Annotated in this window: 42 protein-coding genes and 3 pseudogenes; 27 read left to right on the top strand and 18 right to left on the bottom strand. The window is 41.5% G+C overall.

The window, feature by feature from the left end:
- Positions 1-813: 813 nt before the first annotated feature.
- Positions 814-1,080, top strand: coding sequence for a YihD family protein (locus AAEZ00_RS16375; RefSeq protein WP_124011698.1), 267 nt, complete (start codon positions 814-816; stop codon positions 1,078-1,080).
- Between the two features lie 358 nt (positions 1,081-1,438).
- Here the strand turns inward: AAEZ00_RS16375 and AAEZ00_RS16370 are convergent.
- A pseudogene (locus AAEZ00_RS16370) lies at positions 1,439-1,884 on the bottom strand (transposase); the annotation flags it as partial.
- On the opposite strand from AAEZ00_RS16370, the pseudogene AAEZ00_RS16365 reads away from it, so the two are divergent.
- Positions 1,885-2,172 (top strand): annotated as a pseudogene (locus AAEZ00_RS16365) (IS4 family transposase); the annotation flags it as partial.
- A gap of 372 nt (positions 2,173-2,544) precedes the next feature.
- On the top strand, positions 2,545-3,429 hold the full coding sequence (locus AAEZ00_RS16360; RefSeq protein WP_351089130.1) for a hypothetical protein: 885 nt from the start codon (positions 2,545-2,547) through the stop codon (positions 3,427-3,429).
- Between the two features lie 78 nt (positions 3,430-3,507).
- Here AAEZ00_RS16360 and AAEZ00_RS16355 read toward each other — a convergent pair whose 3' ends face one another.
- From AAEZ00_RS16355 to pdsR, 5 genes are all read right to left on the bottom strand, one after another.
- The gene (locus AAEZ00_RS16355; protein WP_351076098.1) at positions 3,508-3,771 is read right to left on the bottom strand and encodes a hypothetical protein; all 264 of its coding nucleotides are present in this window, start codon (positions 3,769-3,771) and stop codon (positions 3,508-3,510) included.
- Between the two features lie 339 nt (positions 3,772-4,110).
- On the bottom strand, positions 4,111-4,536 hold the full coding sequence (locus tag AAEZ00_RS16350) for a hypothetical protein (RefSeq protein ID WP_351089128.1): 426 nt from the start codon (positions 4,534-4,536) through the stop codon (positions 4,111-4,113).
- Positions 4,537-4,698: 162 nt separating this feature from the next.
- Entirely contained in the window at positions 4,699-5,889 is a 1,191-nt protein-coding gene (locus AAEZ00_RS16345) for a cystathionine beta-lyase (protein WP_351089126.1), read from the bottom strand.
- A gap of 165 nt (positions 5,890-6,054) precedes the next feature.
- Complete coding sequence (gene pdsS, locus AAEZ00_RS16340) at positions 6,055-8,226, bottom strand: proteobacterial dedicated sortase system histidine kinase (RefSeq protein WP_124011694.1); 2,172 nt, start codon at positions 8,224-8,226, stop codon at positions 6,055-6,057.
- 3 nt (positions 8,227-8,229) lie between these two features.
- Entirely contained in the window at positions 8,230-8,919 is a 690-nt protein-coding gene (gene pdsR, locus AAEZ00_RS16335) for a proteobacterial dedicated sortase system response regulator (RefSeq protein WP_101031980.1), read from the bottom strand.
- A gap of 247 nt (positions 8,920-9,166) precedes the next feature.
- Between pdsR and pdsO the strand changes: the two genes are divergently transcribed.
- The 3 genes from pdsO (at position 9,167) to AAEZ00_RS16320 (ending at position 12,841) form a co-directional block, all read left to right on the top strand.
- Positions 9,167-9,928: a sortase-associated OmpA-like protein PdsO gene (pdsO, locus tag AAEZ00_RS16330; RefSeq protein WP_101031979.1), complete on the top strand. Its 762-nt coding sequence runs from the start codon at positions 9,167-9,169 to the stop codon at positions 9,926-9,928.
- A gap of 100 nt (positions 9,929-10,028) precedes the next feature.
- Entirely contained in the window at positions 10,029-12,200 is a 2,172-nt protein-coding gene (locus AAEZ00_RS16325) for a marine proteobacterial sortase target protein (protein ID WP_351089124.1), read from the top strand.
- A 14-nt stretch (positions 12,201-12,214) separates the two neighbouring features.
- A complete protein-coding gene (locus AAEZ00_RS16320) occupies positions 12,215-12,841 on the top strand; it encodes a class GN sortase (protein ID WP_124011692.1) in 627 nt (208 codons plus the stop codon).
- Positions 12,842-13,063: 222 nt separating this feature from the next.
- Here the strand turns inward: AAEZ00_RS16320 and ilvN are convergent, their stop codons facing one another.
- Positions 13,064-13,558 carry an acetolactate synthase small subunit gene (ilvN, locus tag AAEZ00_RS16315; RefSeq protein ID WP_101031976.1) on the bottom strand — a complete coding sequence of 165 codons (495 nt, stop codon included), beginning with the start codon at positions 13,556-13,558 and terminating at the stop codon, positions 13,064-13,066.
- On the bottom strand, positions 13,558-15,276 hold the full coding sequence (locus AAEZ00_RS16310) for an acetolactate synthase 3 large subunit (RefSeq protein ID WP_101031975.1): 1,719 nt from the start codon (positions 15,274-15,276) through the stop codon (positions 13,558-13,560). The genes ilvN and AAEZ00_RS16310 overlap by 1 nt, the downstream gene beginning before the upstream one ends.
- 423 nt (positions 15,277-15,699) lie before the next feature.
- On the opposite strand from AAEZ00_RS16310, the gene AAEZ00_RS16305 reads away from it, so the two are divergent.
- Positions 15,700-16,035 (top strand): hypothetical protein, encoded by a 336-nt coding sequence (locus tag AAEZ00_RS16305; protein ID WP_101031974.1) that lies wholly within the window; start codon positions 15,700-15,702, stop codon positions 16,033-16,035.
- A gap of 127 nt (positions 16,036-16,162) precedes the next feature.
- Here AAEZ00_RS16305 and AAEZ00_RS16300 read toward each other — a convergent pair whose 3' ends face one another.
- Positions 16,163-17,329, bottom strand: a complete 1,167-nt coding sequence (locus AAEZ00_RS16300; protein WP_101034686.1) for a multidrug effflux MFS transporter — start codon at positions 17,327-17,329, stop codon at positions 16,163-16,165.
- Between the two features lie 406 nt (positions 17,330-17,735).
- Here AAEZ00_RS16300 and AAEZ00_RS16295 point away from each other — a divergent pair, with 406 nt between their 5' ends.
- The 4 genes from AAEZ00_RS16295 to AAEZ00_RS16280 all read left to right on the top strand — a co-directional run bounded on the left by AAEZ00_RS16295 (position 17,736) and on the right by AAEZ00_RS16280 (position 21,596).
- The gene (locus AAEZ00_RS16295; protein WP_372491500.1) at positions 17,736-19,532 is read left to right on the top strand and encodes a SulP family inorganic anion transporter; all 1,797 of its coding nucleotides are present in this window, start codon (positions 17,736-17,738) and stop codon (positions 19,530-19,532) included.
- 230 nt (positions 19,533-19,762) lie between these two features.
- A complete protein-coding gene (locus AAEZ00_RS16290) occupies positions 19,763-20,386 on the top strand; it encodes a 2OG-Fe(II) oxygenase (RefSeq protein WP_101031973.1) in 624 nt (207 codons plus the stop codon).
- A 196-nt stretch (positions 20,387-20,582) separates the two neighbouring features.
- Positions 20,583-21,173, top strand: a complete 591-nt coding sequence (locus AAEZ00_RS16285; RefSeq protein WP_101034684.1) for a GNAT family N-acetyltransferase — start codon at positions 20,583-20,585, stop codon at positions 21,171-21,173.
- A 33-nt stretch (positions 21,174-21,206) separates the two neighbouring features.
- Positions 21,207-21,596 (top strand): hypothetical protein, encoded by a 390-nt coding sequence (locus tag AAEZ00_RS16280; RefSeq protein WP_232772196.1) that lies wholly within the window; start codon positions 21,207-21,209, stop codon positions 21,594-21,596.
- Between the two features lie 51 nt (positions 21,597-21,647).
- Here AAEZ00_RS16280 and AAEZ00_RS16275 read toward each other — a convergent pair whose 3' ends face one another.
- The 5 genes from AAEZ00_RS16275 to sbcB all read right to left on the bottom strand — a co-directional run bounded on the left by AAEZ00_RS16275 (position 21,648) and on the right by sbcB (position 28,208).
- Positions 21,648-21,980, bottom strand: coding sequence for a YdbL family probable chaperone protein (locus tag AAEZ00_RS16275; RefSeq protein WP_101031971.1), 333 nt, complete (start codon positions 21,978-21,980; stop codon positions 21,648-21,650).
- A gap of 15 nt (positions 21,981-21,995) precedes the next feature.
- The gene (locus tag AAEZ00_RS16270) at positions 21,996-22,154 is read right to left on the bottom strand and encodes a YnbE family lipoprotein (RefSeq protein WP_101034683.1); all 159 of its coding nucleotides are present in this window, start codon (positions 22,152-22,154) and stop codon (positions 21,996-21,998) included.
- A 64-nt stretch (positions 22,155-22,218) separates the two neighbouring features.
- A complete protein-coding gene (locus tag AAEZ00_RS16265) occupies positions 22,219-25,407 on the bottom strand; it encodes an intermembrane phospholipid transport YdbH family protein (protein WP_502959333.1) in 3,189 nt (1,062 codons plus the stop codon).
- A 443-nt stretch (positions 25,408-25,850) separates the two neighbouring features.
- The gene (gene cdd / locus AAEZ00_RS16260) at positions 25,851-26,747 is read right to left on the bottom strand and encodes a cytidine deaminase (RefSeq protein ID WP_124011690.1); all 897 of its coding nucleotides are present in this window, start codon (positions 26,745-26,747) and stop codon (positions 25,851-25,853) included.
- Between the two features lie 45 nt (positions 26,748-26,792).
- On the bottom strand, positions 26,793-28,208 hold the full coding sequence (gene sbcB / locus AAEZ00_RS16255) for an exodeoxyribonuclease I (protein WP_351089120.1): 1,416 nt from the start codon (positions 28,206-28,208) through the stop codon (positions 26,793-26,795).
- A gap of 167 nt (positions 28,209-28,375) precedes the next feature.
- Here sbcB and AAEZ00_RS16250 point away from each other — a divergent pair, with 167 nt between their 5' ends.
- The 3 genes from AAEZ00_RS16250 (at position 28,376) to AAEZ00_RS16240 (ending at position 30,497) form a co-directional block, all read left to right on the top strand.
- Entirely contained in the window at positions 28,376-29,182 is an 807-nt protein-coding gene (locus AAEZ00_RS16250; RefSeq protein WP_101031967.1) for a hypothetical protein, read from the top strand.
- A 26-nt stretch (positions 29,183-29,208) separates the two neighbouring features.
- Entirely contained in the window at positions 29,209-30,051 is an 843-nt protein-coding gene (gene rlmA / locus AAEZ00_RS16245) for a 23S rRNA (guanine(745)-N(1))-methyltransferase (RefSeq protein ID WP_124011688.1), read from the top strand.
- A 236-nt stretch (positions 30,052-30,287) separates the two neighbouring features.
- Positions 30,288-30,497, top strand: coding sequence for a cold-shock protein (locus AAEZ00_RS16240; RefSeq protein WP_011496716.1), 210 nt, complete (start codon positions 30,288-30,290; stop codon positions 30,495-30,497).
- 1,297 nt (positions 30,498-31,794) lie between these two features.
- On the opposite strand, the gene AAEZ00_RS16235 is transcribed toward AAEZ00_RS16240, so the two are convergent.
- The 4 genes from AAEZ00_RS16235 to AAEZ00_RS16220 all read right to left on the bottom strand — a co-directional run bounded on the left by AAEZ00_RS16235 (position 31,795) and on the right by AAEZ00_RS16220 (position 35,156).
- On the bottom strand, positions 31,795-32,694 hold the full coding sequence (locus tag AAEZ00_RS16235; RefSeq protein WP_124011687.1) for an ABC transporter ATP-binding protein: 900 nt from the start codon (positions 32,692-32,694) through the stop codon (positions 31,795-31,797).
- Complete coding sequence (locus tag AAEZ00_RS16230) at positions 32,691-33,524, bottom strand: ABC transporter permease subunit (protein WP_124011686.1); 834 nt, start codon at positions 33,522-33,524, stop codon at positions 32,691-32,693. Before AAEZ00_RS16230 ends, AAEZ00_RS16235 begins: the two co-directional genes overlap by 4 nt.
- A 39-nt stretch (positions 33,525-33,563) precedes the next feature.
- A complete protein-coding gene (locus AAEZ00_RS16225) occupies positions 33,564-34,217 on the bottom strand; it encodes a YceH family protein (protein ID WP_124011685.1) in 654 nt (217 codons plus the stop codon).
- Positions 34,218-34,322: 105 nt separating this feature from the next.
- A complete protein-coding gene (locus tag AAEZ00_RS16220; protein WP_101031962.1) occupies positions 34,323-35,156 on the bottom strand; it encodes a CvfB family protein in 834 nt (277 codons plus the stop codon).
- Positions 35,157-35,740: 584 nt separating this feature from the next.
- On the opposite strand from AAEZ00_RS16220, the gene speA reads away from it, so the two are divergent.
- The 13 genes and pseudogenes from speA (at position 35,741) to AAEZ00_RS16155 (ending at position 49,224) form a co-directional block, all read left to right on the top strand.
- Complete coding sequence (speA, locus tag AAEZ00_RS16215) at positions 35,741-37,651, top strand: biosynthetic arginine decarboxylase (protein ID WP_101031961.1); 1,911 nt, start codon at positions 35,741-35,743, stop codon at positions 37,649-37,651.
- A 73-nt stretch (positions 37,652-37,724) separates the two neighbouring features.
- Positions 37,725-38,654, top strand: a complete 930-nt coding sequence (locus AAEZ00_RS16210; protein WP_124011684.1) for an adenosylmethionine decarboxylase — start codon at positions 37,725-37,727, stop codon at positions 38,652-38,654.
- A 31-nt stretch (positions 38,655-38,685) separates the two neighbouring features.
- Positions 38,686-39,294, top strand: a pseudogene (locus AAEZ00_RS16205) (arginase family protein).
- A gap of 101 nt (positions 39,295-39,395) precedes the next feature.
- Positions 39,396-40,034, top strand: a complete 639-nt coding sequence (pdxH, locus tag AAEZ00_RS16200) for a pyridoxamine 5'-phosphate oxidase (protein WP_101031959.1) — start codon at positions 39,396-39,398, stop codon at positions 40,032-40,034.
- Entirely contained in the window at positions 40,034-40,531 is a 498-nt protein-coding gene (locus AAEZ00_RS16195; RefSeq protein ID WP_101031958.1) for a YaiI/YqxD family protein, read from the top strand. The genes pdxH and AAEZ00_RS16195 overlap by 1 nt, the downstream gene beginning before the upstream one ends.
- Before the next feature lie 50 nt (positions 40,532-40,581).
- Positions 40,582-41,157, top strand: a complete 576-nt coding sequence (locus AAEZ00_RS16190; protein WP_101031957.1) for a YceI family protein — start codon at positions 40,582-40,584, stop codon at positions 41,155-41,157.
- Between the two features lie 83 nt (positions 41,158-41,240).
- Positions 41,241-41,591, top strand: coding sequence for a DUF3802 family protein (locus tag AAEZ00_RS16185; protein WP_101031956.1), 351 nt, complete (start codon positions 41,241-41,243; stop codon positions 41,589-41,591).
- Between the two features lie 263 nt (positions 41,592-41,854).
- Entirely contained in the window at positions 41,855-42,346 is a 492-nt protein-coding gene (locus tag AAEZ00_RS16180) for an ATP-dependent zinc protease family protein (protein ID WP_233768542.1), read from the top strand.
- Between the two features lie 1,020 nt (positions 42,347-43,366).
- Positions 43,367-44,350, top strand: coding sequence for a phenylalanine--tRNA ligase subunit alpha (pheS, locus tag AAEZ00_RS16175; protein WP_101031954.1), 984 nt, complete (start codon positions 43,367-43,369; stop codon positions 44,348-44,350).
- A gap of 15 nt (positions 44,351-44,365) precedes the next feature.
- A complete protein-coding gene (pheT, locus tag AAEZ00_RS16170) occupies positions 44,366-46,753 on the top strand; it encodes a phenylalanine--tRNA ligase subunit beta (RefSeq protein WP_124011681.1) in 2,388 nt (795 codons plus the stop codon).
- Between the two features lie 3 nt (positions 46,754-46,756).
- Positions 46,757-47,056, top strand: a complete 300-nt coding sequence (ihfA, locus tag AAEZ00_RS16165; RefSeq protein WP_011637176.1) for an integration host factor subunit alpha — start codon at positions 46,757-46,759, stop codon at positions 47,054-47,056.
- Between the two features lie 317 nt (positions 47,057-47,373).
- Complete coding sequence (gene lpxM, locus AAEZ00_RS16160) at positions 47,374-48,309, top strand: lauroyl-Kdo(2)-lipid IV(A) myristoyltransferase (protein ID WP_351089115.1); 936 nt, start codon at positions 47,374-47,376, stop codon at positions 48,307-48,309.
- Positions 48,310-48,354: 45 nt separating this feature from the next.
- Positions 48,355-49,224, top strand: a complete 870-nt coding sequence (locus AAEZ00_RS16155) for a mechanosensitive ion channel family protein (protein WP_101031951.1) — start codon at positions 48,355-48,357, stop codon at positions 49,222-49,224.
- Positions 49,225-49,428 lie beyond the last annotated feature (204 nt).

Below are 49,428 nucleotides of genomic sequence, written 5' to 3'. Positions count from 1 at the left end.
AAGGCGTAGCCAACTGCCAACGCTGGTTGTGTGCCTAAGCAACAATTACTTAATCCCACAAAACCATCTTCCACTTGATTGATATCAAGCTTTTCTGCTCTTTTAAATCGACCATATTACTGATGGATTGGCCATCGAGTGCTAATTTGTTAAATCATCCAAAGATTCAACATACAAGTGGTCTAGTTAAGCTGGCTACTTAATTAGAGGCTAACCACAACTGTCTTCCTGGTATTTTGCAACTTAGCCATACTTACCGTAATGTGAACGATAGAGTTTTGAACATTAACTCTAAGAAGCTTTTGTCCAACAACGAGTTAGCCTTACTTGAAAATGGTGAAACTCAACTCTGAACTTGAGGCCGTTGAAGAAAATAGCGTGAGCTGGCCATGGCCTTTCCCGCACATCCATGTGCTTCAAGGCATTCAGACATCCCGTCTATCAGATGCCCGCTAGCTTTCGCGGTACAGGATGTACCATCGGAAGTGTTAGCATTTTCGAATAAGGCCGAAGACGGTTACAGATGAAGTCAAAAGCTAATAAATCCCCGTGGCGACGTTTTCGCTGTTTGAAAATGTTGCGGTGCGGCTGGGAGTTCCAAGAGGGAACAGCCGTTGGTTTCCTATTTGAAACATGGCCATATATGGCTATGTATTTACTTATGGTCTATTAATCCTTGCAGAACAAGCTATTAAACAATAAATAACAAGAACATAATTGTTAATAGGCTGTCGTTATTTATTACAAAACCTTTCCTAGGTGTTTTTCTCGAAATTTGATACTTTAGATAATGAATTAAAAACGGAGAGTCTTATGAAGTGTCACCGTGTTGATGAACTTATCGAGTTAATGCATCCTGAATGGCAAAAAGATTCGGATCTGAGCTTAATGCAATTCATTATTAAACTATCCAAAGAAGCTGGATATAAAGATGCTATCGAAAAACTAACAGATGATGTTCTCATCTATCACTTAAAAATGCGCAACAGCCCAAAAGATGAAATGATTCCAGGGCTAGCAAAAGATCAAGTGGATGACTTCAAAACGGCCTTACTCAAGGCTAGAGGTATAATTGAATAAAAAGTTACACTTTTATAGCAATATTACACTGTAAATTTGAGGCGTGTAGTTAAGTGGCCAATCTTATGTAGTTATCCACTATATTAATGATTCATACAAATAAGGATAGGCCGCGCGAAGCCGTGTCCTCATCGCAAGTGTTGAACAAGCCCGAACACTTGCGATGTTACTCTTTATTAAGTAAATAACAGATCGAGATTACGTTCTGTTTGAAGTGACAGTTATTGCGCTTTTTTTCTTGAGCCAGCACGTCCCCTTAGCACTATTGCTAATCATTTAAAGAATATAAAGATCAGTGTATTGAGCTAATTTCTCCTTAGTATCCGTTAAGTCATTTCCTAAGCCATCATTTTCAGTGTTAGGTGATGGGTATTAACTGTGTTGGTCGTTTGTGTATGCCCATAAAGCGCATAGGTTGATGGCAACATGGACAACTGCGTGTCGCTAATCTGCGCTTTACCTCGGTCAATATTGGAAATGTCGCACCAGCAATCGCCAACATAAGCTGTATCTGTAACCTGAGCTTCTTGGCGATACCTCTGAACAATCCACTGTTTGTTACAATAGTCCCGCACTCGTCGTAATCCCTTAGGTAAAATAGGTTGGAGCACTAACCATAGAAATTCAGTGGTAGGTAAAGTGCGTATTTTTGTAAACTTAGTTTGATGTCTTGATACTCAAAGCTGACTTGTCCATCGACATTACTAATGATGTTTTTGTCGGGAAGTACGCCGCGATAAAGGTAGCGCGATAGATATTGTAGCGCTGGTAAGTCTTGCCCACATGCTGGCAGTCTGCCACCCACTAAAAATGAATGAGAGTGGCTCAAGGATTATGCATAAACTAAGCGTTCTACTACTCATCGCCTGTCTATTTCAATTTATGTTGTATTTGATAGGATTGGCAGTCAAAGCGGCTGATAAGCATAGGTAATACCAAGCGAATTTGATCAAAAATCGTAATGTTTTATCAAACTAATTTATAGGAATAAGAGCCTACAGAGATAGGCATTTGAAGCTACTGAAGTCTCACTGGCTAACAGGGATCAAGACGCTACAAGATTTAATCAAGGATCCACAAACATGCTGTTAAATTCGTGGGGATCCCTTAGGGCCAGGGTAGACTTTATTTCCAGCCCTTAATCTGATAGTCATAAAGGCCTATCTTTATTCCCAAAACTGACAAAAGTAATGACATTTCATCTGCTGTTACTGACAGGGTTAGTACATATCAGATTGGCATTTTTTCCCAATACAAATCATCATGTTAAAAGGTTAGCTTAAACTCGTTTATTTCCAAAAAAACGCGTTTAAAAGTGATTTAATTGATCATGTCTGTCGACAGCGGTTAGCGCTATTGCAAAGTAGTCATTTTATTCATAACTTGGTATGGTTCAGTTGGGCTTAAAGGTTTTTTTATGGCTAGTTTTTATAGATAGTTTATTACAGGAAATGTGGATATTAAATGATTGATTCAGTTTGTACTTATGGTGATGAAAGGCACACTTTCTCAATTTTGAAATTTCAGGCGTTACCTGAAATAGAAATTGAACAATTTAGGCAATTTTTAGAATGCCCTGAGTGCAAAGGCAAAGCGTATTATCGTAAGAGAAGCTCAGACGGTAAAGCGGCGTGTTTTGGTTCTCGATATCATATTGTAGGATGCGATGAAGGCTCGCCATCAACGCAGCGGGAGCGGGAAGTTAGCCATAGTCTTGAAGTGAATCAAATTATTGCGGGCGCTGATATTATTAGTATTGATTTCCTATTATCAAAGGCGATCAAAAAAGCTAAAGACAAGCTAAGCACCTATAAGAAAAGCACCGCTGAGCAAACCACTGCCTCAGTACTCAATCCTAAAGTAAATCCTAAGCCTGACATTAGCAGTCGAATAGACGCTGAAGAAAAACCGAAAAGTAATATCAAGAGGTTAGGCTTAGAAAAAATACTCAACAGCCTAATGCGGGGTAGCGATTTAGCCCAGTCTAGTACCTTGATTGAGCTTGATGTTGGTTATACATTCAAAGCCAAAAATTTGTTTGTTAACTTTGCCGATGCCGAACCCAGTGACAGCGTAAAACAGGCTAAACCTAAAATGTACTGGGGCACCATTTCCCATCTAGACAAAGAGCTTGATTGGTTAAACCCATCTGATTGCAACGATGTAGGCATACCTTTGTCTAAATATAAATCAACAATATTATCCCACTTTAACATATCCGAACCAAGACAGCTGGAAGGCGCTGGGATTATTGTATTTGGTAAATGTTTTTGGAATGCCAAGAAGACGCGCAAAATAATCGAGCTGTGGAATGCTGAGCGGATATTTATTTCAGTATTAGAGGAGTAATGTAGTAAAACTTTATTTTCACCCTTCCTTTATCTTTTTTATCCTATCTTCATCAAAAAAAGCTCGGCAAGCTTGCCGTCACACCACTAAGTGTTGCTGACAAAAATGAATCAACTTATTGATGAATGAGTTGTTGTTATGTCCGGTCACGCTTACAGGTTTAGCCTCTGGCATATTGTGTTGACCTTTTAGTCTATCTTCTCTTATTTGACGTCGGTCATCGGCGCGGTTAGCGACTTGTGCAAAATGTTGTCTCTGCGTTAATGTCATGCTGGCCATAAAGCTGCGAAAGGGTACTTTTGGCGTAGCAGCAGCTAGATTGGTTTTGGGTGAACTGCACATACTGATTCACTTCGGCTAAATGACTATTGGGTGCTTAATAGACCGAGCTGAGGGGGATTATATTTCACTTGATGATGACCATGTTCTGTTGAGTCGCTATTGCTTATACATTTGGTTCAGAGATTGGTTCTGTGATTGGGTGAGAGGTTTTTGACACCTAATTATAGCGATTGCGCGCAAACATTGTCATTCTGTTGTTTTTAGCCAAATACAGACAATCAACAATCAACAATCGATAACCGACAATAAAAAAGCCCAGAATCGCAACGACTCAGGGCTCTAGATTAATGATCATACTTACCGGCTACAGCTAGTTACTGTGTCTTGGCTCGGCAGAGGCTAGATCCGCGCCATACGCTTAAGCAATAACAACCACAAGATAGGCAGCAGTAAGACATAGAAAAACAATGCTTTGGCGCCGATATCGCCATAAAACAGTGTGTTGTTAACAAATCTTACAATGCCCATAGGATCCCATGGCATGTAATGGCTATTGCCGTGCAAAAACATGGTGGCTACAATCATAATTGTGATGGCAATCCATTGTCTGGCAGGCTCATAGCTGCGCACCACAAAGGTTGGAATTAACGCGGCTAGGCCAATGCCAACAAAGTTTTGCGCTAAGTGCATTGCGGTAGGATATTGACTGCTATTTAACCACCATAATAAGTTGCCGGCAGCGGACTGGCCTATTGCCAATATAGTCAACGCATAGTAGCCAATGCTAATACACAGACTGAATAGTACTAATTTGATAAAATTCATTTAATTCCTTTAACACCCACATTCCATAAGATATTGTTGTCGTTATTTATACACTATTAATACAGTAGGTTAGCAGGATAATAGACTGTTTGATAAGCGCTTATTATCTCGACGCTATTATCTCGACGCTATCATCCCAAAGCTATTATCTCGAAACTTAAGCTACAGATTAATTACGGCATTATATCGGCTAAATGCGGCGTCAAGATCGGCGATCAAATCATCGGCATCCTCAAGTCCAATATGCAGTCGTAATAATGGTTTGCTGCTATCCCATTGGGTGGCAGTGCGAATCTTGTTAATGCCAAATACGCCTAAAATTAAACTTTCGAAACCACCCCATGAAAAGCCCATTTTAAAATGGTCCATATTTTCAACAAAAGCAGTCACTGACGCTAAGTCGCCTTGTTTTAGCACAAATGAGAATAGGCCATTGCCACCACTAAAGTCGCGCTTAAAAAACGCGTGGCCAGGACAAGTATCAAACGCAGGGTGACGCACGTGATCCACTTCTGGGCGAGAGGCCAACCAGTTTGCCACTTTTAGGGCATTTTTATCATGCTGTGCCATACGAACCCCTAAGGTACGTAAACCGCGAGCGGCTAAATAGACGTCATCAGGTGAGGTGGTTTGGCCCATTACATAACTGTTTTCACGTAGCTGTGGCCAGTATTGTTCATTGGCTGTGGCGGTGCCCATCATCACATCGGAATGGCCAACAATATACTTGGTGGCTGCTTGAATGGAGATGTCGACACCCATATCAAATGGGCGAGAGTTAATCGGTGATGCCCAGGTATTGTCTAGCATCACAATAATATTATGTTGGTGGGCGATGCGGCTGAGCGTAGGCACATCTTGCACTTCCATGGTGATTGAGCCCGGTGATTCTAGAAATAATACTTTGGTATTTGGGCGGATTAAATCACTAATGCCTTCGCCAATCATGGGGTCGTAATAGGTGGTTTCGATGCCAAACCCTGCCAGCATTTTGTTGCATAAATCGCGAGTGGGTTCGTAAGCCGTGTCAGCCATTAATAAGTGGTCGCCACTTTTTAAGAATGATAATAATGCGCTGCTAATAGCGGCTGTACCAGAAGGGTACAAAGCGGTGCCTGCGCCGCCTTCAAGTTCGCTTATGGCTTGTTGAAACGAAAAGTGGGTTGGGGTACCACGACGACCATAAAACATTTCGCCATTGGTTTTGTTTTTAATCGCAAAGCGCATCTCGTCCATAGTGTCGAACACCACGGTTGAGGCACGAAAAACCGGTGGGTTAATAATGCCTTTAGTGAATTTTTTATCACGACCTAGGCTAACAATTTTGGTCGCTAATTTATCGTCTTTACTCATATCGTTATTTCCATTTTTTAGCAGCGTCTATGGTATGTGCTTTAGCTAATATTTATTAACCAAATATCAATGACATGGATAAATGCGCTGCGGTGAGCGGTTTGCGATTGATTGTCATCCTAGCACCAACGAGCACATTTAATAGCGCCTAAATGCTGAGGTTGATTATTTTTCATCACTTAGCGGTAAACTGAGGCACATTTCGACCCCTTCGATGCCATCCTCTATGATGTTGGTTGCTTTAATGGTGCCATGATGGAAGTCGGTTACCAATCTCGCAATATACAGTCCTAAGCCTAAATGGGGCTTGCCATTAATGCCTTGAGGCCTGATTGACACCATAGATTCAAAAATTTGGCTGTTCATGTCTTTGGGCAGTAAAGGGCCAATATTACTGACTTTTAATATCGCTTGTTTTTGATATTGGCTCAGACTGACGGTGATGGCGCTATCGGGTTGGTGAAACTCAATCGCGTTGTTGATCAGTTTATCCATTAATTGGGCAATGTATTCAGCTACGCCATCGCAAAACATGGCTTTATCTTCAATGTGGACGCTAAAGCGTTGGTCCGGGTAAGTGATCTGATAACCTTGGATGCAACCGCTGATGACTTTTTTTAATGAAAAACGACAATTTTCTGCTTGAGTTAAACTGGCTTCTAGACGGGTTGCTTCACTTAAATTATTTAAAATAAGGTGCAATCGGCTCACGCCTTCTTGCGCACGATTAACGTACTTTTGTGATTGCTCGTCAAGCTGCTGCAAGCCTAAATGTTCAAGCGAGCTACGTACTACGGCAACGGGGGTGCGCAGTTCGTGTGACAAGCGTGACGACATGTTTTCTAAATAATGAGTGTATTGACCTAAGCGGCTGACAATACTTGAAAAGCTGCGTGACAAGTCGCCAATTTCATCGCGGTTCTTTGATGCCACAATTTGTTGTCTTACTCGGCCTTGGCTGTCGATAGCCAATTCGGCCTGGTCGCGCAGACGACGAATGCGGCTTGAAATGCTCGAGGCAAAGATAAACAAGGCTAATGTGCCCATACTCATCACGGTCAAAATGACGTTAAACAGCTTTTCCAGCGCGCGATTACGTAAACTACGAATACCGTGTGTGGTTTCTTCTGCTATCACCACTCCCATCACTTTATCGTCAATCCAGATAGGACTAGCAGCCGCCAGTACCACGGCTTTATTGTCTGGGGTTAGGCGCCATGTTGAGCCTTGTTTACCGCTTAAGGCTTTTTCAATGTGGCTACCAGTGAGCTCGGTTGAGTCTTGCAGTGAATCAATAAAATTTTGCGGTGGACGAGTCAATATTTTGTAGTAAAGCGGCAATATGTATTGCTGTTTAAAATGCAGCCAAAGTGAGTCTGGTTGATTGACGTTAAGGTCATCGGCCCAGGTGTTGGATGATGAACGAATATCGCCCGATTTTGCCAATACGCGGCCATGATTGTCGACCACCCAGATCCGTGAGCTGTTATGGCTCATGCCTTTAATGATTTTTTCAATTTCAGGAGAGGGCACTAATACCGTGCCTAAACTGGCGACTGAATCCGTGGCGGATGTGCCAATAACATTGACCAGTTGACGGGTGTTAGCATCGTTAACATTATGAATCGCAAACCCTAATTTACTGCCAACCATATCGAGTGGCAGTCTAAATTCGATATTGTAACCTTTGTTTGTTGTTAGCCATTGGCCTTGAATGCGGACTTCTGGGCTGACGGGCATCGATTGGCTGGGATCGGCGGGTAATTCAAATGCGCTTAGCCAACCACTTTTACTATTGGCAATGATATAGCGTCTGAACTGACCATCGGGTGATTGAGTTGCCATCACTAAGTGATCATTTCTATCAATCCGCAAACTATTACGACTACGAAAAATCAGGCTTTGGTCACTGACGTTAAAAAATCCATAGAGATAACCGCCATATTTTCCCACCATGTGAGTAAAATTAATCTCAATAGGGTCGGCTTCATTATGTTGATAAATAACATGTTCATCAGAGTAGTTAAGGGTGCGATGTTGATATAAATCCCAGTCAGCTAGTTTGCCATCGAGTTGAATAGGACCTGCGAGAGGGTAGGCATATAAGTCGCGACCTTTTTCAACTTGGTTTAAAAAGCTGGCTTGGTTGTCAAATAACTTAGGCCGTTCATGCAGGGCAGTCGCAAGGGCTTGGGTGGTGCCTTCGAGTGTTTTTTCTTGACCATAACGGAGGTACTTTTCCATTTCCCATACATATTCATACCCAAGCCATGGTAGGCAGAGTAAAAACAGCGATAAAATGACGACTTTGGCACGCAGCCCTATCGGTAAATTCATCTGTTAGATATTGTCCCAGCGGTAACCCATGCCATAAACGGTATCGATACAGTCAAACTCAGGGTCGATGGCGATAAACTTTTTTCGAATGCGTTTAACGTGTGAGGTAATGGTGCTGTCGTCGACGTAAATTTTGGCTTCTTGCATTAAATCTTGCCGGCTACGCACATGGCCTGGGTGTTTTGCCATTGCGTGAACCATCCAAAATTCGGTGACCGTCAGTTCTATCGGTTGCGACTTCCAATATACCTGAATACGGTTGCCATCAATGGTGAGGTGACCGCGCTCGAGTAAGTTGTCTTCAACTAGGCTTGAACCGATCAATTCAGAACGGCGAAATAGGGCTGCAATACGGGCCATTAAATGAGGGAAGCTGACCTCTTTTGATAAGTAGTCGTCGGCGCCTAAACGTAGGCCGCAAACGGTGTCAAAGTCACTGTCTCTAGCGGTTAAAAAGATAATCGGTAAGCTGCTCGACATCGCGCGTAATGCTTGGCATAGGGTAAAACCGCCGTCAATTTCATGCTCTAAACCAATATCAATAATGGCTAAGTCTGGTAAACGTGCATTAAAGGCGAGCATGGCTGCTGGCCGATTTGCATAGGCTTGCACGCTATACCCTTGCAGTTGCAGGACATCTTTGTAATTTTCGCGGATAGCGGTTTCGTCTTCAACAATGGCAATTCGTTTCATGAGTTGATTTCAATCAATAAGCTGGTAAATGGATACAGTGCTGACTATACAGGATTTTATCGACCAAAAAAGCCGTCAGCGGCAATTGCCATATTGTTGCCACATTTGATCGCCACATTGCCATTTTTGAACCCAAATAAAGCCATGTATGGGGTGTTTAATAGCGACATAGAGTTAATCAGCCACACATTAACTCATGTATTGATGATGACATTCATTTTTAAACTACCGCTAAAAGGGATTCTTTATGAAAAAGCAACTTATTGCCGCAACAATGATCAGCACTATGATGGTTTCAAATATGAGCTGGGCGAATGACGCTGACATTTCTGCTGAACGTGAACACACTGAAGAACTGGTGGGGTTAAGTTCTGGGATTGTACTGGGTGCTGTGATTGGCGGCCCTGTAGGTGCCTTTATTGGTGCATTAACTGGCACATTTATTGGTAAAACGGTTGGAGACGATGCCGAATTAGCCCAACAAAAACAACAGTTAGTGGCGAAAAATCAACAGTTGGCTCAAACCAACGAGCAATTAATAGCACTCAACACTAAACAGCAAACATTGGAGCAGGTGTCAGATAAATACTACCAATTACAGTCGAGCTTAGCAGAACAAAAAGCCAATCAACAACGAACACTTAATGAGTTAACTATTGGGATGCATGTGCAGTTTAAGACAGGATCGAGCCATATTGAACCGTTATTCGAGCAGCAGTTAGATAATGTGGCTTACATGATGAACTTGTCACCAGAACTGACCATTGATTTAACCGGTTATGCCGACCGCCGTGGCGATAATGATTTTAACCAAGCTTTGTCTGAACAGCGTTTGGCTGAAGTAACTCAATATTTGGTTGCACAGGGCATTGAACGGCAACGTCTGCACGGACAAGCTTATGGTGCTAGTTTGCCAATGCACCAACAACAAAATTTTGAAAATGACTTTTTTGATCGTCGCGTCACGATCAAGTTAATGGCGCCGGGTGCTGAATTAGCCGCAAATTAAACTCACCACGAGTTAAATACCCAGTCAATTTTCTTTGTTGTTTTGAATATGACCCATAGGCGCAAACAATGGTGTTGCAGCCTATGGGTAAGGATCCGCTATGCAGCCGTTTTTTTTTGTAACACGTTTGTCAGTACATCATGTCGGTAAGTTGCTGTACTTATGTCTATTTATTGTTGTTAATGCCAGTTTTACAACTGTGCATGCATCACCGGCAGGATATCAAGATGACGATATCACCCAAGGCAGCTTAGTGTATTTTCAACAAGGCCAGGTGATACAAGCCTTGGCTTTGGACACGCAAGTCAGTATGAAAGTATCGGGCTTACTTAATCGAGTCACGGTTAAACAAGTTTTTTTTAATGACTCGGATCTATGGGTTAATGGGCGCTATTTATTTCCGTTACCTGAAACGGCAGCAGTCGATAGCATGGCGTTACGCATCGGTGACAAAGTCATTAGCGGACAAATCCAACCTAAAAAACAAGCGTTACACACTTTTGAAACCGCCAAAAAGCAAGGCAAACAGGCTAGCTTGTTACAGCAACAGCGACGTAACTTGTTTATATCAGAGGTGGCTAACTTAGCGCCGCACGGACAATTAGTGGTTGAGATCAGTTATCAGCAAAAGGTTGAATATAGCGATGGAGTGTTTAGTTTACGTTTCCCATTAGCGATTACCCCGCGTTATAACCCGCAAGATAATCATGGTGCAGAGCTGCTAGCTCAGCCTGAATTAATGGCCAACACGCAGATCGATACGCAGGTCAATATGCAAGTGAGCATTGATGCTGGTTTTGAATTGACATCCCTTAGCAGTCTGTATCATCCGATTAAACAATCTAACAAGGGTCATCTATACAGTGTGAGTTTTGCTGGTAAGCAAATTGCCGACCGCGATTTTGTGTTGCAATGGCAAGCCAATGTTGGCGCATTACCGCAAGCGGCAACCTTTTATCAAACCGGTAAAACCCATGATGAAGCCGGTGTTAAAAGCTATTTTGAAATCAACAAGGTTAATGGCACCGATCCATTGCAAGGACAATCCCATCCCGTCGACAACAGTTTGTACTCGCTGGTGATGTTAATGCCGCCCAGTGTCGAGGTCAGTGAGCAACATCTTATTGCTCGAGAACTGATTTTGGTGATCGATACCTCAGGTTCAATGTTAGGTCAGTCAATCACTCAAGCCAAACAAGCGTTGCCATTTGCGCTTGCGGGGCTGCGTGATATCGACACCTTTAATATTATCGAATTTAATAGTGACGTGAGCATGTTGTCAGCGACACCATTGCCAGCCAATAGTCGTAATATTGATCGAGCCAAGCGGTTTATTTATGCATTAGAGGCTGATGGTGGCACCGAAATGCGCAGTGCACTTCAAACCGCGCTGGTGGATAGTGTGCAGCAAGATTCTAATCAAACCGATATACGCAGTGATATGTTGCGCCAAGTGATTTTTATGACCGACGGTGCTGTTGGCAACGAACATGAGTTGTATCAGCTTATTAACGATCAATTGGGTGACAGCCGCTTATTCACGGTGGGTATTGGCTCGGCGCCAAATTCAGATTTTATGCGCCGAGCCGCGACTATGGGACGTGGCACATTTACCTACATTGGTGATGAGTCAGAAGTGCAGCAAAAAATTGAGCAATTGCTGAATAAAATTGAGCAGCCGGTGTTGACCAATATTGGCTTGCACTACCTTGATGGCAGCGTGCCAGATTATTGGCCGACGACGATTAGCGATTTATATCAAAACGAACCGCTTTGGGTAAGCATTAAATCAGCATCACATCAGCAGCAACCCATCATAGTGTCGGGCAATATTAATGGCCAGTATTGGCAGCAACAGCTTGATTTTGAAGATAACCAAGCTGCTAAGGGCATTGATTTGTTATGGGCAAATGCGCAAATAACATCACTTGAGCTTTATAAAGACAATGCCAGCCGCGACCGCGTCAATAAACAAGTGGAAGCATTAGGGATCTTGTATCACTTAGTGACCAGCCAAACGAGTTTAGTCGCAGTGGATGTCACTCCGGTGAATCCATTGATTGATAGCCCCATTGATGTCAAATTGCAGCCTCATATGCCCCATGGTTTACAAGCTGCACCGTCTTCTTCGCAAGTGTTGCCACAAACGGGGACCAGCAGTCGGTTATGGTTATTAATTGGTTTTAGCCTGCTGAGCTTAGGATTACTGCACTATTTATGGTTAAGACAATGCTTACCGGGCCAATTGTTAGTGATTGAATCAAATGAGTAAGTTGGAGGTAGAATATGCAGCGAACAATATCACCGGCCAAGCACTGGATTGTTATTGTGCTGACAAGTGTGTTGGGTTGTGGACTATTGATACAGGGAGGTTATATGCAAGCTAAGGCCCATTTTGCCCAATTTTTGATTGAGCGAGCATTTGAAAAAACCTTGGTGGATAATCAACCGCATAAACCTTGGTCTTGGGCTGACACCCACCCGGTGGCTAAAATGCGCGTGTTGCAACAACAAACCGATGGTTTACAACCATTGGGGAGTGACTTATATGTGTTAGCGGGGGCATCTGGGCGCAATTTAGCCTTTGGTCCTGGGTTGATGTTAGGCGGCGCGGCGTTGGGGGATCAGGGACATATGATCATTGCGGGCCATCGTGACAGCCATTTTATGCGTTTACAATACGTTAAAGTAGGCGATATTATTGAGCTTTATAGTACTGCTGGCGAACGGGTGTTATATCAAATAACCGCGACACAAGTAGTACATGAAACCGACATTGAGGTGCTTGCCCCCACGCCAGATAGTCACTTAACCTTGATAACCTGTTATCCATTTGATCAACTCAGCGGTAATGCTGAATATCGATATATTGTTGAAGCTAAACCCTTGGAGGCAAAACCGTTATACAGCTAACGATAATGCGGTTAATGACTTGCTGATAGTGGAGACTGGAAAGTTTGACGGTTTTGGACGTTCAGAGGCATGAAAGTCTTTAGCGTTGAAGCCAAATGTTTGATTGAAGGTTAATGTACAAATTAAAGCGAAGTCAGTGAAATATTATCGGTAACTTCGCTTTATCGTCAATAAAAAAGCAGCGCCCAAAAGGACTCTGCTTTTCTATTAGCCAAGCTGCCATTAAGCTTTCATTGATTTTTCCCCCCGGGCTAAACCGACCACACCTGAACGTGATATTTCAATCACCTTGGTCATATCGGTGATCGCATGGATAAAGGCATCAATTTTATCGCTGGTTCCGACCATTTGAATAGTATAAATATTGGCGGTGACATCGACGATTTGACCGCGAAAAATATCCGCCGTGCGTTTAACTTCTTCACGTTGATCGCCTTGAGCTTTAACTTTAACTAAGGCAATTTCACGTTCGATGTGGGGCGACTCAGTAATGTTAGCCACTTTTAAAATATCGATAAGCTTATGCAATTGTTTTTCAATTTGCTCAAGAATATTTGCATCGGCAATCACGGTAATATTTAAGCGTGACAAGGTAATATCTTCAGTGGGCGCAACGGTTAAGCTTTCAATGTTGTAACCGCGCTGAGAAAATAACCCCACCACTCGTGACAATGCGCCCGGTTGGTTTTCAAGTAATACAGAAATAATACGACGCATTAGCTTTTCTCCGTTTTGCTTAGCCACATGTCGCTCATCGCACCGCCGCGAATGAGCATAGGGTAGACGTGTTCGGTCTCGTCTACGCTGATATCAACAAACACTAATTTGTCCTTCATCGCTAACGCTTCAGCCAGCTTAGACTCAAGTTCATCTGGATGATTAATGTTCATACCAACATGACCATAGGCTTCTGCAATTTTGGCAAAATTAGGCACAGAATCCATATAAGAATGGGAATGACGACCAGAGTAAATCATGTCTTGCCATTGTTTTACCATACCAAGGAAACGGTTATTTAAGTTGATGATTTTAACAGGAGTATCATATTGTAGTGCCGTTGAAAGCTCCTGAATATTCATTTGGATAGAGCCATCACCGGTGACACACACTACGGTTGCCTCTGGGAAGGCCATCTTAACGCCCATCGCCGCAGGTAAACCAAAGCCCATGGTGCCTAATCCACCTGAGTTAATCCAACGGCGGGGTTTATCAAAAGGATAATACAAGGCGGCAAACATTTGATGTTGACCTACATCAGACGCCACATAAGCGTCACCATTAGTGAGTTTGTACAATGTTTCAATAACTTGCTGTGGCTTGATCCTATCGGTTGTACGATCGAACTCTAAACTCTTACGTGAGCGCCAAATTTCGATATCGCCCCACCATGCGGTAATAGCGGCAACATCATTAGTGGCTTTAGACTCATCAAGTAGATCTAACATACCATCTAGAATATTATCGGCAGAGCCAACAATTGGAATATCGACTCTGACGGTTTTAGAAATAGACGATGGATCAATATCGATGTGTAAAATGGTTGCATTGGGGCAATATTTTTCAACATTGTTGGTGGTGCGGTCATCGAAACGGACCCCAATACCAAAAATTAAATCGGTGTTGTGCATCGCCATATTGGCTTCATATAAACCATGCATTCCTAGCATGCCTAAACTCTGCTTATGGGTGCCAGGAAAGGCGCCTAATCCCATTAGGGTGCTGACTACGGGAATGTTCAAGCGTTCCGCAAGGGCAAGGAGTTGTGCATCACAACCTGAGATAACCGCGCCACCACCGACATATAACACCGGCTTTTTAGCGGCCAGTAGAGCTTGCAAGCCTCGACGAATTTGGCCTTTATGACCTGCTGTCGTTGGATTGTACGAGCGCATTTTAACGCTGTCTGGGTAAACATATTCATGCAGTATATCTGGGCTTAAGCAGTCTTTTGGCAAGTCAATAACGACTGGTCCGGGACGACCTGTCGCGGCAATGAAAAAGGCTTTTTTGACCGTTTCTGGAATGTCTTTAGCATCGGTTATTAAAAAACTGTGCTTTACGATAGGGCGTGAAATACCAATCATGTCGCATTCTTGGAAGGCGTCATTACCAATTAAATTACTTGGCACTTGACCAGACAACACCACTAATGGAATGGAGTCCATGTAAGCGGTGGCAATACCTGTGATGGCATTGGTTGCACCAGGACCGGAAGTCACTAACACTACGCCCACTTTACCCGTGGCTCGTGCATAGCCATCAGCCATATGCACCGCAGCTTGTTCATGACGAACTAAGATGTGTTCTATACCAGATGTTGTATGCAGAGAATCGTAGATGTCTAATACTGAACCGCCGGGATAACCGAAGATATGGCTGACACCTTCATCAATTAATGAGCGCACGATCATATTCGCGCCAGAAAGCTTTTCCATGAAATAAATCCTTGTTAAGTTACCGTATGGTAAACAGTATCTTGTATACAACGACGGTAATCGTTTGAATAAATAAGTTTGAAGGGTAATTCAAACTCGAGGATTGAATTAACAGCAGTTAAATTCAACAACTTGTCCATCAGAGACTGACTTAGCTCTTCCTTCCATCTTATGTAAATTTATTTTTACTGCAACTACTTTAGTTAATTATTTTTCAAGCTTGAAATAGTTTCATGTTTATGAACTTATTTGGGGGCGGTATATAAGATGTACAAGTAATCGCAAGGCGCCATAAGACCTATAATCAAAATCTAACGGTTTCAGACTAGATAAACTGCAAATGTAGGGTGAGGTCGGTTAATGAACTCTGCCTCTGAACTGCTGTGAAAGGGGGGGGGTGGCAATGTTACTAAGAGGGCGGACATGGAATCGCAGAAATTTAATCAAGTTTATGGATATGAAGCTCGAGTTCAATTGAGTTTCAATTCTTACATGAAAATAGCCGCATTGATTAGTTTTACCTTTGCTATTGTGATAACGATTTTACTTCGAGCCGTGGTTATAATTGGCGCAGAGCCGGGTATTGACGGATCAACATTAGACACCTGGATAATGGGTTACATGTTTGTAGGCTTTTTTATTACCAGCTTGATTAGTTCAGCGATTTCGTTTGTTATTTATTCACTAATATGTGCTAAACAAAAAGGCCACAGAGTAACGGGTAGATTTTCCGTATTAGTAAGTCGTTCTGATAAGTGATTTGTAGCGTTAGATAAGCTATTCATGGGACTGATTTAAGTGAAGGGTAGGGTTCAATATTTTGGCGTTCACATAAGGACAAGACCATCGATATTAATGGCCTTATCCTTGTTTACCGCAGTGTTAGTTAGCCGGCATCATTTTTCGGTAAGGTACTTTGAAAAAACTGGCACACCCCAACTAATAATACTGCACTAAGCATCAACGCCGAAAAAGGCACTGCGCTACCGTCATAAAAATACGCCAGTAATGGCCCCGCGACAGCACCAAAACCAAATCTGAGGGTACCGATAACGGCTGTTGCTGTGCCAGTTTCTTGCTTGAATTTCATTAATACGATGGCGTCAGCATTGACCGACATTACACCTAGGGAGCCCATTAATGGGATTAGCATCAGCACGGTAAAGTGATAACTTAACTCCAGTAAATTAACCGCTAACAAGCCTGTTGCGGCAATGGAGCAAAAAAAGGTGGCTACATGCAACATGCGTTTTGACCCGAACCGAGTCACAATTCTGGAATTAACAATGTTAGCCAGCATCAAGGCGCCCACATTGGTGCTAAATAAAATAGCAAATAACGATTTATCTAAATGAAACACTTCCATGTAAATAAATGGCGAAGCGGTTAAATAGCAAAAGAAGGCAAATGAGGTTAATACGCCGCTAGATAAATTCAGTTTGACCCCACTACGGGAAAATACGGTGTAGTAGGCGCGTAAAAATGATTTTTGACTGCGCCCGCCTAAGTCCTTATCGCTGGGCATTTTAAGTTTAAATAACACTAAAGCCAGTAGCGTAATGGCATAGCAACTTTGACTTAAAAAGATCAGGTGCCAATCGCCGAGTTCCATAATCAAACTGCCCATCGTCGGGGCGAGTAATGGTGCCAACATCATGATGAGGCTGACATACGACATACCTTTGGCCGTATTGTCGCCATAAATTTCTTTAATATAGCCCGGAACCACAACCGTGGCCGCCGCGCCAATGAATGCTTGGGCAAAGCGCAGCATCAAAAACTGTTCAATACTGGTACTCAGTGCAATTAACAAACTTATCAATGTGAAGCCTAACAACCCAAAAATAACCAGTGGTCGACGACCAATTTTATCGGCCAGTGGACCAAAAATCAGCATGCCCAATGCATAGCCCGCCAAATAAATACTGAGTGATTGTTGCACCGTGGTGATGTCGGTATCAAACCCTAATGCCAATGTGGACATTGCCGGTAAGTACATGTCGATAGCGAGAGGTGTAATGGCGACAATGGCGGCAAGCATGGGGATTAGCATCGCTAAATGGGGGATACCCGCTGATACAGGAGATGAATTAAACTTTGATGGCGATACCACGTGAACCTCGTGTACTTTAGGTGTTGCTGCAGATAATGCTAAATCAACATTAGTCTACCATGCTATTAGGCATTTACTGAGGCTGATTTTGTAATGAATAATATAGGTGGATGGTGTTTGCATTAGAGTCAAATAGGGAATTTTTTTGAATACATAGGGGCAGTATTTAGGTCATTACCCCGCCACTCTAATGGGTCCAATCACTCACTTTGGTGAGTAACCGAATTTTAGTTTACTGACTAACTTGTTGTACATAATGCCAAGCCTAATTCGCTTGGCGTTTTTTAGTTTACAAAATATTTATTTATCACTCGTGAATATGTCGTAATTAATTTGAAATAAAACTATGATAAATGCCTACATTATTTTTATTGAGGTTACTGTGCTACTGAGTCGGTTATATGGATTTATGCCTGGTTTAGAGACTTTTTCTCGTTACGAGCGAAGCTGGCTTAAAGATGATGTTCGCGCAGGCTTATCTGTTGCCGCCGTCGCTTTGCCCGTGGCAATTGCATATGCGCAGTTGACGGGCGTCAATGCTGCGGTAGGTTTGTATTCATGTGTGTTACCTATGCTAATTTATGCCTTATTTGGCACATCAAGACAACTTATCGTTGGGCCTGACGCCGCAACATGTGCGGTTATTGCTGCTGTTGTCACACCTCTTGCGGCTGGGGATAGTCTTAAGCATTGGCAATTAGTCATGACCATGACCGTGATGACGGGGTTTTGGTGCTTGATTGCGAGTCGGTTTAAATTAGGTGTGCTAGCGGACTTTTTGTCAAAACCGATATTAATGGGGTTACTAAACGGTGTCGCGATTACCATTATTGTTGGGCAATTTTCAAAAATATTCGGCTTTACCTTTGATGAAAAATACTTACTTGAGCGTTTAGGCGGTGCGCCGAGTTATTTATCACAAACTCATGTTCCGACGTTATTGATGGCCATTCTCACTGTGATAGTTTATTTTTTGATGAAACGCTTAAAACCAACATGGCCAGCATCAATGTTTGCTATTGCTGTGAGCGGTGGATTGGTGTGGCTTTTTCATTTAACCGATTATGATGTTGCGGTGATTGGTAGCGTGGCTGGAGGCTTGCCATCATTTCAAGCTCCAGTATTTAATCTCGGTATTGTGCGTGAGTTAGTTATGCCGGCACTCAATTTAGCTATGGTCAGTTTTGTGAGTATGATGCTGACAGCCCGCAGTTTTGCGGCCAAAAACGGTTACGACATTGATGCTGACAAAGAGTTTAAAGCACTAGGGTTAGCCAATCTTGCTTCCGCTTTATCGCAAGGATTTGCCGTGAGTGGTGCAGATTCCCGCACCGCAGTAAACGATGCCAATGGCGGTAAAACCCAATTAGTGTCCGTGATTGCCGCAGTATTGATTGCCATTGTTGCAGTGTTTTTAACGGCGCCATTAGAATTTATTCCCAGCGCAGCATTGGGGGTGGTGTTAGTGATTGCGTCAGTACACCTCATTGATCTAAACGCTATTTGGGGTTTACGTTTACGCGATCGCCAAGCATTTTATTTAGCCTTAACGACTTTCCTTGCGGTACTTTTTATTGGGGTTATCCCTGGGATTACTCTGGCGGTTTTATTAGGCTTGTTTCAGTTCCTTCGCACGGTAATGCGGCCTACAGACCAAGTGCTTGGACTTGATTCTAAAGGCATTATCCGTAGCCTAGACAGCAGTGATAAAGCGGCTCCCATCCCCGGGATATTTATTTATCGATTTAATTCTCCACTAACCTATTTTAATGCTACTTATTTTAAGCGTCGCTTATTGGAGCGTTTTGCACGACAAAATCAGCTTGAAACGGTCGATTGCGTGATTATCGATGCTGTACCTTGCTTTACACATTTAGATTTGAGTGTGATGGCAATGTTATCCGATATTGACGTGTTGCTCAAAAAGCGCGGGGTTAGTTTAGTGTTGGCTGGGCGTAAAAGGCAATTATTGAGTTGGTTTGAACAAACAGAGATGGTGTCAGGGGATGAGGGGATCACTATTCGGTCTGATTTATATCTTGCATTGAAGATGCATCAAAGCCATATTGCGGCTAATGAAGCACAAAAGCTCGATAGTGGTCATACTGATGAATCAACGGAGATCGTATTGACACACAATTAAATTTATCCTTTTGGGTTAAATACTCTTGTGGTTTTTTGTTTAATTTTTTACAAATTATTTATGTTTACAAATAGTGTCGACGACGATGTTGTTCTATAACATCGCCAAAATAACTAGGGTATGGTAATCATACTTTGTAATGACGCCCCCTCGAAAATAATGGCCTTAATTTTATTTATGGGCCCTTGAGTAAAGTAAAAAGCGTAGTCTTTCTATTGGATGTGGCATGTATGGTTTCGCAAATAAGTGAAGCAATGCTGGATGTGATCGCCGATGCGTTAGTCGATAAAGGGTATATCCTTTTATCAGATATCATTCCTGATTATGTAAGTTTAGCCTTGCTTGAAAAAATGCAAGCTGAGCAAAATATTGAATTTAAAAAAGCGGCTATCGGTCGAGGTATAGAACAGCAAATCAATACTGAAGTTCGTTGCGATAAAATTAGCTGGCTGGACAATCAAGATCATATTGACCGAGAATATATATTGGTTATGAACCAATTGAAAGATGGCCTAAATCGACGTTTGTTTATGGGACTATTTGATTTTGAAAGTCACTATGCCGTGTATGAGCCGGGTGCGTTTTATAAAAAACACCTTGATTCACTTCATGGCAGCCAAAATCGTATTTTATCGACAGTATTTTTCTTAAACCCTGATTGGCAAGAAAACGACGGCGGTGAATTGATTCTTTATGATGAGTCTGATTTACCACTAGAAGTCGTTAATCCGAATATTGGTACCTTGGTACTGTTTTTAAGTGAACGCTTCCCCCATGAAGTCAGGCCAACAATGAAAACCCGTAATAGTATTGCCGGATGGTTTAGGGTGAGTAACGCCAATCACGGTTTTTAATCACTCTATTGTGATGAACGCCGCATTTAGCAAGCGCTTTTAGCTCGCATTTTAGCAACAAACCCAAAACAATGTTTTTTGGGGATGGATATAAACATTGTTGGTACTGACTGTAAATCTATATGCAGTTAAGGTAATGTAACCTTTTAACGAAAGGAGCGTTAATTTGAGCTGGATTAATAGGCAAGATTGCTTGATGGGTGAACATGTCATCTTAGAGCCATTATCTTTAGAGCATGTTCCAGGCTTAATTCTGGCGGCTAACGATGGTGAGTTGTGGAAATTATGGTATACACAAATCCCCAATTTCGAGGGTATGAAAGCGTATGTCGAGTATGCTCTAGCCTGTGAAAAAAGAGGTGAAGCGGTCGCGTTTGCGGTGCGTGATAAAATATCAGGCAATATCATTGGTAGTACTCGTATTTGTCATTGGGAACAACCCCATCGTAGGCTTGAAATTGGCTACACTTGGTACGCTAAATCCTATCAACGAAGTGCTATTAATACAGAATCCAAGTTATTGTTACTGCGTTATGCATTTAATACCTTAGATGCCATTGCGGTTGAATTTAGGACTCACTGGCATAATCATGCCTCTCGAAATGCTATTTCGCGGATGGGCGCCAAGCAAGATGGCATATTACGAAATCATAAAATTCAAGCAGATGGTACCATTCGCGACACGGTCGTGTTTTCGATTATTGAAACGGAATGGCCTCAAGTTGAACAGTTTTTAAGCTCTCGTTTAGCGCATTATCAATCGTTAACATTATCTACAAATTTCTAAAAATGAAGGGAAACAACCATGAACAAATCTGCTATGTGGATTTTTACTGCTTCGGCTATGTGTGTGAGTATGTCTGCATATGCAGAAGATGCTGCAGAAAAAGCATTTACTGATGAGTTAATAGAATGTGCTGCTTATTATCAAATAAGTTCAGAAGCGATTGGTGCGATGAACGCTCCACAAATGAAAGCGGTGGGAGATCGTTTAAAAATATCTGCAATTGATGCTGTCGCTATAGCGGGCAAGTATCGTGCACCCGCAAAAGTTGAAACAGATGTTAGCGAAGCTAAACAACAGCAAATTGATAAATTAGCTGGGTCGAATAATTTAGGCGCATTGATGTCAAAATACAAAGATAGCTGTAAATCGATTGTAACCAACCCACAAAAACGCTTAGATTATTGGACCATGGCGACCATGTAATCCGCTTATTTTTTGTAAAAAGACATAACCACGTTGAGGTAACTCGCGTGGTTATTTTTTTAGCCACAGCCCTTGTGGTGTTTGGATCATATGCCCAGGTTCGGCTGCTTCAATGGCTTTTTGTGCCGCGAGTGTCGCGACTTTATCAAGGCTAATATTATGGCGATTAGCGATGATTTGATAATAGTGTTTGCGTTTGGCATTAATGGTGAGTACTAGCTGTTGCGTTTCGGGTGATTCAATGACAACGCCTAAATAACCATTGGGTTGCTCACCCACTATTCTGGCCGTTTTGGCCTCTTGCAATGTCATTGCCCACGCGGTGGCACACCATAATAGACTGGTTAAGCATATTGCAGTTGCTAGAGTGAATGTCGATTTCATGTTGATCACCTCAGCTTAAAATAACTCATCATTTTCAAGTAGATTATTAAGCTCTTTTTCCACTTTAATTTTAATTTCATGCTCAATTTTAACATTTAAATTAATTACAATAGGCTTATCGGGTGGTTCTATCTTTACCGTGGGCGTACAGGCTGAGAGCCATAACGATGCCATTATGGTGCTAAGACTAACTAAATATATCGATGAATATTTCACGTGGACTATCCTTTTTATGCTGCTATTGGACTTTTGTTTCAATTTTGTTTTGGAGTTGATTGCTGATCTGGGTACTTTTGTATAATTGAATTAAGTTTTCTTGGTGAGTGTAATTGAGATGAACAGGGCGCTCAATTCCACGGCTATTACCTTTTACACCAATATTTATTACCGCTTCTCCGCTTGGCGTCATATCAAATGTACTCGCCAATTCACTGTAGTTAAGATGCTCAAGTGCGGTAAAGACTAATCCAAGATAAGGTTGAGATAATTCTAGCTGATCCATTGCAGGATTTCCGGCAACTTCAATTAATCCGCCAGGTGCTCGTGCGGCGAGTTTCCCGCCTTCGATAGTCACTTTACCGTCAACGAGCTCAGCAGGTAATACGCCATCAAATAAGCCATTGGCTTTAACACCCACTTGCGGTTGCTCTTGTAAAAACGTCTCTAAACTGAGCCCTTGTAATAACAAGTATCCATAAGATTTATCATGTAGTTTTAGCACAAACTCAGGTAATAAAAAGCGTCCATCAAGCATGTCACCGCTGGCGGTAAGATTGATGTTGGTTTCGCTTAACCCTGTGACTTGCTGTAACCAGTTGGTCGGCGTTTTGTTGCCATCTTTATTGAGTTCGATATCGGCATTTAGATTCAAGTTTGTTAGCGATAACCCAAGCTTAGCTTGCTGTAAACTGATTGCGGTTTGTGGGCAGACTAATTGACTGTGGGCAAAGTGTTTTTCAGCAGCAGGAGTATTAGGACCATCGTGAGTTTGTTGCCAGTTATATTGGCATTGGGCAAACACGTCTCCACCGGTAAATGATTTATCTTGCCATTGACCTGACAAGGATGATAACTGCTGTTGAATTTTCATTTCAAACTGACTGGTGTTGTCTATTTCACTTAATGCAAAGCCTGCTACAAGTTTACTGTGGCCTTGAATAGACAAATCACTGGGTAACGGTTGGACTTTTTGTAATGTCTTCATTGCTGCTTCAATGTCGGTATCAAACGTCCATTGACCCGCTAATGATAATGGACTTTTTTTATCGGCAAATTTGAGTAAGTGATAACTGCTTAAGTTAAGTGTATCGAGTTGCCATTGCTCACTACCCACCAGTAATCCTTTGGACAAGGTAAGCTGCTGAGTGACGTTAAGCTTATCCAGCGCAAGCAGAGGTTGGCGGCGATTTTTGCCCAGTTGTTTTGTTATGTCGAGCTTATTGATGCGCCAGCTTATGTCATTAGTCGCCGGGATTTGTAGCCAATGTGCTAGCGACTTTTCGATGGCATCATGTTGATTTAACGCTAGGGATAAACCTTGGTTGATACTAATATCGGCTTTACTCACCGAGGCCTGTGTGGTCGATAGTTTACTTTTGTCCGAATGGATTGCTTGTTGGGCGATAAGTTGGCTAATTTGCACGGTAAACGGTGATAGGTTGATTTGAGTATTAGGTTGTTTGAATGTCATGGTCGAAGTGTCGTTGAGAGTAAACCCGAATGAACCCAATTGTGTCGAGGTGTTTTTGGTCTGTTTGGTGTGTTGTTCATTATCACTGGATATGCTTCGCGAGAAGCTTGTGTGGTTGACGGCTAGGCTGGAGCTCGGGTGTAATGACAGTGTTAATTGATGTTGTTGCTGTGATATTTGACCGACTAAATGCACTTTTGCATCTGACAACGAAAGCTGATCTAAGGGGAGCTCAGGGAATAAGGCTTTAATATCTATAGCACTTGGCTCAGGCGTGGCAACTAGTATGGATGCATTTTTATTTACGCTGGCGGTTACTGGTTTTATGACCGTAGCCTTGTCGGTGGTAGATTTTTGTACTAGTTGTTGTTCGCTCTTGTTGTTGGCCGTTTTACTCGTCGCTAAGGTTAGATCCCAGTCGACATCACTGCGAAATTGTTGATGGCTGTTGAATATAGTATGTGCCAGTTTCAGCTTGCTTTGTAGCAATAACCCTTCAATGCTGACCGCCAGATCAGGGATTGACATCTGCAGCGGTAACACATCATTTTGCAGAGGAAGAACAACTTCAATAGGATAGGCCATCTGCACATTAATGTGGGCTGGCTGGGAAGCCGATTTAGGGGTTAATTGTTCAATGATGTGAACTATTTGACTAGCATGATCATCGGCTAATAATGCAATTAACTGGTTTCTGTCGTGCTCAGAGGGTGACAGTTGATAGTTTATTGGGGCAATGTCGATTTTTATCGCGAATGTGTCAGTGGTTTTGTTGTCGTCTAATGATGCCGTTATTGGGTAGTTACCCACATTAAGCACGACGTTAACCGGTTGCTGCGGCGCAAAATAGACACTGGGCCACAGTGGAGAGTGCAGGGAGAACTCGTCTATCGATTGTTGACTGCTCATCTCGCCGCTGATTAAATCTATTTTACTCTTGGCAGTCCACAGGCCGTCAATGGTCACTTGCTGCTGACGAATGGGTTGCAGTATTTGTGACAACTGTTTGTGTAAACCATGAAGCATATTATTGGTTTGCGCTTGTTGTGAGTGCGCTTTGCTGGTTAATAAGCTTAAATATTGCTCTAACGACTCAAGCCCCTGATAGCTTAAGCCTAAATCAACCAGGGTGGTAAATTGCCATACACGTTTGTCTAAGGTGGCATTGAGACTAAATAGCGGGAAGTCATTAAAACGCCACAAAGTATTTAGCTGACCTTTTTGGGTCAATGTGAGCTGGTCCATTTTTAAAGTGTGTTGCTGTGGGGTATTTTTATCCAGCACAGGAAGCTTAATGTTAATTTCACCTAACTCAATCATCGGCAATTTAGCCAGGTTGAGTTGCATTGCAGCCGGTGATTCTTCAGTTTGTTGTGATTGACGAATGAAAAAACTGTCACCCAAATCAACATAAACACTTTGTGTTTTGATACTTACAATATCGTCAGCGCTGATTTGTTGGTTTTTAAGGATTTGCAGGCTGTCTCGCAGTTCAAGGTTAAACTCTTGAATCGCGATATGACTGTCTTCAATTTTCAATACCAGTCTAGGAATATAAAGATGATTGAATGAGACATATTCCGCATCAAAGTTAAGGACTTCGATATGGTTATCAGCCAATAAGTTATTCAGTATTTTGACCGCAAGAGGCTTGGCATTTTCGATGATGGCCCACACTAAAGCGACTGTGCAAAACAGGATAAAGAGTAAGATCTTGTTAAGGCTAGATATGCGCAATAGTAACTCGCTTTACGTTTGCTTGTTCAATGGTAACAAGGTGCTCGTTATAATAATTTGGTTGTATGAGGTTCATAACATCACTCATTACAACAATGCTATTCATTATCTTAGCTTCTGACAAACACTTTGTAAGTGGTATTAAACATTGTTTATCAAGTGCAACTTAAGATGAAAACATATGGGGGGTAAACAATTCAATTCATCAGTAAGTGACTAATAATTAGTGACTAACAAAGAGTGACTAACAAAGAGTGACTTATTAAATGTTATACCCACAAATTGATTAGCTTAGCATGGTATTAACATCAATTTGTTAAAATCTATTACATTATTAATCTAGGTGTAATCTAGTGTTAATCCTAATAAAAAAGGCGCTGATTAGCGCCTTTTTTTGTCAAAACATCGTCATTACCGTTTTAAGATAACCAATATGATGTTATTTATTTCAGCAAAGGTTCTACAACCATGTGTTGAAGTTCAATTGGGGCAATGGCATGCAGGGCATCCATTGCGGCACCGACTAAGGTAATCTTTCCTACAGATGATTCCACTAATACTGCCCGCTTTATTTCACTGTATTGACGATTGTTGCGAATTAGATTGGATAAAGCCATTTGCATCGGTTGCATTGATGGATTAAATGCCGCACTTTCAGCATAGCGGCCGCAGAAAGTGGCGCCATCGTTGGTTTCTAACACAACAGCTGCATTGCTATTGGTGTATGGCGCATAACTTAGCCCCATTTGGTCAATGGCTTCGATGATCATTGGGTCATCTGAATCACAATTAAATTCTAGCTCACGTTTACTTAATAGTGGCATGGTGACATCTAAGTCTGCCGGTCCAAAAGCATAGGGTAAATAATGGGCTAACGTTTGGGTTTCTTGCTCTGGTAGGTGAATGTTAATCTTACTGCCATTGACCAGTTCGTTCATAAATTGACGGCAATGGCCACAGGGGCTGAAATTAACAATAATATCAACAACTTCTGTTTCACCACTTAACCACGCATGACTGATGGCACTTTGTTCTGCATGTACACTGTGGAATAACGCTTCACCGGGTAATTCTAAATTGGCGCCCATGTACAAGTCACCACTGGCTCCTTTTGCAATGGCGCCGACGTAAAACTCGCTTATTGGTGGGTTTGCAAGTGCTGCTGCAATGGGCAATAAGTCCATGAGCACTTGCTGTTCTGGTTTACCGCTTGCCTTGACAAGGCCTGCAAATTGGCTGGCATCAATATGACCACAAAATTGGTCATGTAATAATGGCACAAGTGCTGTAGCCAAAGGCTTGTCTAGTTGAGTAATGCTGTTTAAAAAACGATTTTGCATTCCCTTAATCCTTAAATGAAATAAATTGAGCAAAGTGAAAATTCACTATAATGATTGTAAATATTGATATAGGGCTTTTAATAGCTTTTGTTTGTGTTCATTCTCGCTGGTTTCTTCGACCAGGTTCTCGAGTTTAATCACATAATCGGCATCAGATAAGCGTTGTTGACAGAAATCTCGCCATTTACGAGCTTCACTGTCTGTTAATGTTCCTGGGTAGTTACGGGCCCGGAAACGAAACAACATTTCATCGATACGAGGATCATCAAACTGCAATGCCAACGCCGCTAGGTTACGAGGTTCGGTATGACAAATAATGTCAATTTTAGATTTATCTGCATGGCTAAAAAATCCACCGCTATAAAGCATTAAATCAGGATCGGTAATCGGTTTGCGATTTGATTCAAGTTCAAATACTTGGTTAAGCTTTTCACGTAATTCGGGATGGTTTTTTAAGCGTTTATATTGCTCACGTGCAAATGCTTTATCAAACTGTAATTTCTCCGCGACCTCGTCATCCAGTAATTTTGGCGAACCAACAAAAGGGCATTTGTTAAACTGAATTTGCTTGAGCGGTATTGGCAGCTCATTTTCTGATAATTCTTGACGAGGAGTGTACATACGATGGTTAATTTCTTGCGCGGACAACTCTATCAAAGGTGAGATGTCCATGGCCAAATTAATGCAGATCACTGAATTTTTATTGGTTGGATGATACGCCACGGGTGCAATCAACGTAGTACAGCCTTGAAGCGCACTAATTTTCGAGCTGACATGAACCAAAGGTTGCATTTTTAATACATCAACGTGGTCAGCAACCGCTTGTTTACGTCTTAAATTAAAATAATACTGGTACAGTTTAGGTTGTTTCTGCTTTATCAGTTTCGCCATTGCAATGGTGGCGTAAACATCAGACATGGCATCATGGGCTTTTTCATGACTTAAGCCATTCGCTTGGGTGAGTAACTCCAGTTTAAAACTGGGTGAGCCATCTTCTTTCTTTGGCCAATTAATACCGTCAGGGCGAAATGCATAGCAAGCTCTAACTAAATCAATAATATCCCAACGCGAATTACCGTTTTGCCATTCTCGTGCGTAGGGATCGATAAAGTTACGATAGAAACCATGACGACTGACCTCATCATCAAAACGTAATGAATTATAGCCCACGACACAGGTGTTAGGCTGGCTAAATAACGTATTGATACGTTTCATAAACTCAGCTTCAGGTTCGCCTTTAAGATTAGCAAGCTGCGGAGTGATACCGGTAATTAATATGGCTTCGGGAGACGGTAAGTAGTCAGGCGCGAGTTTGCAATAAAAGGTTTCAGGTTCACCAATAATGTTCAACTCTAGATCGGTTCGAATACCCGCAAATTGTGATGGGCGATCTTTGCTTGGATTTGCCCCAAAAGTTTCATAATCGTGCCAGAATAAAGTGGGTTGAATTGCGTTAGCCATAGTAAATATAAGATCCTTTTCGCGATTAAATCCATGTTAACATTTATCAGCATAAAAAAATGATAATGAGATAAAGTTCAATAAAAATTTTCTAATATAGCCTTGTTTACTGGTGACTAATGGGGATTTGCTGGTTACAATTTAACGAAGTAATTAAGGAATATTCTATGGATCACCATCTCTTTACTCAACCAAGTGTTTGCGAAATTAATCAACCTACTGCGTTGACACTGCGCTTATCTGAAAGTGTGAGTGATTTATTAGTGTTATCAACGATGAGTAATCCTTTGGTTGAGTTTGTGGTGAGCCAAGTTAATCATACCCAAGCGACACTAATTATACGTATCCAACCGTTTTTGACTTTTGCTTTTGAGCATACGCAGCCATTAATCCAAACGCCAGCTCAACGACGATCCGTGGGGCAGGGGATTAAATTATATCCTTCAATGGGAGTGGCTCCTCGCGTGTGTATCGAGCAACTTAGAAGAGGAGTGACGATTAATATTAACGTTGATGAGGATATGTATTTTAGGTTATCAGCCGAAGCTCGTTTTGAACTGGTGACTTTAGAAAATGACTTACGGATTTTGAGTGAACCTCAAGCACTCGTTATGGCTAAAGCGATATTAGGGCGTAAGTTTGATTATAATGAGCCCTCTAACATGCTGGCCGTTCATATTAGTGAATTAGAGCAAGTCCGACGAGAATTACGTGATTACCTCAGTGGTGAGTCGGGCAAAATCCACCCTGGTGTCTCAACTGAACTATTAAAACTTGATCATTTATTGCAAAATAAGCACCAATGGTTGTTGCGAACCTATCATCAGTCATTAGAGCGTCCTAATTTGGGGCGTTCATCCAATGAACAACTTTATAATAATGAGCAATTACAACGTAAATTAGATTGTTTTGAACTATTAGCCCCTAAAGATGTGTCGGAAATGGTCACTAAACTGTGTGATGACGATCTTTAATTTTTCAGTAACTCTAGAGTCCACCCATGTCTTATATTTGCCCTATTTGCAGCGCCCCGTTAGTGAAACAACAAAATGCTTGGCAATGTGAACAACGTCATCAATTTGATTGTGCCAAAGAAGGTTACGTTAATTTACTGCCTGTACAAAAAAAGAAAACCAAAGACCCTGGTGATAACAAAGAAATGATGTTCGCTAGAAGAGAGTTTCTTAATCAAGGCTTTTATCAGCCCTTAAGCGACAAGGTTAACCAGTTGGCGCTTGAATATGCTCCAGATGCTAATAAGATACTCGATATAGGCTGTGGTGAAGGGTATTACAGTCATCGATTGTTTGAAGCGCTGCAATCTGTCACTCAATCCCATTGTGAGCTTTTCGGGGTAGATATTTCTAAATCTGCGATTCGTTATGCAGCCAAACGCTATTCGGATCTGCATTTTTGTGTGGCGAGTGCGTTTGAAATGCCTTTGGCAGATAACAGTTTTGATTTAGCGATCCGTATTTATGCGCCCTCTAAGATTGAAGAGTTACAGCGAGTGATAAAACCGGGTGGAATATTAATTACGGTTTCACCTGGTCCTACACATCATTATGCTTTAAAGCAGAAAATTTATAGTGAGCCCAAGCTGCACCCACAAGGCCCCTTGGTATTGGATGGTTTTACATACTTAGCTCACGAAGCGTTGAGCTACTCATTGTCGCTAACCCGTGCAGACGATATTGATCATTTTCTTAATATGACACCTTACGCCTGGAAGTTGAGTGATTCACAGAAGTCTCAAATAATAGAGCAAGGGCTTGAGTGTGAGATAGACTTTAAAATCGAAATTCATCAACGGGAACAAGAAACAATCAGATCATTGATATAAATAACTATCTGATGCTCAAAGATAAACCATTTTGTCATATCACCAATTAAATACTATCTTTTGATTGATGTTTGTTGACTTATCTCGAGAATGGTTTATAGTCTACTCAGCTTGAAGGTTGGGCTTATATTTATCAATACGACCAGTTTCGTCCTGTAAACATAAGTAATACCGGCATTTTCCAGCTTTACTGCCGTTAAGGCTTTAACTATTTTTTTCTACAGGATTTATATATTATGTCTCAAGTTACTGGTGTTGTTAAGTGGTTTAACTCTGATAAAGGTTTCGGATTTATTGAGCAAGAGTCTGGTCCAGACGTTTTTGTTCACTTCCGTGCTATCAATTCAGACGGTTTCAAAACTCTTGACGAAGGTCAGAAAGTTTCTTTCACTGTGACTCAAGGTCAGAAAGGTCCTCAAGCTGAGAACGTTTCAGTAGTTGGTTAATATTTAGCTTTAGCTAAATGTTAGGACTTTAAAACTGTAACAATTTATTGTTGCAGTTTTTTTTTGCATTTTTTATGTGTGTTGCCATCATCTAATCATCTAATCATCTAATCATCTAATCATCTAATCATCTAAATCATCTAAATCATCTAAATCATCTAAATCATATAATCATCAGTTTCACCTCATTGTCTAAGTTATTAATCTCATTTATATCCTTATGAATAGCGTAGCAATTACATTAAATATTACGTCGCTTACGCTTGTTAGTTCAAGGTAGCCAAAATAACTATTCCATAAAATAGCCATGCCATATATGGACCCTAAGCTTTTATAACACTTTTGATTAATCGGTTCACTAGCATATATTTAGCGTCTAAAGAGGTTTTTTTGCCAGCGCCATGATGTAAATCTGAAACCTATTACCTTCTCTCTACATTGGCATTTAAGCCTTATCCTTCGTTGTAGCGCTTTGAACTCCCGTAGAACAACAAGATTACTGAACACGATTGCTCCCTCCAATTAGCATCGACTCAATAACATCACTCGTTATTTGATTGTCCTAGGGAGTGTTGGCGATATAAACATAACTACCCAAGGGAATTGGCGATTGTTCGTGCGCCATGACGGCAAGGGGCCGTTAGCTAGTTAACCTTAGCGTGGGATATGTCAACGGTGGTCAAAAAGCTTGTCCTGCTAATGGCTTTGACGTCTGTAGTAATTGGCTTGTAATGGATAGGCTATTGAGGGGGGGGGCAATGCTCTGCTCGAAAAAAAGTGGGCAAGTTTGAGATCAAATCGTTGAAACTATTTTGACTTATATCGAGCAGTGTTACTTCTTGCTCACGTTGAGGTTATTTGCATTAATGATATTCATTGGGGGCGAGTGAAGAGGCTTTTCAGTTTAATGCACTTGTTGTTAGAGTACTGATTGTTTTAGAACACTTGCCGTGAGGGGGGTAGCTGTTTAGATAATTTGTTTGAGAACTTTTTTCGTTTTAGAGTAAATACAGTTCTGGGGATTTAACGGTGACAGAACTTGCTGTGCAGTGGCTTAGCGGTAATATTGTTAATGAATTTACAGTGTTCAGTGATGGGAGTGTAAATCGTTTTGCATTATGCTGACCAGATGCATTACTGATGTGCACAAGGATACCATCGCTTATTAATTAGGTGAGTCATCACAGATTAATAAGCAATGGCATTGACTAGGGCCATCAGGTTATTCAGTCTCTTTTTGGTAATGCTAATCCATTTCTCATCAGTATTTAAGCGTTGTTTTACCCATGACGATGGCTTAAGAAAACAAAGTTTCCTCTAGGGTTCTGCCTTTAAGCAATGCCTTATATTGCCACTGATGGGTGGTAAATAGCTCAAATAACTGCATTTCAAGGGTAAAGCTTGATTGTTTTTGATACTCGATTACATACTGCTCATCACTAATTCGTCTTACTTCAATAATGTCGTTAAGGCCTAATAACTGCTGATGTAGACTGTCCATGTCGCACTGTTTCATGGTAAGTGTGAGGAAGTCTGTGGCTTGACTGGCGTTTATAGAGACGGATTGTTGCAGTTTTCCATGTTCAAGATAGACAACTTGGTCGCATAGTTTTTCAAGCTCATCAAGATTATGTGAACTGATCACAAAAGTCGTCTTACCGGATAAGTCTTTAACAATCTGCCGAATTTTTTTCGCATTGGCAGGATCAAGTCCGGCTGTCGGCTCATCGAGTAATACAATTTTGGGTGAACCCATCAGTGCTTGAGCAATTGATACCCGTTTACCCATGCCGTGGCTTAAGCTTTTAGGTTTGGCATCAGCGGAATCGGTTAAATCCACAAGAGTAAGCACTCTTAACGCTTCTTGCTTGGCAGCCGCGACTGTCATGCCTTGCAATTGAGCGAAAAACTGCAGTTGCGACACAATCGTAAAATTAGGGTCTAATGCGGCATCTTGTGGTAATGCCGATAACAGCCCCTGTAGCGCTTTGCTACCAGGCTTATGACCAAAAATCCTAATACTACCTGTGGTGGGTTGAATATAACCGCACAATAAACTGAATAGGGTGGTTTTACCGGCACCATTGGGACCCACTAATGCGATAGGAGCACCTTCAGTCAAGGTTAACGATACGTTATCGAGTGCAAGTTTATTGGCATATTGTTTAGAAAGGTTGTCACATTGAATAATACTCATAGTGCGCTCCGACTCATCAAGACTTTACCGACAAATAAAATAACTGCAGTTTGCAGTAAAGGAATGGGAGCAAGTGCCAATGAACTTAATCCTTGGGTGTTGATCAAACTCGCAATTTGCGAGCCAGGAAGACACCAATTTAACCAGCTGAGTTGTGGAAAATTCATATTCACTATGGCGATAACAATCGATACAACAGCCCATAAGATGATCGCAAAAATACTTGCTTGCCTGGCTGAGTTTGCTTGTAATGATAGCACCGCCATGGCAGCAGTATAAGGCAGTAATATAATCACTAGGTTAACCATCACTAAAAGACTGGTTGTTATTGATGGCAATAATAATGATATATCACGAGATGATGCCAGTGCTATGGTCGCTAATAGCGTTAAGATGATCAACATAAACTGAATAAGCATTTGACCTAAGAAACGACCAAAAAACAAACTAGTACGACTGACTCTTAATGTTAGAAATCGCAAGCTACCACGTTGTTTATCTGAACTAAATTGATCAGCTGCTATAAAAATACTAAACATTGGAAACAGATAGAGTGCCGCCAACCAGAACACGGCAAATTCTGCCACAGGCCATTCGAAGAGATGACGTAAACTCCCAGGCCCAAACAGTGCTTCGGTAACGTTTTTAAAGCTGGGCAGCATGATAAATTCAGACGCACTCTTAATAGGATAAAGCAATAAAATGGCCCAAATTAACATAAAGGCAATTAATGAAATCATGCCGCTTTTATTACTAAAACGTTTGGTGAGTTCATATTTGGCTAATAACCCAATATGAGTAAGTGTCGACGGAGAGGTGGTACGGTCCATATCTATTCCCTTGCTTAACCCGTTAATGGAAAGCATAAATTAGTTTAATAGCGTCTCTAATTGCGCGATTTTTTGCTCGAGTAAATCAACTCTTTGCTCAAGCTCTGTGACCCGATCGTTTGGTTGTAAAGAGTGCTGAGTGTGAGTAGAAACCTCAATGGCGTGACTACTATTCACTTGATAGTCGTCGACGTTGCCACTAAAGCACTCAAGGAAGCGGCAATCACGTTTATTAGCTTCTCGAGCGAGTTGCACTACTGACGGTTTTTCCCGTTGGCTTAACGCCAGCAATGCGGTCTCAACTTGCGACATATCAGTAAATTCGTGGAGTCGGTTGGTACGGGTTTTTAGTTCCCCTGGTGTTTGTGGGCCACGAAGTAATAACACACAGATTAATGCGACTTCAGCACTGGTTAACTGTAATTCACTGAATTCGGTATTACAAAAGCGATGCTTATATTTTACGACTCGGCTGCCAAAACCCGATTGCTCGCTGATTAAGCGTTTTTGGGTAAGTTCATCTATTATCGTTTGTACTTGAGATTCGCTCAGTGACATAACCGGTTCGCGACTGCTTTTTTGATTACATGCTAAGGCGAGTGAATTTAATGACAGAGGATATTGATCAGGAGTCGTGAGTTCTTTTTCGAGCAAGCATCCGATAACTCTAGCTTCTAGTTGGGTTAATTCCATACACAGTATCCTTTTAATGAAAAGCATGATTCTATTACTTTTATAACAGAGGCATGCTTTTTCTCAAAGGATTGGACTAGTTTACTCAAGTTAATCGAATATTGTTCACACAGTTAACCGAATACCGTCAGTTTCGATGGTGATCTCACCGGCTTTAAATAAGCCGCCAATGGATTTTTTAAAGGCTTTTTTACTCATGCCGAGTTTGTCATAAATGACATCAGCATCCGTTTTGTCATGTAAGGGTAAAAAACCGTTCGCGCTGCGCAGTTTATTGATGATCAAACGGGCATTTTTATCCAGCTCGTCTTTATCACCTTTTTGCAGTACAAGATCAATTTTGCCATCACTGCGGATGGTTTTAATAAAACCAGTGACCTTTTGTCCAAAGCGAAGTTTTTGAAACACTTCATTTTGGTAAATAACGCCCCAATGCAGGTGATTGATAATGGCTTTATAACCTAAATCTGTCGTGCCGCCGATGATCAAGTTAACTTGTTCGCCTTGGGTGTAGTGTGCTTCAGTTTTGTCGACAAACTTATCCAGTTTAGAGGATGCCATAATGCGTTCATCGGCATGGTTGGCATGGACATAGACTAAGTATGAGTGGCCTTCTTCTGCCGGTTTGTGTTGCTCACCAAAGGGTAATAATAAATCTTTGTCTAAACCCCAATCTAAAAATGCACCGAAAGGCCCAGTGGCAATCACTTTTAAATAAGCATATTCACCTACTTGGGCCAGAGATTTTTGGGTGGTGGCAATCACAATGTCTTCAGAATCTAGGTAAAGAAACACATCGACCATATCCCCGACATTACAACCGGTAGGGACAAATTTATTAGGAAGCAAGACTTGTCCAAGCTCTTGAGCATTTAGATAAACCCCAAAATTAACTTGTTTAACGACTTCTAATGAATAACGTTTACCGATCTGTATCATGAATGACTCTACTTTAATAAAAATGAAAAGATGATCTTAATAAAAACACTTAATTATACACGTAAAATTCGCTCACGTTGTGTGAATTAATCGCTATCTAAAATCATTTGCTGTTATCACTGTCTTTGTCGATGTTTACCATGGGAATTGTTGGCAAATTATTATCAAAATTAATCGGTAATTAACTTGCATTACACATGATTGCAGGTTTTAATTGCGCCGTTTTTAAAAAGGTCGAAAATGTGTTAAGTATGAGCTGAAAAGTGAACTAATGAACCCCTTAATGAGTAAAATACTTGTTACAGTCTTCAGCCCATGCTCAGCAACCAATATTTGCATGCTTTGCAAATATCTGCGTAAGATGTTCGACAGTAAAAGGTGCTAAAGACGATAACAATACGGCGCAGTCTAAAACTCGTTAGCTGTGTGCTTATTTCGTCTGTCACAGGTTATACAGCCATGATGAAAGTGCTGGTAAACCTGTTAATTTCTGAGTTAACGTTACGGCGTTATCTGGATTATTTAACAAGCAGTGGCTACCGATGGGGGCGCTGCTAACGTTGATACAAATACGGAAAATAATTATGTCTGATTGGTCTATCGAAGATGCTCGCTCTGGTTATAACGTGATTCACTGGAGCCAAGGTTTTTATGGTATTAGTGAAGATGGTGAAGTGACAGTGTCACCTAACCCACAAAATCCGGATCATAAAGTTGGCTTAAATGAATTAGCCAATAGTATGGTTGAAGCAGGCGTTTCGTTACCGGTACTAGTCCGTTTCCCGCAGATTTTACACCATAGAGTGGAAAGTCTATGCGAAGCATTTAATGATGCAATTAAGAAATACGATTATCAAAATGATTATTTGTTAGTTTATCCGATTAAAGTAAACCAACAAAAAACGGTGGTTGAAGAAATTCTAGCCAGCCAAAAATCGAAAGAAGTTCCACAGTTGGGACTTGAAGCCGGCAGTAAGCCAGAGTTAATGGCAGTTCTTGCGATGGCGCAAAAAGCCAGTTCAGTTATTGTATGTAACGGTTACAAAGATAAAGAATATATTCGCTTAGCATTAATCGGCGAAAAGCTAGGCCATAAAGTCTATATCGTGCTTGAAAAAATGTCGGAACTTAAAATGGTATTGGCTGAAGCTGAAAAGCTAGGGATCACTCCACGTTTAGGTTTACGTGTGCGTTTGGCTTTTCAAGGTAAAGGCAAATGGCAAGCCAGCGGTGGCGAAAAGTCCAAATTTGGTTTGTCTGCAGCACAAGTGTTGAAAGTTATTGCTGAATTAAAAAGTGCTAATATGCTGGATTCTCTCCAGTTATTACACTTCCATTTAGGTTCGCAAATTGCCAATATTCGTGACATTCGCCAAGGTGTAAGCGAAGCAGGCCGTTTTTACTGTGAATTGCGCCAACTCGGTGCCAGCATTGATTGTTTCGATGTGGGCGGCGGGTTAGCGGTTGACTACGATGGTACACGAAGCCAAAGCAATAACTCAATGAACTATGGTTTAAATGAGTATGCTAACAATATCGTCAACGTATTAACCGATTTATGTAATGAGTACGAGCAACCAATGCCGCGTATTATTTCTGAATCTGGTCGCCATTTAACGGCGCATCATGCGGTGTTAATTACTGATGTGATTGGTACTGAAGCGTATCAACCAGAAAATATTCAAGAACCAAGTGAAGAGGCGCCGCAATTATTGCACAACATGTGGCAATCTTGGTTAGAAATCAGCGGTCGATATGATCAGCGTGCGATTATTGAAATTTATCATGATAGCCAAAGTGATATTGCTGAAGCACACTCATTGTTTGCTGTGGGTCAATTAAGTTTGGCTGACCGAGCTTGGGCAGAACAAGCCAATTTACGTGTTTGCCATGAAGTGAAGGGATTATTAAGTAACAATAATCGTTATCACCGTCCCGTGATTGACGAATTGAATGAAAAATTAGCAGACAAGTTTTTCGTTAACTTCTCATTATTCCAGTCATTACCTGATGCATGGGGTATTGATCAAGTGTTCCCTGTGTTGCCTTTATCGGGTTTAGATAAAGCACCAGAGCGCCGTGCGGTAATGTTAGATATTACCTGTGACTCTGATGGTATTGTTGATCAATACGTTGACGGTCAGGGAATTGAAACAACTTTACCCGTCCCAGCGTGGAGCGCAGACAGCCCATACCTGATTGGTTTTTTCATGGTGGGGGCATACCAAGAAATCTTGGGTGATATGCATAACTTGTTCGGTGATACCAACTCAGCTGTTGTGCGTATCGATGAGCGTGGATCAAGCCAGATTGAGTCTGTTTTACAAGGCGACACGGTAGCTGATGTGCTACGTTATGTGAATTTAGATGCGGTAGACTTTATGCGCACCTATGAAGAGCTTGTGAATCAACATATTGTTGAAGAAGAGCGCGCCAGTATCCTAGAAGAGTTACAGTTAGGGCTTAAAGGCTACACTTACCTAGAAGATTTTTAATCTTATTTACTACATTAACTTGTTATTCAAAAAGCCTAGTTACCGCAGGTCGCTAGGCTTTTAAGTTGCTAAGATGTTTTTTGAAGGTTCAGAGAAAAAGTTAGAGATTATCGTTAATGCATCAGCCCCTAAATTACGGTCATTAGATCGAACATTTTGGGTGGGGCTTGTTGCTGCCTCAAATGCAGATATTTTATCTAGCATAAGTAATGAATATTGCGATGCTTATTTACTGAGTGAATCGAGTTTATTTGTTTGGGATGATCGACTCGTTATGCTCACTTGCGGCACTAGCTCGCTAGTAGAATCAGCATGCTACTGCATTGAACGTTTAGGTGAACAAGCTATTGCATATGTTTGTTATCAGCGCAAAAACGAATACTATGCCCATTTACAAGCAAGTTCTTTTGGCGACGATGTGCTTAGGTTAAGGCATTTTATTGCGGGGCAGGCCCACCGAATGGGTCATTTAGATAGCCATCATCACTATACTTTTACTACCGATAAAGAGTATCAAGCCAGTCGGTTTGATACCACCAATGAACTGCTGATGTATCATATTTCGGGTCCGATAGCGGATTATTTACGGGGTGATCAGCAATCAATGGTTCAAATTGGGCTGATGCTGCAACTGGAACAATTATTTAATGGTTTTAGTATTGATCAGTATTTATTCAGCCCGCTAGGCTATTCAATCAACGGTATTCGGGGTTGTGAATATTTTACAATACACATTACACCACAAGAAAATAGTTCTTATGTGAGTGTTGAAACCAACATTGATCTCACCACAACTCAGGTTGATATCTTTGCTGAGCTAGTAAGATTATTGCAGCCAAACAGCTGCGACATTATTGGTTTTAATAGTAATATTGCCAATAAGCAGTTTTTAAAGTACTTGTGTTTAAGCCAGTGCGCAATGACAATCGAACAAGGTTTTAACATACACTTCAGCCACTATCAGCAAGATTGCTTAGAAGTACTGAACCCTACATTATTGTAATTATCGGCATTTGCCATCTTTTTGATAGTCTATGACTACTTTTGCAGAAAAACCTGATTATTTGCTTTCTTCAAACGCATTCGGGTATTTACGCCAGCCACTGAATGTTAAACCAACGGAGTCTGATGCCGACGTGGTAGTGATTGGTTTACCTTTTTATATGGCAACAACAGGTCGTTCAGGTGGTCGTATGGGGCCTAATGCCATTCGCCAAGCATCGGTAAATTTAGTGTGCACCGCGTGAAGGATTGATTGATGTTGAGCATTCAATACAAAGTGGTATTCGTACCGAATACCACAAAGAAGGCCACGGCTTTGAGGTGGTTGATGCCGCAACGGCGCAACACATTGTTGAACAAGTGCGTGCTCGCGTCGTTGATATGCCGTTATACATCACGTTCGACATTGATTGTGTAGACCCGGCTAATGCTCCGGGCAATGGCACGCCTGTTTGTGGCGGATAAACCAGTGATAAAGCAATGAAAATTATTCGTGGATTACGTGGTATGAAGGTTGTTGGTATGGTTGTTGAAGTGGCGCCATCATACGATTCGGCTGAAATTCTGCGCTTGCAGGAGCGACTCTGGGCCTTGAAATGCTGCATGTCTGGGCAGAAGGTAAGGGCTTAATTAAAAAGTAATTTCAACTTTATCATTAAGCACATTCGCCAACGTGCTGACGTTGGCTTTTTTGTGCCTGCTCAGCGTAGAATAGATCTCGCAAGGTTAATGAGGAGCCAATATGAGTGATTTAAGTGATATTCGCCGTGAATACACCCAAGGTGGATTAAGACGGGCCAATTTGCCTACTAACCCGATGGATCTGTTTGAACAATGGATGCAACAGGCCACAGAGGCACAACTTACCGATCCGACAGCCATGTCTATCGCAACGGTTGATGAGGATGGTCAGCCATTTCAACGTATTGTGTTGCTGAAGAAATTTGACGATAAAGGGTTTGTGTTTTTTACCAATCTAGAAAGTCGCAAAGCAAAACAATTAGCCGTTAACAGTAAAATCAGTTTACTGTTTCCTTGGCATGCTCTTGATCGCCAAGTGGCAGTATTAGGGCAAGCGGAACCATTATCTATATTGGATGTGGCTAAATACTTCATGTCCAGACCCAAAGACAGTCAAATTGCCGCATGGGTATCCAAACAATCGAGCAAGATTTCTGCGCGGCAAGCACTGGAAGGGAAATTTGCCGAAATGAAGGCCAAATATGCTCAGGGTGAAGTGCCATTACCTAAGTTTTGGGGCGGATATTTAGTCCGTCCAAGCAGTATCGAGTTCTGGCAAGGAGGTGAGCATCGTTTACATGACAGATTTATTTATACCAAAACCGATGCTGATTGGAATATTGATCGGTTGGCACCTTAATGAATGTTAATGAAGTGGAGCCTTTAGCGGTGATAACCAATAAAATCTGGGTTGATGCTGATGCTTGTCCCAATCCAGTGAAAGAGATGTTGTTTCGGGCATCTGAGCGTAAGTCGATTCAATTGGTGTTAGTGGCTAATCAAATGATTAACGTGCCAAGATCACCGTTAATTAGCATGATCCGAGTGAGTTCCGGTTTTGATGAAGCAGACAACTACATTGTTGAACAAGTTGTCAAAGGGGATTTAGTGGTCACCGCTGATATTCCTCTCGCGTCAGATGCGGTTGATAAAGGTGCACTAGTATTGAACCCTCGTGGTACCGTGTATACCGCTGAGAATATCAAACAGATACTGACTATGCGTGATTTTATGGAAGAAATGCGTAGCAGTGGCATACATACTGGCGGTCCGAATAGTTTTTCGCAAACGGATAAGCATGCGTTTGCACAAGCGTTAGATAAATGGTTGGCTAAATTGATCCCCAGCAAGATATAACGAAATATTACTCTATACTTAATCTGACTTTCTATACAAAGGACTTTATGATGAAAAAATGGTTACCTTTTTTAGCCGCGAGCTTGCTGAGTACATCTGTGATGGCAGGCGATTGGCAAGTCAATCAAGATCATTCTCGGGTGAGCTTTATTTCGATTAAGAAAGCCGATATTGCCGAAGTACATCATTTTAAACAAGTTGCAGGTGAATTAACGGATGCGGGTGCATTTTCTTTATCGATTGATTTAACCAGTGTTGATACCGGAATAGAAATTCGTGATCAGCGAATGCAGACTGTGTTGTTTGAAGTTGCGCAGTTTCCAAAGTTAACCTTGGATGCGGTGGTTAATCCCAAATTGTTGGCAGGATTAAAAGTCGGTGACACGCTAACGACCCAAGTTGAAGCAACCATTTCACTACATGGTCAGAAACAACAAAAAAGTTTTGAAGTGTTAGTGGCTAAATTATCTGACAAGAAAATGGTGATTTCAAGTTTAGCGCCAGTGATTATTCAAGCAAATGAATTTGGCCTTGTGTCGGGTGTCGAAAAACTTAAAGAAATGGCGGGTTTGCCGAGTATCAGCTTGGCAGTGCCAGTGTCATTTGTGCTAACCTTAGCGCAATAGTTACCTGTGGTTGTTAATGACTTTCAATCATCAAGATTGAGAGCCATTTTCGGCTAAGTAGTGTTTAAGAAAGGTGGGGCACAATGGTTACCGACAAAGACGGCTACATGCATTTAATTCAGTATTTAACTGAACATTTAGGGCTGTTTGAGTCGTCTGAAAATACCGTAAATACAACGGAAACTGTTATGGAACTGTTTGAAGATCAGTTATCTGCTCAGATCATTATGGTATGTGGTCAAAACCCGCAATTATCATTTGCTCAGCGTAATATAGTGATCCGTGAAATTGATGCAATAGTATACGACTTAGAAGAGATTTTAGCCTCTGTTGCTAATCATCAAGCCACACCCGAACAAAGTATCTTTATTACTGAGTTTTCAGGTTTGATTAAAAATTTATTTGATCAAGAAGTTGCTCATCTGTTGCGATAAATCTACTTAACCTCAACACGGGTTAACAGATGGAATAAATATGCCAAAATCAGAATATTTGAGCTATTTAATATCGAACTTGTGATTTGATTTGCTAATAAGGTGCAGCTCTTGTGACTTACGGCGTCAATAACTAGCCTATTACAAGTCAATACAATGCAGTTAGCAGGACAAAAAACTGTTTTATAACCGTTTATTATCCCGAGCTGAGTGACTTAGTTCAGGCAGTTATTTAACTGGTTTAGTTTTTTTTGGGATCGATCATGTTTAAAAAAATTGTGATTTCTGTTGTGTCGTGTTTGCTGTCTATATCTGTGTTTGCGAGTGATAAAACCATTTTAAGTCAAGTTGAAACCATGACAGTCGCTAAGTCTGGACTACACTATCATGCTCGCATTGATACTGGTGCGGGGAAGACTTCTCTGCATGCGGTAGATTTAACAATCATTGGCGGCGCATTCAAAAAAATGAAAAGTAATGTCGGTAAAATTGTTGAATTCACCACAGAAAATGAACGTGGTGAGAAAAAACGTATTCAAGCCGAAATTGTCAGTACGTTAAGGGTGAAGAATTCACAAGGCATTGAAACCCGCTACATGGTGAAGCTCGATGTCGGTTTTTCGGATAAGTTGCATCATATTTATGTTAATTTACGCGACCGTAGCCATATGAAATACAAATTACTCATTGGGCGTAATTTTTTAAAGCATAACTACATTGTGGATGTATCACAAAAAAGTACTTTGGTCCTTTAGTTGAGTATTAAGCAAACAGGATTGATGTATACCCCGCATTAACTCGGGTGCGGTAGAACGCTCATTACATGCTGCCAATATTAGCGTCGAGAAAGAACACAAGGTGTGGACTAACATTTGAGGTACATGGTTAATTCGTCATGCGTAAGGTACTGAAGCGCGTTACATGGCTTGATTAAGTGTTGGTGAACCTAGTCTGAGTTCTTAGTCGATATGGATCTAAAGACCGTACCAAAATGGGTTATAAATTATTAATTAGCCGAAACTGGTTACAGGATCACTATATGGTTGATGCGTTTAAAAAACATTAATTCCTTATTATTGGTCAATAATATCGGTTAACAATATCGGTCAATAAAATCGGTTAACAATACCGCTCAATATGAGCGGTATTTTTTTGTCTGTTTTGTGCTCGTATTAATAAAGTATAATGATTATTAGCCTCGGAGGGGCTAAATTGAAAGGTGTACGTTGGTTTGAGTTGAACACCGCCAGTAATGGCTTTGGTATTGACGCGACTCTGCAACCTCGTTTTCATCGGTCATCGATATAGTAAACGCTGATTTAACTCATTAACCCGTGACCACATAAAACACGCAGGTTGCGTCTTTTTTACTGACCGATTTAGGAGTAAATACCCTTGACCGCGACATGTTCAACCGCACTAAATCGGGACAGGTAACCTTGCTGTAAGCTAACCAGACCCCATCATCAACAGACTGACGATTTCGGTTGGGTAGACTCCTGAGTTAACACTTGTTGCCACGGTTACAGGCTAAGTGGGTTAATTGTAGGTAAATACAACTATTTGCTATTAAAAATACCAATAATGACTAGTAAAGTTGTACTTGCTAACGTAAAATTCCAATCTTTTATTTTAACCCCAGTCTTGACTGTTTAGTTATCATAATAAGCGTCAAACTACCGCGTCGTCACTTACTGGGTTGCCACTATGGTGAACTCGTATAGTCGACTAGACGCTCAATCGCATTTAAATGCAAAAATGCAGTGGATGATAACATGCAGCAGTTAACCGAGATCGTAGAACAAGCCTTAGAGGTCATTGATAAGGCCTGTGATCTAAAAACATTGGATGATATCCGTGTCGATTACCTTGGTAAAAAAGGTAAAATTACTGACATGATGAAAATGATGGGATCATTAAGCGCAGAAGAAAAGCCTGCCTTTGGTGCCGCAGTCAATCAAGCAAAGCAAGCCGTTCAACAACAGTTGACTGTGCGTATCGACGGATTGAAAGCATCTGAATTAGAAGCAAAATTAATTGCTGAAAATATTGATGTCACTCTTCCGGGTCGTACGCTCGATATTGGCGGCTTACATCCGGTTACGCGCACTATCGAACGTATTGAAACCTTCTTTGGTGAGCTTGGTTTTGTTGTTAAACAAGGACCTGAAATCGAAGATGATTTCCATAATTTCGATGCGCTAAATATTTCTGAGCATCATCCAGCTCGTGCCGATCATGATACTTTTTACTTTAACCCCAAAGTGATGTTACGCACGCAAACATCTGGGGTGCAAATTCGCACCATGGAACATGAAAAACCGCCACTTCGGATCATTTCTCCAGGCCGTGTTTATCGTAACGATTACGACCAAACTCATACGCCAATGTTCCATCAAGTTGAAGGGTTAATGGTTGCTGAAAACGTTAATTTTGCAGAACTTAAAGGCATTTTGCATGACTTTTTACGTAACTTCTTTGAACAAGATTTAGAAGTACGTTTTCGCCCATCTTACTTCCCATTTACAGAACCTTCTGCTGAAGTGGATGTTATGGGTAAAAACGGTAAGTGGTTAGAAGTATTAGGCTGCGGCATGGTACATCCAAATGTACTGCGCAGTGTGGGTATTGACCCTGAGAAATACTCTGGTTTTGCTTTTGGTATGGGTGTTGAGCGTTTAACCATGTTGCGCTATGGCGTAAATGATTTACGTGCCTTCTTTGAAAACGATTTACGTTTTCTTAAGCAATTCAAATAACGGAGCAAAAAGTAGATGAAATTCAGTGAATCTTGGCTTCGTGAGTGGGTTAACCCATCAGTAAGTCGTGACGCATTATCACACCAAATCACCATGGCTGGTCTTGAAGTTGACGGTATTGATGCCGTCGCTGGCGATTTTAGCGGCGTGGTCATCGGTGAAGTGGTTGAATGTGGCCAACACCCAGATGCAGACAAATTACGCGTCACTAAAATCAATGTTGGCGGCGATGAGCTTATCGACATCGTTTGTGGTGCACCAAACTGCCGTTTAGGCTTAAAAGTCGCAGTAGCGATGGTGGGCGCAGTATTACCAGGCGATTTTAAAATTAAAAAAGCCAAATTACGCGGCCAACCGTCAATGGGCATGTTGTGTTCTTACGGCGAGTTAGGTATAGACATCGAAAGCGATGGCATTATTGAATTACCGCAAGATGCACCTATAGGCCTGAATGTGCGTGAATATTTGCAATTAGATGATGCCATTATTGATGTTGACTTAACCGCTAACCGAGCCGATTGTTTAGGCATGGCCGGTCTTGCTCGTGAAGTGGGCGTATTAAATCGTCAAGCGGTAATAGAGCCTTCTTGGCAAGCCGTAACCGCCACGATAGATGCGCCGTTTAGCATCAGTGTGGTAGCGCCAAATCTTTGCCCTCGTTACTTAGGCCGCGTAGTCAAAAACATCAATATTAAGGCCGTCACGCCATTATGGATGCAAGAAAAATTGCGTCGCAGTGGTATTCGTTCAATTGATCCCATTGTTGATATTACCAATTATGTGTTGATTGAATTTGGTCAGCCAATGCATGCGTTTGATTTAAATACCTTAAACGGCGGCATTACCGTGCGTTTAGCTGATGGTGTTGAAAAGCTAACCTTGCTTGATGGCAATGAAATTACGGTACCAAGCGATACCTTAGTGATTGCCGACGACAAACAAGCTGTTGCGCTTGCGGGGGTATTTGGTGGTGAAAGTACCGGTGTAAATGAAAACACCCAAGATATTCTTTTGGAGTGTGCTTTTTTCTCTCCATTGGCCATTATGGGTAAATCACGTCGTTTAGGCTTACACACAGACGCTTCACATCGTTTTGAGCGTGGAGTTGACCCTGAGCTACAACATAAGGTCATGGACCGCGCTACTCGCCTTGTATTAGATATTTGTGGTGGTGAAGCCGGTCAAGTTGTTGAAGCGGTATCGATTGAGCATTTACCCGTAGCAGCAACTATCACTTTGCGTCGTAGCAAGTTAGACAAAACATTAGGGCATGTTATTTCTGATACTGACGTGACGGAAATTCTTGAATGTTTAGGTTTTAGCGTGAACGTTGACGGCAATGATTGGATTGTCACCACGGCAACATATCGTTTTGATATGGCGATTGAAGAAGATTTGATCGAAGAAGTGGCGCGTATTTATGGTTATAACAATATCCCTAATATTGCGCCAATGGCAGCGTTAAGCATGCCTGATCACCAAGAAGCTGATATTTCGCTTAAGCGTGTGCGCAGTATATTTGTTGCTCGTGGTTTCCAAGAAGCAGTGACCTACAGTTTTGTTGACCCAAAAATGCAAAATATTGTTCACCCTGGCGAAGAGGCCATGGTGTTGCCTAACCCGATTTCAGTCGAAATGTCAGCCATGCGCTTATCAATGTTTACTGGATTATTGACAGCCGTAGGCTATAACCAAAGCCGTCAGCAAAATCGAGTGCGTTTATTTGAGACGGGTTTACGCTTTATCCCTGATGCACAAGCAGATTCTGGTGTTCGTCAACAAGCTATGCTGGGCGCGGTCATTTCTGGTGTTCAAAACGATGAGCATTGGTCAATGGAGTCTACAATCGTCGACTTCTTTGATTTAAAAGGTGATTTAGAAGCAATAATCGGCTTGACAGTTGCCTCTACAGAATTTAGCTTTAGAGGGGCAACACATCCTGCGCTGCATCCAGGACAATGTGCTGAAATATTACGAAATAATCGCGTCATTGGTCATATCGGTGCTATCCATCCAAAGTTGGAAAAGCCTTTTGGACTCAATGGCAAAACAATTATTTTCGAGTTAGAACTGGATGCATTATTGCACGCCCGTTTGCCGCTAGCCCAAGCTGTATCTAAGTTTCCTGCTAACCGTCGTGACATAGCGTTAGTAGTAGATGAAGCAGTTTCTGCAACTGATGTTATGAATTTGATAAGAAAAGTTGGCGAAAATCAGTTGGTTGGCTTAAACTTGTTCGATGTATACCAAGGTAAGGGGGTTGAGCCTGGCAAAAAGAGCCTCGCCATCGCACTTACATTACAAGACACTACTCGTACACTTGAAGATAAAGATATTACTGAAACTATGGTTGCAGTGGTATCGGCTCTAAAGACCGAGTTCAACGCATCGTTGAGGGATTAAAGTATGGCACTTACCAAAGCCGAAATGGCAGAACATCTTTTTGAAACATTAGGTATTAACAAACGTGTGGCTAAAGAGATGGTCGAGTCTTTTTTTGAAGAAATTCGTGAAGCACTCGAAAGTGGTGAGCAGGTCAAGTTATCTGGCTTTGGCAACTTTGACCTTAGGGACAAGAATCAAAGACCGGGAAGGAACCCGAAAACTGGTGAAGATATTCCCATTTCTGCACGCCGTGTTGTTACCTTCCGTCCTGGACAGAAGTTAAAGTCACGTGTTGAAGCAGCAAACTCGGGTAAAAAGTAGTTCACTAGTTAATACGCCAATCCGATCGGATCTGTATTACGAAGAGCCACTCTTAATTGAGTGGCTCTTTTGTTTTTGAATTTGGTAAATTTATTTTATCATTTCATTATATCCACATGATCTATAACATTATCCTTACCGTCAGAGAAATCGTGAGCAAGCTAGTTTTATAAACATGGGTATAGCACTAAGAGAGAGTGATGTTTTGATGTTGTCGGGCATAATTACTGTTCCACACTCATTAATCCTTAGTATAATGCCATTGTTATAATATGATTCTTCCCTGTGGATCAGGGTCAGTTTATTTGGAGTTTCTTTTGGCACGACAAGCAAAATATTTCGATACTCGTTTTAATAAATCACTATTACACCCTCGTCACTGGGGGACATGGTTAGCCATCGCTGTGCTGTTTTTATTTGGTGCACTTCCTGCAAGCATTCGAGATCCCATTGCGAGATTATTTGCCCGAGTAGTAATGAAAGTTGCCAAGAAACCATTGCGGATCGCAAAGGTGAATATTACGCACTGTTTTCCTGATAAGTCACCTGCAGATGTAGATGCGTTAATCAAACAGAATGTTGAAACATTTGTCATTACCTTATTGTCGCAAGCTGAGTTGCTTATTCGTTCTAAAGCGCACTTAAAACGCCGCATTCAACTTAATGGCATTAAAAATGTGCAAGCTGCCCGAGAGGCAAAACAACCGATAATTTTTATCATGCCGCATGTTTGGCCAATGGAATATGCAGGTCTGCGAATTAACATGGAAATTCCGTTAGTGACCATGGCTAAAGCCCATCGCAATGGATTATTTAATTGGTTTAGTAATCGCATGCGCAGTAGTCAAGGTGGTCGTGTGTATATGCGTGAAGCAGGGATTAGAGCTTTATTGGCCGAGTTAAAAAATGACAACAGTTTTTTCTATTTGCCTGATGAAGATTTAGGGCCTGAAAAAAGTATATTTGCGCCTTTTATGGGCACAGTTAAAGCCACATTACCGGTTGTCGGTCGCTTAGCCCAAGCCGGTAATGCACAAGTCATGCCCGTTAAGATTGGTTACGACCAGCAGGCTAAACAATTTATTATGACGGTGCTGCCAGCGGTTAATCCTGATGAGATGATTGGCAAAGAGAATGAAGCCATCGCGTTAAACAAAGTGGTTGAGCAAGTGATTAATGCTTATCCAGAACAATATATGTGGTTTTTGAAATTGCTCAAAACTCGTCCACCAGGAGAGCAAGAGTTTTACTAAATTATAACCATCACCTTGATGTAATCACAAGAATAAGAGGTTCATATGGATTTTAACGAATTGTTATCGGCCTTGTCTTTGGTGGTATTTACCTACGACGATAGCCCAATTACTTTGTTGCAGTTGTTACAAGTGCCTTTGTACATATTTTTAGCCTGGTTTATTATCACTCGTGTTGGGCGCTTGATTGTTAAAGCACTCAAACGTCGTAATGTTGGTGCCGATGCGATCCATTTATTCACTCGCATGTATTTTATTATTAGTATCGCAGTACTCATTTTTACCTGTATGGAAATTTTAAATATTCCCTTAACTGCGTTTGCATTTGTGTCAGGTGCGATAGCGATTGGTGTGGGTTTTGGTGCGCAAAACATTATTAATAACTTTATCAGTGGCTGGATTTTAATGTGGGAACGTCCCATCCGCATTGGTGATTTTTTAGAAGTAGGTGAGGCGCGAGGCGTTGTCGAGTGTATTAACACTCGCTCAACCTTGATACGCCGTAATGACGGAGTGCACATGCTAGTGCCCAACAGTCTGTTACTCGAAAACACCGTGACTAACTGGACCTTGATTGATAAAAATGCCCGAACATTTGTTCGTGTTGGCGTGGCTTACGGTTCGGATGTGATTAAAGTTCGTGAGCTGATTTATCAAGTTATTGGTGAGCGAGATGATATTTTGCCGCAACCTGAACCCTCCGTCTTATTTGAAGATTTTGGCGACAATGCATTGATTTTTGACTTAATTTTTTGGGTCAGCGCAGTGTCAGAAACTGATATCCGCCGCCGTCGTAGCGAAATTCGTTTTAGAATGTACGAGCTATTTAACGAGCATAATGTGGTGATTGCTTATCCACAACGTGATTTACATGTTGATGGTAATTTGACGATTAACCGAAGTCATAAAAGTTAATTAACACCGATTTTTGCATCAATAAAAAAGACGCCGTGGCGTCTTTTTTATTATTAATTTAACCAGCTAAAACGTTACTTATTCATGTCAGATTTGTTGGCTTTGGTGTGACGATCTAATAAGTTTTCATGCCTATGCACTTGGCTCAGTAAGAATGTATTGGCGTGTGAATTATTGCCAAATTTAACAATCTGTTAGGTATTT

The organism is Shewanella sp. S1-49-MNA-CIBAN-0167 (genome assembly GCF_040310145.1).
In the GTDB taxonomy this organism is placed as follows: Bacteria; Pseudomonadota; Gammaproteobacteria; order Enterobacterales; family Shewanellaceae; genus Shewanella; species Shewanella psychromarinicola.
This window is presented reverse-complemented; position numbering and strand designations above follow the sequence as displayed.

What these genes read in the sequence shown, in the direction of transcription:
- AAEZ00_RS16375 (WP_124011698.1), top strand. Translation starts at nt 814, where the DNA reads ATGAAGTGTCACCGTGTTGATGAACTTATCGAGTTAATGCATCCTGAA.
- AAEZ00_RS16360 (WP_351089130.1), top strand. Translation starts at nt 2,545, where the DNA reads ATGATTGATTCAGTTTGTACTTATGGTGATGAAAGGCACACTTTCTCA.
- AAEZ00_RS16355 (WP_351076098.1), bottom strand. Translation starts at nt 3,771, where the DNA reads ATGTGCAGTTCACCCAAAACCAATCTAGCTGCTGCTACGCCAAAAGTA.
- AAEZ00_RS16350 (WP_351089128.1), bottom strand. Translation starts at nt 4,536, where the DNA reads ATGAATTTTATCAAATTAGTACTATTCAGTCTGTGTATTAGCATTGGC.
- AAEZ00_RS16345 (WP_351089126.1), bottom strand. Translation starts at nt 5,889, where the DNA reads ATGAGTAAAGACGATAAATTAGCGACCAAAATTGTTAGCCTAGGTCGT.
- pdsS (WP_124011694.1), bottom strand. Translation starts at nt 8,226, where the DNA reads ATGAATTTACCGATAGGGCTGCGTGCCAAAGTCGTCATTTTATCGCTG.
- pdsR (WP_101031980.1), bottom strand. Translation starts at nt 8,919, where the DNA reads ATGAAACGAATTGCCATTGTTGAAGACGAAACCGCTATCCGCGAAAAT.
- pdsO (WP_101031979.1), top strand. Translation starts at nt 9,167, where the DNA reads ATGAAAAAGCAACTTATTGCCGCAACAATGATCAGCACTATGATGGTT.
- AAEZ00_RS16325 (WP_351089124.1), top strand. Translation starts at nt 10,029, where the DNA reads ATGCAGCCGTTTTTTTTTGTAACACGTTTGTCAGTACATCATGTCGGT.
- AAEZ00_RS16320 (WP_124011692.1), top strand. Translation starts at nt 12,215, where the DNA reads ATGCAGCGAACAATATCACCGGCCAAGCACTGGATTGTTATTGTGCTG.
- ilvN (WP_101031976.1), bottom strand. Translation starts at nt 13,558, where the DNA reads ATGCGTCGTATTATTTCTGTATTACTTGAAAACCAACCGGGCGCATTG.
- AAEZ00_RS16310 (WP_101031975.1), bottom strand. Translation starts at nt 15,276, where the DNA reads ATGGAAAAGCTTTCTGGCGCGAATATGATCGTGCGCTCATTAATTGAT.
- AAEZ00_RS16305 (WP_101031974.1), top strand. Translation starts at nt 15,700, where the DNA reads ATGGAATCGCAGAAATTTAATCAAGTTTATGGATATGAAGCTCGAGTT.
- AAEZ00_RS16300 (WP_101034686.1), bottom strand. Translation starts at nt 17,329, where the DNA reads ATGCTAATCCCCATGCTTGCCGCCATTGTCGCCATTACACCTCTCGCT.
- AAEZ00_RS16295 (WP_372491500.1), top strand. Translation starts at nt 17,736, where the DNA reads ATGATAAATGCCTACATTATTTTTATTGAGGTTACTGTGCTACTGAGT.
- AAEZ00_RS16290 (WP_101031973.1), top strand. Translation starts at nt 19,763, where the DNA reads ATGGTTTCGCAAATAAGTGAAGCAATGCTGGATGTGATCGCCGATGCG.
- AAEZ00_RS16285 (WP_101034684.1), top strand. Translation starts at nt 20,583, where the DNA reads ATGGGTGAACATGTCATCTTAGAGCCATTATCTTTAGAGCATGTTCCA.
- AAEZ00_RS16280 (WP_232772196.1), top strand. Translation starts at nt 21,207, where the DNA reads ATGTGGATTTTTACTGCTTCGGCTATGTGTGTGAGTATGTCTGCATAT.
- AAEZ00_RS16275 (WP_101031971.1), bottom strand. Translation starts at nt 21,980, where the DNA reads ATGAAATCGACATTCACTCTAGCAACTGCAATATGCTTAACCAGTCTA.
- AAEZ00_RS16270 (WP_101034683.1), bottom strand. Translation starts at nt 22,154, where the DNA reads ATGGCATCGTTATGGCTCTCAGCCTGTACGCCCACGGTAAAGATAGAA.
- cdd (WP_124011690.1), bottom strand. Translation starts at nt 26,747, where the DNA reads ATGCAAAATCGTTTTTTAAACAGCATTACTCAACTAGACAAGCCTTTG.
- sbcB (WP_351089120.1), bottom strand. Translation starts at nt 28,208, where the DNA reads ATGGCTAACGCAATTCAACCCACTTTATTCTGGCACGATTATGAAACT.
- AAEZ00_RS16250 (WP_101031967.1), top strand. Translation starts at nt 28,376, where the DNA reads ATGGATCACCATCTCTTTACTCAACCAAGTGTTTGCGAAATTAATCAA.
- rlmA (WP_124011688.1), top strand. Translation starts at nt 29,209, where the DNA reads ATGTCTTATATTTGCCCTATTTGCAGCGCCCCGTTAGTGAAACAACAA.
- AAEZ00_RS16240 (WP_011496716.1), top strand. Translation starts at nt 30,288, where the DNA reads ATGTCTCAAGTTACTGGTGTTGTTAAGTGGTTTAACTCTGATAAAGGT.
- AAEZ00_RS16235 (WP_124011687.1), bottom strand. Translation starts at nt 32,694, where the DNA reads ATGAGTATTATTCAATGTGACAACCTTTCTAAACAATATGCCAATAAA.
- AAEZ00_RS16230 (WP_124011686.1), bottom strand. Translation starts at nt 33,524, where the DNA reads ATGGACCGTACCACCTCTCCGTCGACACTTACTCATATTGGGTTATTA.
- AAEZ00_RS16225 (WP_124011685.1), bottom strand. Translation starts at nt 34,217, where the DNA reads ATGGAATTAACCCAACTAGAAGCTAGAGTTATCGGATGCTTGCTCGAA.
- AAEZ00_RS16220 (WP_101031962.1), bottom strand. Translation starts at nt 35,156, where the DNA reads ATGATACAGATCGGTAAACGTTATTCATTAGAAGTCGTTAAACAAGTT.
- speA (WP_101031961.1), top strand. Translation starts at nt 35,741, where the DNA reads ATGTCTGATTGGTCTATCGAAGATGCTCGCTCTGGTTATAACGTGATT.
- AAEZ00_RS16210 (WP_124011684.1), top strand. Translation starts at nt 37,725, where the DNA reads ATGTTTTTTGAAGGTTCAGAGAAAAAGTTAGAGATTATCGTTAATGCA.
- pdxH (WP_101031959.1), top strand. Translation starts at nt 39,396, where the DNA reads ATGAGTGATTTAAGTGATATTCGCCGTGAATACACCCAAGGTGGATTA.
- AAEZ00_RS16195 (WP_101031958.1), top strand. Translation starts at nt 40,034, where the DNA reads ATGAATGTTAATGAAGTGGAGCCTTTAGCGGTGATAACCAATAAAATC.
- AAEZ00_RS16190 (WP_101031957.1), top strand. Translation starts at nt 40,582, where the DNA reads ATGAAAAAATGGTTACCTTTTTTAGCCGCGAGCTTGCTGAGTACATCT.
- AAEZ00_RS16185 (WP_101031956.1), top strand. Translation starts at nt 41,241, where the DNA reads ATGGTTACCGACAAAGACGGCTACATGCATTTAATTCAGTATTTAACT.
- AAEZ00_RS16180 (WP_233768542.1), top strand. Translation starts at nt 41,855, where the DNA reads ATGTTTAAAAAAATTGTGATTTCTGTTGTGTCGTGTTTGCTGTCTATA.
- pheS (WP_101031954.1), top strand. Translation starts at nt 43,367, where the DNA reads ATGCAGCAGTTAACCGAGATCGTAGAACAAGCCTTAGAGGTCATTGAT.
- pheT (WP_124011681.1), top strand. Translation starts at nt 44,366, where the DNA reads ATGAAATTCAGTGAATCTTGGCTTCGTGAGTGGGTTAACCCATCAGTA.
- ihfA (WP_011637176.1), top strand. Translation starts at nt 46,757, where the DNA reads ATGGCACTTACCAAAGCCGAAATGGCAGAACATCTTTTTGAAACATTA.
- AAEZ00_RS16155 (WP_101031951.1), top strand. Translation starts at nt 48,355, where the DNA reads ATGGATTTTAACGAATTGTTATCGGCCTTGTCTTTGGTGGTATTTACC.